The following is a 57,671-nucleotide window of genomic DNA, read 5'->3' as shown; positions in this document are numbered from 1 at the left end:
TGGTACGTGGCTTTTCAAAGTACACCCGCATTAGGATGTAGAACTCATCGGCCAGTTCATCATGTAAGGTTTTTAGCTTAAGTGCGTACTCTTTCGCTGACTCAATGTCGTGAATCGAGCATGGACCGGTAACGATCAACACGCGGTTATCGCGCTTGTGCACAATATCCGCCACCGTTTTACGCGCATTTAGCACGTAATGATAGGCAGAGTCCGATAGGGGCAATTGCTGCTTAAGTTCACTTGGCGTGACTAACACTTTCTCAGAACTAATATGGACGTTGTTGATTGTATCTTGCTGCATAATTGCCACCTAAACCTATTACTGCTTTGCTAATTCATCATTAAATAACTGTCTATTTTGAAATGGTGTAACGCTACACCATTACATCTTGAGGCTAACTATGCCTGTCACTGCAATGCAGATCAAGCGTTAATTGCTTATTCAAACAATATTCATCAAAAAAGCACTCACACTGGCTGGCGACGTTAAGGCAGGTTTATTGGCGACAGAAAACAAAAACCCGCCTTTCGGCGGGTTGTTGTGCGAACACTGCATCTGGTTTTACTAATAAGCGGTTGCTTACTTAGCAAGCTTCTCACGGATACGTGCAGACTTACCTGAACGCTCACGTAGATAGTAAAGCTTAGCACGACGAACACGGCCGCGACGCTTAACTTCGATGCTAGAGATGATTGGGCTGTGAGTCTGGAACGCACGCTCAACACCTTCACCATTAGAGATTTTACGTACTGTGAATGCAGAGTGCAAACCACGGTTACGCTTAGCGATTACAACGCCTTCAAACGCCTGTAGACGCTCTTTACCGCCTTCTACAACACGTACTTTAACTACAACTGTATCACCTGCACCAAACTCTGGTACATCTTGCTTCATTTGCTCATCGTTGAGCATTTTAATGATGTTATTCATGAAATAAACTCCATACTAGTGATAACTGATCAGTCTTTCTCACCGTCTTCGGTGGATTTAACAAACTCCGCTAAAAGCTTTGTTTGTTCGTCAGTCAGAGCTAGATTTTCAAGTAATTCTGGTCGTCTTAACAAAGTTCTTCCGAGACTTTGTTGCAAACGCCAGCGTCTAATATGTTCGTGGTTGCCACTTAACAACACTGCTGGTACATCAACACCATCTAAACTCTCAGGTCGAGTGTAGTGGGGACAATCCAGTAATCCATCAGAGAAGGAATCCTGCTCTGCTGATGCTTGCTTACCAAGTACACCTGGCACCAAACGTGATACTGAATCAATCAAAGTCATCGCTGGAAGCTCACCGCCCGAAAGCACGTAATCTCCTATCGACCACTCCTCATCCACTTCAGCTTGAATTATGCGCTCGTCAATACCTTCGTAGCGACCACACACCAATATCAAGTTCTCTGATTGAGCTAACTCCTCAACGCCTTGCTGTGTCAGCTTGCGCCCTTGAGGTGAAAGATAAATCACCTTTGCGTCTTCTCCTGCAGCAGCTTTTGCTGCATGGATAGCGTCGCGTAACGGTTGCACCATCATTAACATTCCTGGACCACCGCCATAAGGTCGGTCATCAACAGTTCGATGTTTATCATGGGTGAAATCACGAGGATTCCACGTTTGCAACTCAAGCAGGCCGTTTTTAACAGCCCGACCCGTTACCCCAAAGTCTGTCACGGCACGAAACATCTCTGGAAACAGGGTTACTACCCCTAACCACATCTGTTGTTCCTCGACTTAGAAGTCCGGATCCCAATCCACTAAAATCTGTTTTGCCGTTAGGTCCACCGATTGGATGAACTGCTCGGTAACAAAAGGAATCATTCGTTCCGTTTTGCCAAAGCCATCTTTCGCGTTAGCTTTAACTAAAAGCACGTCGTTCGATCCTGTTTCCACGATCTGTTCAACCTTGCCCATGTTATAGCCTTTGGTATTGACCACCTCACATCCGATAAGATCACGCCAGTAGAATTCATCTTCTGGTAAATCTTTCATCTGTTCAGCAGCAATGGCAATCTCACAGTTAGTGAGCATTTGCGCTTGGTCCCGCGTAGTCACACCTTCAAGTTCAGCAATTAAAGCCTTACCTTGAAAACGCCACTGCAGCACCTTAACCTCGCGCCACTCGCCTTGTTCTTTAATAAGCCAAGGAGAATAGTCAAAAATATCTTCTACAGAATTGGTATAGCTAGTGATTTTCAACCAACCCTTAATGCCGTGGCTAGAACCTAATTTGCCTAACACGACAGGTGCTTGCTGACTACTCATTAATCTATACCTTAACGCTATTAAGCAGCAGCTTTAGCGTCTTTGATCAATTTAGCTACACGCTCTGATGTAGCAGCACCTTGTGCAACCCAGTGCTCAACGCGATCAAGATCTAAACGTAAAGTTTCTTCTTGGCCACGAGCCAATGGGTTGAAGAAACCAACACGTTCGATGAAACGACCGTCACGAGACTTACGGCTATCAGCAACAACGATGTTATAAAATGGACGCTTTTTTGCGCCGCCACGAGCTAAACGAATGGTAACCATGCGTCTTTTATCCTCTAATGATTTGCTTCATATGAAGCAAAAATAAAAACTGGAACCCCGTGTTCGCGAAGAGTCCCAGATAGAAAGCCGGACGATTTTACCTGACTGACCAGCGAATGCAATGTTTTTTGACCACTAAATCGTTCAGGTACAATCAGACAAACTGCTGTTGTAACCCTGATTTAATCTATGCGCGCCACTATATAGACCCGCGCCCCTTACAGCAACAAATTCGCCCTACTCATTGGGGCGGATGTTAATCCGCTGCGATTAAAATCCTCTTGGACAATAAACACAACTTGCTGGCATATCTGCAAGACCTAAATAAGTACGGCCTGCTAGTAGCAATTGCCGCGAGCTGCAAACAATAGCCACCAGCAACATTATTGTTGCCACACTCGGCCCGTTGCGGCTTTATGGTAGCCATGGCGATAGATAGCCTGCATATAATTCACATCAAACATTTTCCCACTGAGCTTCTGTGCGGAAAAGTCTTCATCCAGATAAGTATAGTGTAGGTCTATCTGTTCTATTTCACTTAAGTAACGCATTCTAAATAGATCACCTCTGGCCTGCAGCACGGTCAAACTGGTTAAACTGCGGGTGAGTAACTTAAGTCCTTTGTCCTCTGTCCGTTGATAAAGCGGCGCTAACAGCCCATTACGAACCACATGTAACTGTGGCTCGCGGCTCAAGCCCAAAGCCCGAGAAACCTGCTGGTAGTCAAAGTCCGCTGGATTAAAGAACATCTGCGCCGCCAAGCCTCCGTCGACATGCAGCTCCTCAAGTCGCTGCCCTTGGTGTTCAACGGCAATAAACTGCGGTGGGAATACTCCTGGGATTGAGGCGCTCGCCGCCAGCACTTGATGCACCAGTTGCACCCGATTGGGCATACTACTACTGGCAATCGCGCCCAAATTCCAGATCATTAGCTCCCCAGAATCGAAATGGGTAGTACCAATAAAGAGTCGCTTACCAGATCGATGACTCACCGCCATTTTATCAATCATAGTTTCAGGATAAGTTCTCGCGATAAACGCAAGCAAACTATCACCGTCGGAGAAGCTGTCTTTAAATAGGGTATTAAGGAAGTTTTTACTGCCAAGCACCGCTTTATCATTGATCCCCAACATGGCTGATTTAAGCCGCGGTAATTCACTGTCGCCCGCAAACACAAAAGGCGCAAGCAATGCCCCAGCACTAACACCGGTAATAATGGTGTAGTTTGGCAAATCACCGTTATCATGTAAGCCCGTTAGCACGCCTGCCCCATAAGCGCCATTGGCCCCACCGCCCGATAAGGCCAGGATGTTAAGTTGCTCGCCCGTGGTCGTTAATGGTGTAGTGCCTGTATGCTTATTATAAAGAAAAGTTGGCTGCTCACTGGCCCAAAACCGAATTGGCTCCGATGCCGCCTGTTGGTGCGGTAAAGTGACATCTTTATAATTAGATACGGTTACACGATTCTCTAGTGGATGGTGAGTACTGCAAGCTGCTAACACGAGCGACAAGAGTCCAATACCTACACGCTGTATACGTGTCATAAGTGCCTCGACTTCTATCTGAAATGAAAGAGTTCCAATGAACTATCACCACACTGGCAACATCATTGGCTGAATTTGCAGCTATGATATGCCAGCTGACTAATACAGCAGACTCACCTATGTAGGATCTGACCCACACTTTAACTCATGTCATGACTACCCATAGCCATTGATGCTCAGCAAACCGTAGCCTCCCCGGGTAGACTGGCGCTATTTATACAATTGCAGCGCTAATTGACTCTGCACATCTCAACGTTAGCCAGTTCCCCCCCTGCTATACCGATAATATCGGCTGATAGCTAAACGTAGGGTCGCATCCTACATAAGAGATTCTAACAAATACGCAACTGCTCATATTATGCCCGCCACAGCAAGTTTGCGCATGCCGATAGTGATAACCGTCAGTAGTCATCAGCACCGTAGCAACCTTAATTTATCTCAGCTGAACAGGGGGTGTTCGCTGCAATATCAAACTCGGCCTATTCATAGGATTGAATCGCCGAAGAGTGAAATTGACATGACAGTTATTAACCCAGTGATAACCACAACGTTGGCAGGTAAAGCATCGACGATTGCTAGCGCCATGATGTTACTTTTTTCTGCCAGCACCGTTGCGGCAGCTTCTGATGACAACGAGCAACAAAAAATAGCCGCCGGCAAATCTATCTTTGCTCAATACGGTATAGATGATGATCTCCCTAAACTCGGCGTCAGCTCGCTGGTACAGGGGGGGCACTTAGTCGAGCATGTCACCCGCACGGTGACCTATCGCGACAAAGTACACCAATCGACGGTCTACTTGGTTAAAAACACCGATCGTAAAGGCAACATCGATTTACGGATCAAATACGATGAGAATGCCCTCGATGAGCAAGAAGATCTCATTGAGCAAATCGAAAATGCCACCCGTACCCAGTATCGCTTGCGTCACTGGGCACAAAGCTACGATCCCACTTCTGTCGAAGCAATCACCGATGCCAATGGTAATGTATCGGTATCGTTCAATTACTCGAAGTATGGATTACCACAAGATATCGCTTACTTTCGTTTTTTGAGCGTTAAGGTCGATATCGTCAATGGTAAGCCGCAAAAGATGGTCATCAGTAATCGCCGTCCGTTTAAACTCGATGGCACCAACGTTGAACAGTACAATCAACACATTTCCTTCGACACCTTAAGCAATGGCAAGCTGATCATCGATGAGAAATACATCGAAATGACTGGAACGAAGAAAGGCAAACCCATCAAGATAGTTGAAACGGTTGAGCCCGTGGCCTTCTATGATGACACTGCTGAAGTTGAAATCATTGATCATCAGCGTTTAACAGAAGTGTCAGATCCTCGTTTTCGTGAAGAGCAAGTAGAGGTCAACCGTACTTTTCCTTTACTTGGCGACATGGTGAGGCAACAAGGGATCGATCTGCCCTTACCTTTTGGCCTTTCTATGTCATACCGCAATCAAGACATGAGCCTACCGACCAACGATTTTATTATCGGTGGTGTGCGCCTTAATGACTTTTTTGACCCTAATGACACATTCGCCGATGTCACTGCAGAAGCAATGACGTTACGCGGTGACATTAACATTCTGCCATTTTGGAACATGTTCGGTTACATAGGCAAAATTAATGTCGATGCCAATGTGGACGCTTCCTATACCGGTGAAGCAGGGCAAATCATCAAAGATAAACTCAATGATGCCTTACCCGGTGTAGGGGATAAGTTTTGTGAAGGTGTATCAGTGCTGTGTAACAAGGCAAGACTTAATGTGCCGCTACAGCTTGAATACGACTTAGTGGGTGTCGGCACCACACTCTCGGTAGGTTACAAGCAATTTTTCGCCTCAGTCACTGCCACCTATTCAATGACGCGTATGGAAGGCAATACGAATTGGGGAGACGGCCTCATTACCGTGCAACCTATGTTGGGTTATCAGTTAGCTGATTACCGCGCACAGATTTTTGTTGGCGCCGAATATCAAGGACTCGATAACCGAATGCAAGGCCATGTGGTCGCCGGTGATATTGAGTTTGATTATGACGTTGGCGTCGATCTCAACAACTGGGCTTACCTCGTCGGTTTCAACAAGCAGTTTGGTAAAAACTACAACCTAACCGTGCTCTATAACAAAGGTGAAACTCGCAACGCCTTTACGCTGAACTTCGGTTATCGCTTCTAAACCTAACCGCTTTATTCGCACTAGCACAGATAGACAAGAAGGATTGCATCCTTCACAGGCGATTCTAAGTTTTCGAGACTGGCCACTACTATCACGCCACAACAAGGCGAAATGGCTATGTTATGCATAGCCGCTACAACTGGCGTCTCGAAATTTGAACGCGATTTGATCAATAGACTTAGGCAATGATATGACTTATTTACAAACGACTTTAATCGCTGTCGCTATCGCGACATTTTTGACGGGTTGCAACACTGATGTTGAGCCCACTATTCCGCTACCCGAAATCCCAGATCCAAGTGAACCAATCGAAGATAAAGAGATTGTGTTAACCACAACCGATGCCACCATTACTGCGTTGCAGCAGGCAGTCAGCATCACCGACGCAAGTGGTGTAGAAAAACAGGTCGCGGTGGACAGCTTTAAAGGCATCCAATTCGCCAGCCAGTCACGCTTTAATCATAGCAGTTTATTGCCACTAGCAGGCGACATTGATGCAACGCAGTTTCAGGCGGTTTGTCCACAAAATAGACCTACTGCACAACAGCAAGCAGAAGACTGTCTCAATCTTAACATCTGGCGACCCGCCGATGCTGAGCAACATAAAGATCTGCCCGTGTATGTGTATATTCACGGTGGTGACTTTGAATATGGTTCCGGCTCTGATGCGCTAATCAATGGCGACACTGTTGTGGCCCAAGGCAGTGATGACGGCAAGCCATTTATTTTTGTCTCAATCAACTACCGCTTAGGAATACTAGGTAGTCACTGGACAGATGGTAAAACATCTCCAAAAGGCGGCAACTTTGGGCTGGGCGACCAAAAGCAATCATTGCAGTGGGTCAACCAATACATTGAACAGTTCGGCGGCGACCCGCTTAATGTTACTATTATGGGGCAAGGTGCTGGCGCGATGTCTGTGGGCATCTTTCAGGATACTCAGCAGCAACAATCGATAGTCGGCACTCACTACCAGCGTGCAATCATGCAAAGCAACCCTTATGGCTTTGAATATACCAGCTATGATGTCGCCAAAGATAAAGCCGCTAACTTAGCTGCCAAATTTGACCAAGATATTAGCCAAGTATCTTGGCAAGATCTTTTACAACAACAAGCCAAAATGAGCAGCCCTCTTACGAGTACAGCCAACTGGGTCGCAGGCTCAGTAGCGACTAACTCAGGTTTAAAAACCGCTGTACAGCTAGCGCTTAAAGCACTCGGGATTGACGTCACATTCCCAAGCGTTGACGCAACGCCATTAGCCACCCTGATGCCTTTTGCTCCGTACATTGAATATAAGAAAAACACTTTCTCTAGTGACATTGAAGGCTATCACTTTATCCAGCACCCAAGTCAAAATGATTGGACTGTGCCGACAGTCATTGGCGTGAATAAGCATGAAAGCAACAGCTTTGGCATGTTGCCAAGCCTGACTTTTTTAATCCCAACTATTCTCGGTAGCGATCTATTTGATAACCCTCAACAACTGGAATCTAACGACCCTGAACTCATTGCTAGCGAGCTGATGACTTGGTTAGATGATGCTAACAATCAAGCATGGCTGGTCAACCAGATCCAGCAGATGGCAAAGGATCCGCAAACACAAGCACAAGCAATGACCGCCTATAAAGCGGTAACCACTTTATTCTATGGTTTGGGCGATACCGCAAATAGTGGTGCGCTTATGCAGCTTACCGATTTCTATCCCAACCTTGAAGGGGACTTATCGGGTGCCATCAATAACATGCAGCAGTTCAAAACCCTGCTTAACGACACCCTGTTTAGCGGGCCAGCTCGACAAATGGCTGCCAGTGCTCCAGTAGACAAAGAAAATGCGGCGACATTCTATCACTTTGACTTTGTGCCAAGCTTCAACATGTGGAGTTACCGAACTGACAGTGAAACTGATTTACCCTATCTGGGCGACTTAATTAAAACCTTAGGCTGTGTTCGCGGTGCCTGTAACGGCTCAGAACTAGCGTTTGTGTTCAATAAAGCCGTTCGCTTCGATGGCAGCGACATTCACCCAACCTCCCAGGAGCGCGCATTAATGGGTAAAGTATCTCGCCTGTGGTTTACCGACGCGTTATTCGATGCCTATCAATATGATACAGAGCTAGATAGCACGCTAGTCATCGACGACGGTGGTGAGGTAAACCTTGTTAATGGTTGGGATGCGGTCAATAACATCGGTGCAGACCCAAGTCTTCGTGAAGGCAGATTAACTGGACTGCAGCAACAGCAACTCCTGCTTTGGTATATCGATGACTCCCAGTCGCAAACAGAACACTAAATACTTCCAAGGCTGAACATATCAACACGGCCACCAAACCGCCGTGTTGGCAAACGAGCAGCAAAGGCACAAATCATGTTAAACCCGCTATACACTATCGTTGCGATACTCGTTGTCGCACTATCAACCGGCTGTGCGCAGCACTACCCCGAAGTTGAGCCCGATTTTGAACAAAATTGGCAATCGCAAACCTACCAATCTCAAGCCTATTTAATCCCAACGGCTGGTGAGGCATTTGCACGTCGTGTGTCTTTGGTAAGAAGCGCACAACAGCATATTGATATCACCTACTTTTCTTGGGACAAAGATACCTCAGGCCTGCTGCTACTGGAGGAGCTTAGACTCGCAGCTGATCGTGGTGTAAAAGTACGCCTAACCCTCGACGATCTTTTGCTATTCAATGAAAAGTGGCTAGCAGGACTTAATCAGCACCCCAATATTGCCATCAAAGTGTTCAACCCTTTCCACTCGCGCAAACTCGGTTGGATCGGCCGCGCCGTTGATTTTGCAAGCCATCAACGCCAGCGAGATAACCGTCTCCATGAGAAGTATTTCAACATCGATGGGCAATGGCTGATCCTCGGCGGTCGTAACATCGGCGATGCCTATTTTGGTTTTAGCCAGAAAGCCAACTTTTTCGATATGGACACCCTATTTAAGGGCGACATTATTCGACCGTTTGCACGCAACTACGACACTCTTTGGCACAGTGAGCACCTGCAAGATATTAGCAGCCTCATCGCCCATGACCACCAGCAACCGCTGGAGGAATTTGAGCAAGCAATCAAAAAACACACGAATAAAGCCGTCATCGCTCATATTGATGAGCAAGTTGAGCAGCTCAGCACAATTGATTTCATCGACGTCAAAGCCACGCCAGTGTTTGACTCATTAGCCAAGCTTAACGATAACAAGCCGTACTTCAGAACCCGTGCTGAGCATACGATTGACCAATACCTTAACAAGGCTAAATCAGCATTAATCTCCACGCCTTATATGGTTCCAAGCCAAGGAGAATTTACCGTTGTTGACAAGCTAGTCGCCAATCAAGCTCAGGTGACGCTGCTGACTAACTCGTCGGCATCAAATGACTCAGGATTCATTCCTGCCTACTACGAGCAGCATCGCATCACATTGTTAAACAAAGGTGTCGATATCTTCGAGTACAAAGCCAACGCTAGCAACGATGACCACTTCTATCATGCTGATACTTACTATCACAACAAGACGCTCATCTTGGATAGCCAGCTGAGCTACATCGGCTCTTCCAACTTCGATCCACGTTCAGACTTTCTCAACATCGAGTTTGGTGTGTTTGTCGACTCTAAGCAATTTGCCCAGCAGGTTGAACATTACTTATTGCGCCAACAAACAGTGTATTGGCATGTCAGCTTGGATGAGCAAGGTAAACCACAGTGGCAATCGGCAGATGAAATCCACCATGACAACCCAGACTATGGCAAGTGGCACGAGATCCCAAATTGGCTATTTCGCAAGATGCACGGTGAATTTGAGCTTTGATCGCCACTGTTACCAGCGGAAATAACCACCGGAAATAACCACCTGGCATTGGCCAGGTGGCTCAAGCAGATTTTGGCCATTAAGCCCAGCAGCACAACGCTTAATCAGCTAAAAATCGATTATTCAGACCCAAACGACGGAAATTCAATTAGTAGGACGCATTAACTAAGGTAATTATTATGACTAAAACCACACTCACTATCAGCTTTGTTGCACTGCTCTGCGGTTCAGTGTTAGCCGCAAGCTCAAAGCAGGCGCAAGAGCAAGCGCAACTTAACCAACAGATGAGTCAATTACAGACTATCGCCGAAGAAGACGTACTGATTGAGGTCGACTTTGACGCGAGCTTTGAGAGAGTCAGCTATAGCGGCATGATTGTCGATAAGTTTGCAGAAATTTATATTAGCCGCGAACACGCTGCCGAGATGCAATTGCAACAAAAGAGCAAGTTTCATGTGTATGAGCAAGCAGACCTTACGCAGTTAGAAAATAAAATCGCTGAGCGTATTATCCAGGATAACCCCCGCTACTTCTCAGTGGATTTATATCGCGATTACCACGGTTATGCCGGTGAGTTTACTTACGTCGCCAAAGTTATCGAATACCAATAAATACAGCAATTGCGACATATCACCGACCTAAAATTCACTACCAGCACGTGTCATTAACAACGCGTGCTGGTGCAACTGTGTGACTTCTGCCAACTTTCACTTTAAGGCGGGTATGTATATTAAGGGGTTGCTGCAGTATTGACAGCTTCATCTTCATCAAAGACCTTGGCTAACTCTTGTTCGGTTAGCACCCCACCACCCAATGAGCGATACAGCTTGATCATTGCCAATAGCTTGTCCCGGCGCACCTCACTTAACGTCAGCTCAGCATTGAACAAACTTCGCTGGGCATCCATCAGGTCAAGCGAGCTCGACACACCATTACGATACCTAAGCATCGCCAAGTGCGTGTATCCGCGTGACGCTTCCACTAGCTCTTGTTGCGCTTCAATCGCTAATTCGGAGCGACGGAAGCTATTCATGGCATCATTCACTTCAAAATAGGCAGCCAAAACGGTGCTTCGATAAGCCAATAAAGCCTGCTTAGATGACTCTTGAGCAATATCATATTGCGCCGAAATGCTGCCAGCATTAAAAATTGGAGCGGTAATGCCGCCAAGCAGCGACCAAGTCACTCCCTCGCTATCAAAGATGCTACTTAAGTCATCGGTTTCGGTACCGTAACTGCCGCTAATGGTAAATTTAGGAAAAAAGGCGGTTTTAGCCACACCCACATTAGCATTGGCGGCAATCATTGCCTGCTCAGCCATTTTGACATCCGGTCGCTGTGACAACATTTGTGACGGTATGCCAACTTTAAATGAACTAGGAAACAGATCTGCCGAGGTCAGAGATTGCAGATCTTGCTGTTTCTTCAGCGTATAATCATATTCTCCAAGGAGGATTTTTAGCTGATTAGCTTTTTCTTGGCGTTCAAAGTCCAAATCAGGCAAGGTGACTTTTGCACTTTGATATTCCACTTCTGCCTGCTTGACCTGCAACCCTGAAATCACCCCATTTTGTTTTCGTAGCCTAGCCAGATCGCGTTCTTTTTTACGCAGTTCCACGGTATTCATTGAGATTTGATAACGCTGCTCGATATCGAGCCATTCGTAGTATCGACTTGCCACATCGCTTATCAGGCTTATTACTGCCAAATTGAGCGACTCTTGTGCCGATAGAAAGTTTGCGTACTCAGCTTCACTGCGACGGCGGTTTGCCCCCCAAATATCTAACTCCCAAGAAACCGTACCGGCAATATCAAATTCATTACCATGGGTCGGATCGGTATTGGTAATCGCGCTATCAATGGAGCGCTCTGCATTGGCTTCAACACCCAGCGATGGATACAAGGCCGCATCGGTCACAGTAATTTGAGAACGCGCCGCAATCAGCCTTGAGCGCACTGCCTCTAAGTCGAGGTTTTGTTTTAACGCATGCTCAATCAGCTCGCGCACATTGGGGTCAAGATAAAAAGACTGCCAAGCCACCTGTCCCCCATTTTCAACCGAGTCTTGGGCCAAATCTTGATGATACTGCGGTGGTAACTCCACATTCGGACGCTGATAGTCTGGGCCCATGGCGCAACCTGCCAGCCCTATCATAGCGCCAACCAAGCCAATCACATTGATTGCCAGAGTTTTACCCTTTACAGCGCTGGTTAACGCTGCGCTGAATCTCGCACTATAACGATGTGAATTATCCATGAGCATTCTCCTTGGCTACAGAATGTTCATTGCCAGCTGACGGCGCGATTTTAGATTTCAACCAACCTGCAGTGGTGACAAAAAACAACGGTACCATCACTATGCCTATGGTGGTGGCGAACACCATGCCACACAAGATAGGAATTGAAATACTCTGTCGACTTACCGCACCGGGTCCCACCGACAACACCAAAGGTAATACCCCTAATATAAACGCCATTGATGTCATCAAAATCGGTCTAAAGCGCATATTTGCCGCCTCTAACGCGGCATCAATGCGGCTTTTACCTTCTTTATGTAACTGGTTAGCAAATTCAACAATTAAAATGGAGTTCTTCGCCGCCATGCCTATCAAAGCGATAAACGCCACTTGGAAAAACAGGTTACTTTCCATACCACTCACCCAAGTACCCAGTGCCGCCCCCAACATGGCAATTGGCGCAATCAACAGCACCGCGATGGGGATCGTCCAGCTTTCATAAAGTGCGGCAAGAAATAGGAATACAAACAACATCGCTAGGGCAACCGCAATGCTGGTTTGGTTAGCAGACTGCACCTCTTGGTAGGTAATACCTGTCCATTCGTAACTAAATTCATTTGGCAACATAGGTTTGGCTACACGCTCAATTGCTTTAATCACATCACCCGAGGCATAACCGGCAGCGGGCGTGGCGTTAATTGATGCGCTACTAAACAAGTTGTAGTGGGTCACAGCAGCCGGGCCAACCGAGTAGTCATACTTAGCTAACACCCCAATTGGCACCATGGCGCCAGTGGAAGAGCGCACATAGTAATCTTTTATCTGCTCGGGGAATTGGCGATATTGCTCTTCGGCCTGCACTTTAACACGGTAAACACGGCCAAATAGGTTAAAGTCATTTACCGTCGAAGAATCTGTAAAGGTTTTAATGGTGCCATAGATATCGGCCACATTAACACCAATGGCCATCGCTTTCGCTTCATCTACACTCAGGTGCAGCTGTGGAATGGCACTTTGCAGCGATAACCCAGCAGTTGCAATCTCAGGTTGCAGTTTGAGTTTTTCCACCAACTCGTCAGCGGTTTCCATCAGGCCTTTAAAGTTAGTGCCAGAGGTGTCTTGTAATTCCATCTCCACCCCAGAGCCATTACCCAGCCCTGGCACTGCCGATGGTAAATACAGATTAAACTCAGCTTCTAATACATCATGAAGCGCCAAGTTGATCTCTTTCATCACTTTTTGCACGGTTGCATCGCTATCGACTCGCTCAGACCATGGCTTAAGAATAATCTCAAACTGACCATTGGCTTGATTGGAACCTGAGCGGCGATTCTCACCTGCAAGCGTAAAGAAGTAGGCCACAGCGGGATGGGCTAGCACTTTCGCTTCGGCTTTCTTTAATACCGCTTGCGAGCGGTTAACAGTCGCACCATCGGGTAAGGTCATGTCGATAAAGAATCGCCCTTGGTCTTCATCGGGCATAAAGCTAGAAGGTAGATTAGACATGATCAGATAAACACCGCCAACCATCATGGCGAAAACAAGATAGCTGCGAGCAGCCTGTCTTGTGGTTAATGCCACTATCGCAACATACTTACTGGTGCAAATATCGAGTTTGTCATTCATCCACTTAAAAAAGCCAGTACTCGCTTTATCACCGGGCTTAAGCAGCAATGCGCATAACGCTGGGGATAGGGTTAATGCAACCACGGTGGAAATGAGCACCGCAACAGTAATTGCAATAGCAAACTCTCGATACATGATACCGGTAATACCGGCTAAAAATGACACCGGTACAAACACTGCGGCGAGCACTAAACTGGTTGCCACCAACGCGCCAGATAACTCCTTCATCGCCACTCGTGTTGCTTCGACTGAGCTTAAACCCTGCTCATGCATTAAGCGTTCTACGTTTTCGACCACCACAATGGCATCATCCACCACAATACCAATGGCCAATACTAAAGCCAGTAAGCTGACAGTATTGATGCTAAATCCAAAGGCTAACATTGCCGCCAATGTGCCAATCAATGACACAGGTACAGCAATGGCGGGGATAAGCGTAGCCCGCACATTTTGCAAAAATAGATACACCACCAATATCACCAGTATCAGCGCTTCAACTAGCGTTTTAACCACTTCATCGATGGAGTTTTCAATAAAGATGGAGGCATCGAAAAACACTTCCCAATTCATACCTTGGGGGAACTTTTGTGCCAGTTTGGCCATCTCTTTTTTAACGTTTTTGGTCACCTCCAGCGCATTCGCGCCGGGCAGCAGATATACCTGCAAAATAGTGGCGTTGGCACCATTAAGCTGCGACTGTAACGTATAAGCCGATGAGCCCAACTCTACCCGCGCAATGTCACGTAGTCGCACAATTGAGCCATCGGTATTGGCTCGAACGATAATCTCTTTAAACTGCGGCACGCTGCTCATACGACCGGCGGCGGTGATTGGCAGTGTCATACTTAGCGATTCGGTGTTAGGTTGCGAGCCTATCGAACCTGCAGGAGACTCTTTGTTTTGCGCTTTTACCGCGTTAATCACATCACTAGTTGTTAGCCCATAGCCAGCCATAATATCGGGCTTTAACCACACCCGCATAGAATAACTACGCGCGCCGGTGTTACGCACTCGGCCCACACCGGGAATACGCTTCAGTGCGGCTTCAATGTTAATGGTGCCGTAGTTGCTGAGGTAAATCTCATCATAGCGATCGTCAGTTGAGGTTAACGCTAACTTTAGCAGCTCTACTGAAGCCTCTTTAGAAACAGAAACCCCTTCTGTTTGCACATCGATAGGCAAGCTACCTGTCGCTTGTTGGGTTGAGTTTTGCACATCGACCGCCGCCAAATCAGGGTTGGTACCAACATCAAAAGTGATGGTCACATTCGCACTACCAGAATTGGTGCTTTTCGAACTCATGTAGATCATGTTTGGCAAGCCATTTAGCTCTTGCTCTAATGGCGTTGCTACGGACTCGGCTGCGGTCGTTGATGTGGCGCCTGGGTATGACGCTGACACCTTGACCTGCGGCGGCGTAATGTAAGGGTATTGATCAATCGGTAACTTGAACATGGCAATTAAGCCAAGCAGCACTATCACAATAGAGATAACACAAGCATAAACCGGTCGAGTTACAAAGAACTGTGCCATGGTTACTGCTCCTGCTCTTGTTCTAACGCTTGTTGTTTAAGCGCTTGTTCCTTTTGTATTTTATCTTCTCGTTGTTGATAGGCCTCTTGCGTTAATGGCTCAGCTAACTGACCATGGCGCACTCGGTGCATACCTTCAACAATAACCAACTCACCGGCTCGCAATCCGCTTTTTACCACCACACCCATTTTGCCTTGGTGCTCTATCACGATAAACCGGCGCTCAACTTTGTTATCTGGCAGAACCACCATGACATAGACCCCACCTTGCTCAACCTGAGTGGCTTTTTGTGGGATCACCACCGCATCGCTGATCTCATTAAGCTTAATGCGCACATTGGTGTATTGCCCCGGTAGCAGCTCTTTATTCGGGTTAGGCAACTCAGCTCTGACCTGAAAAGTGCCAGTTTCAGGATTGACCGAAGGGTCAGTAAAGCGCACGTCACCCAAATACGGATATTCGCTGTTATCGGGCAAAGTTATGGTCACAAAGCCTTCAACCGCTTTGCCTTCTGTCTCAGCTTCTTTCTTTTCTGAGTAGCTAGTCATGCGGCGACGGGCATTAAGGTAATCTAGCGCTGACATGTTAAACGTCACATAGATTGGGTCGACCTGTTTAACGCGGGTCAATAGTGATTGGCCACTGCTGCCCACCAGCGCACCAATGTCGACTTCAGAACGGCTCACTAAACCTGAAATGGGCGATTTAATCTCGGTATAGCTAAGCTCAAGTTGCGCCTCATCAAGCTCGGCTTTGCTGGCAGCTAAACTCGATCTGGCCTGAGATAGCACAGACAATGCATTATCAAAATCAAGCTGACTGGTTGCATCTTGCTCATATAAAGGTTTTAAACGTTCGACATCACGCTTCGCTTTATCTAATGCCGACTGCTGCGAATCCACATTTGCCTCTAAGCGATTTACAACGGCGAGGTAAGGACGGTTATCAATGCGATAAAGTACAGCCCCCTCTTGTACGGCGCTGCCCTCAATAAAGCTTTTATCTTCAACAAAGCCATTGATCCGCGCCCTAACTTCGACATCTAACGAAGCTTGAGTCACGCCGATGTAGTTACCATATAACGGTACAGTCGCTGAATTAACCTTTTCAACAACCACTAGTTTGGGGGTGATTTTAGGCTCTGGCTTATCGCAACCTAAAAGAGAAGTCAGTGCCACTATGCCAACTGCAAGGTGCTTTACCGGGAAAACCATTCTAACCATGAACATGCCCCAAAATAATTTGTCGTACCTGATGTACGCGGCTAACCGCTGTTGATCCAAGCGTGTTAGTTTGCAAGTGAATGCTGTATTGATGTGTAACAGAAGTGTAAACGCTAACTGACTAAAACAGCAAGAAAAAACCTTAATCATCTGTATTAGCAAATCAGCATAATTACTAGGTTAATGCCAATCGGCCCAGGAATAAACATCGACACTTAAAGCGGCCCCATTGACTAGGCAAAAAAAAGCTCAAACACTAGGCTTGAGCTTTGATTTCGCAGGCAGTGCTTAACGGCCAGGCATTTTCATGCCAGGTGGCAGCATGCCACTCATACCGCGCATCATTTTCTTCATGCCGCCTTTTGATGACATCTTTTTCATCATTTTCTGCATTTGAGTAAATTGCTTCAGCAGGCGGTTAACGTCTTGAATCTGTGTGCCTGAACCGGCAGCAATACGACGTTTACGTGAGCCTTTAATAATATCTGGGCGTTTACGCTCGGCAGGCGTCATCGAATTGATGATGGCTTCCATTTGCCCGGTCATTTTACCCTCTTGTACTTGGGCTAAGGCTTCAGGTGGCAGTTGCCCCACACCAGGCAGCTTTTCAATCATGTTCATCATGCCGCCCATGTTCTTCATTTGCTGCAACTGCTCGCGGAAATCTTCTAGATCGAAGCTGCCGCCTTTTTTAACTTTTGAAGCCAGTTGCATGGCTTTGTCTTTATCAACACCACGTTCAACTTCTTCAATCAGTGATAAGACATCGCCCATACCTAAGATACGCGATGCCACACGATCTGGATGGAATGCCTCTAACGCGTCGGTCTTTTCGCCGACACCTAAGAATTTAATGGGCTTGCCAGTAATATGACGAATCGATAACGCTGCACCACCACGTGCATCACCATCAACCTTGGTTAACACGACACCAGTGAGTGGCAATGCTTCATTAAACGCTTTGGCAGTATTCGCAGCATCTTGACCTGTCATGGCATCAACCACAAACAAGGTTTCTACTGGATTAACCGCAGCATGGAGATCTTTAATCTCATCCATCATGCTTTCATCGACATGCAAACGACCTGCGGTATCGACAATCACAACATCAATGAATTTAAGCTTGGCGTGCGCCATAGCGGCATTGACGATATCAACCGGCTTTTGACTTACATCTGATGGGAAAAACTCAACTTCAACTTCGGCCGCTAAGGTTTCTAGCTGCTTGATCGCCGCTGGGCGATATACATCGGCACTGACAACCAATACAGATTTCTTTGAGCGTTCACGGAGAAACTTAGACAGTTTCGCGACACTGGTGGTTTTACCCGCACCTTGCAAACCCGCCATCATAATCACTGCTGGCGGTTGGGCACTTAGGTCTAAGGCTTCATTAGCCTCGCCCATGGCATTTTCTAATTCGCTTTGAACAATCTTAATGAAAGCTTGGCCAGGACTGAGGCTTTTTGAGACCTCTTGTCCAACAGCGCGCTCTTTGACGCTGTTTACAAAGGCTCGAACAACAGGTAAAGCCACATCCGCTTCAAGCAGCGCCATACGGACTTCACGTAATGTCTCTTTAATATTGTCTTCAGTTAAGCGTCCGCGACCGCTAATGTTCTTTAGGGTGCGTGACAGTCTGTCGGTTAGGTTCTCAAACATTATCGCGTTCTTTACCGTTAGAATTTACATTAATGGGGCAGTATTATAGCGATGCCTAGATATTATGCTACTGCATCGCTGAACAATCCTTGCCTAGTCGGCCTATCATAGCACCTTGGGTGAACAAAGGATGAGCAACTATTTTCCAAAACTTAGCGCTACCGCTCACATTGCACTTATATTTGTCACTTTTGCTACTGCCCAAGAGCACTTTTGTCGTGCTATTCTAGCATGAGATTAAGATGCATACTCAGATCATCTCTTTGAGTATATGCAGAAAACTAACAAACAATAAGTTAATTTTCGATGGTCATTTTTTCCGCCTCAGCCATGTTTTTCTACTGTATTGCATTAATACTGGTAGTCAGCCGCCTGTTTCACGCGGACGGTCCAAATCGACGTGTCGTCGCCGGCTTTGCAGCCATTGCCGTGGTATTGCATGCCGCCGCATTGTCACAAGCCATTGTCACTGAGAATGGACAGAACTTTAGCTTGACCAATGTCATCTCAATGGTGAACTGGATCATCGCCTTTAGCTTCACCATATTGCTGTTTAGGCTAAAAATGATTGTGGTGGTGCCGGTAGTCTATGCCTGCTCAGTGATCTCCGTCGCCCTATTGTGGTTAGTGCCGCCTGAATATATTACCCACTTTGAAATTCACCCTGATGTATTAGTGCATGTGGTGCTGTCATTAATGGCTTACAGTGCCCTAATGATTGCCGCGCTGTACGCCATTCAGCTGGCGATTATTCAGAACAAACTGAAAAGTAAAAAGCTTATCATGAGCCCAGCAATGCCCCCATTGATGACAGTTGAAAAGCAGCTGTATCACTTGGTTATTGTTGGTGTAGTGCTATTGAGTCTTTCATTGGCCACGGGCTTTATCTTCCTCGACGATATGTTTGAAGAAGGCAAAGGTCATAAAGCGATATTATCCATTATGGCGTGGTTCACTTACATTGCCATGTTAGCGCAGCAGTACTGGATTGGTTGCCGTATCCGCAGCGCCGTGCTGTATACATTGACTGGTGCAACCTTGTTGTCTTTGGCCTATTTTGGCGCCCGTATCGTTAAAGAACTTATTCTGCGGTAATCCCTTCTTTAATCTAGGTATGGGCCAATGCTCATACCTAGGTTCACTTGACACACCCTTTAAATGACGGTAATTACTGTTATTCACAAAGATTTTTGTTAGCACAACGCCATAGCGGGGCTATTTTTTGGACGCAATATCCACTAGCGTACTATTTATTGTTTTACTTATTCTGATCATCATTTCGGCCTATTTCTCTAGTTCAGAAACAGCGATGATGTCGCTTAATCGATACCGATTGCGCCACTTAGCAAACAGTGGTCATAAAGGGGCAAAACGGGCAACCAAACTGCTTGAGCGCCCCGATCGCCTAATTGGATTGATCCTTATAGGCAACAACCTGGTTAATATCCTTGCCTCTGCAATTGCCACCATTATTGGTATCCGCTTATTTGGCGATGTTGGTGTAGCCATTGCTACAGGCATATTAACCTTGGTGGTATTGGTATTTGCTGAAGTGACCCCCAAAACAGTCGCAGCATTGCACCCTGAGCGCATCGCCTTCCCGTCGAGCTTTTTGTTAAAGGGCCTACTAGTGGTGCTGTCACCCCTAGTAAAAGCGGTGAACTTCATTACCGGAAGCTTCTTACGCCTGCTGGGTATTCGCTCGGTAAAGGCTGATGATGCCCTTAGCCAAGAAGAGCTGCGTACAGTGGTTCATGAAGCCGGCGCACTCATTCCTCAGCGCCACCAAGAGATGCTTTTGTCCATTATGGATCTGGAAAAAGTCACCGTTGATGACATCATGATCCCCCGCAATGAACTGTACGCCATTAACGTTAATGATGACTTTAAAAGCATCAACAAGCAGGTTATTCAAAGCCCCCATACCCGCGTGCTGCTCTATCGCGACAATATTGATGATGCTGTCGGGTTTGTGCATTTACGCGATGCGCTTAGGCTGCAATCAAAGGGGCAATTTAGTAAATCATCACTACTACGCGCAGTAAAAGAGCTGTACTTTGTACCGGAAGCGACACCGTTGAATGTGCAGCTAGCTAACTTTCAACAAAACAAAGAGCGCATCGGCTTAGTGGTGGACGAATACGGTGATATTCAAGGCTTAGTCACCTTAGAAGATATTCTAGAAGAGATTGTAGGTGACTTCACTACCTCAATGATCACCACCCCCAGCGAAGATATCAATAAACAACAAGATGGTAGTTTCTTAATTGAAGCCAGCATCAACATCCGCGATTTAAATAAAGAGATGAATTGGCACTTCCCCATTGATGGCCCGAAAACCATCAACGGTCTCATTTTAGAGTACCTAGAAGAAATTCCTGAGCCCTACACCTCAATGCGATTATCCGGCTATCCATTAGAAGTGATTGATGTGGCTGATAACATGGTGAAAACCGTACGGGTGATACCACAGCATTATCAAGCGCCAAAGAAAAAAGAAGATTAGTGATTAAACCAATAAAGGGGCCAATAGGCCCCTTTTTATTACCAATCAGTATAAACATTTATCGCTCAGCGAGAGTTTAGCGGTTCTGAGGTAAGGTCATTAAATGCTCCTGCATTAATGACATTCACCACATCCATGTGGCTTGCAACGAGTGAAGAGCATAGTTATTCTACGGTTAAGCTCGTTAACACAGCATCAGAATCGCTAAAACTCGCCGTTCTGGCGCGTTTTAGACTGACTACTTCTGCGTTGAATAATTTCACAAGGGACCAACCATTGTTTCAATCATTGGCCTTGAATTAGTTTGCCCAAGGTGCTCTGAGTAGAGCAAAGTTATACTGATTGGTATAACTTTGCTACGCTGATGCTGCTCTGCGCGCTGCTTCTAACTCGCGGCGCTTAGTGATGGCAAGTGGCGCGATGGCTTTATCTAACTCTTCAGCCCAGCCCAACATAAAATACACTTCCGCCATTAAGAAAAATGGCCCAATGAGAAGCTGGTTTAAGTCATCAATGAAAGCTGGCTTGGCCTTTTCATATTTGTGACCAATCAACTGAAAAATCCATGCAACCACAAAGACGGCTATCGCTATCCATAAGCCATACTGGGTTTGTGCCACCATATCTGAGGTGTATAGCACGGGGATGATAAACGCCACCATGCCCAAAGCGAGTTTAACGTTGAGCAAAAAATAGTAGACCAACACCCCAATGGTAAACACATCAGCGACATTCACCTTAAACTCATTCACAGCAATAATGTTTATGGGGATCAGGTTTAATAGCACGAATAACGACCAGATAATGCCGGGAATACCGATAAAGTGAGTTTTGATATTCTTGGGGTTGAGGTGCACGCTCTTATACTGTGCTAATTGCTCCACGGCTGATTTCATTGGCTCGAGGCTCCTGGCTAGTCGTTATTATTGCCACGGCTTTTACCTCGGTATCTTCCACGACCTAATGACCATGTCGCGGTTAAATGAGCTAAAAACGTGATCCTTATCCCATTTAACCTAATGCATTTTGGCAGATGTTTCTAGAGCTAATATTCAAGTCTGATAAAAGTGCACTGCCTTATCCGATGAATGCGCTAAAACTCTCGATTAATTTTAGTCATGCTGGTGATCAACATCTGCTGCTCCTCGCTGCTCAGGTGACGGGTTAAATCCTCCACTAACGCCAAATGCAGTGCATTGTGGTGCTCATGTAATGCACGCCCCTCGGGGGTTAAATCCACCAAAATTGAGCGCCGGTCTGACTCCTGTGGTAAACGCACAATTAAACCCGCTTTAACCAGTTTATCGACCTGCACGGTTAAGGTACCTGTAGTGATACTCAAACGGTCAGCAAGCTCCTTCATACGCATTGGCCCGTGACTACCTAACACCTCAATCGTATGAACTTGCGCCAATGTATAGCCAGTCTCTTTTACCACCGACTGCTCCCACGACGATAGCTTGTCATAGAATTCAATAAGCAGATGATTGAGTTGTTTAAGCTTTTGCATCAATTAACCTTGATGTACCTCAACTGTAAGGTGGCTGATAGTAGCAAATTTTGCCAACTGCTGTTTATAAAAATCGACACTGTGTGGCTGTTGAGCAACGATGGTCATGGCCGCGCTGCAGTGACTGGCGGTCACTTTCCAAACATGTAGGTCAGCAACGATGCATCCGTGTTGCTCAAGCTCGGTGATCATCGCTTGCCGTATATTGGCAGACATACTTTCATCCAATAGGATCGGACTAGTTTGACGCATTAAACCCAGCGCCCATTTGCTGATAACGATCGCGCCGACAATCCCCATCAATGGGTCAAGCCATGTCCAACCTAAGAACTTACCAATAATCAGCGCGCTGATTGCCAACAAAGACGTCAAGGCATCAGCTAATACATGCATATAAGCTGCGCGCAAGTTATGGTCATGGCTGTGGCTGTGTCCATGCTGATGGCTGTGACTATGAGTGTGCTCATGACTGTTACCGTGCTCATGGCTGTGACTATGCCCATCATTGTGGCTATGTCCAGGCTCATGGCTTTGGCTATGACTGTGGTCATGGCCATGACCGTGGCCATCGGCGTGCAGTAACCACATACAAACCACATTCACCACCAAGCCAATAATTGCCACAGTAATAGCTTCGTTGAACTGAATCGCCTGGGGAGAAAACAGACGATGTACCGACTCAACCACCATCAATAACGCCACAATACCTAAGGCGATTGCGCTGGTATAACCGCCTAATACACTGACCTTGCCACTACCAAAAGAAAACTTGTCACTGTGGGCATGCTTTCTGGCATAGCGATAAGCAAACAACGTAATGCCAAATGCGGCGGCATGGGTTCCCATATGCCAACCGTCCGCCAATAATGCCATTGACCCGTAGACTGTCCCCGCTACTATCTCCACTATCATAGTGACGATGGTGATCATTAGCACGATGAGTGTGCGGCGTTCACCTTGGTGGTTGTGTTGTTCAAACTGGTGATGATGGCTGTGTTTTTCGACTGCGTGACTCAGCATGAATAGATACCTTGATAATCAAACTAAATAAAATTTATATTGTTTGATTATCAAAGTAAATAGGTAAAGCCCATGTTATTTGTAAGTTGCCAGATTAGTTAACTAAGTGTGATAGCGATCAAATTTAATCGCCCTTAGCGGTTTTTAATGCCGCTTCAATACGTAACTGATGATTCGCTTGCCATTGAGAAAGGGTCATTGCCGCTTCTTTATCGGCTTTTTCCTTCGCAGCTTGGTAAACCTCAATGGCAGTCTCTTTAGGCAGCACTGCAATCCCTTCATTGTCAGCCACAATAATATCGCCGCTGTTGACCTTCACTCCACCGCAACGAATAGGCTGGGCGAGTTCACTGTAACACTGCTTACTACCCGGTACGGGGAATACCCCTTTAGCAAATACGGGAAACTGCATCTCGGCCACTTCGTTCACATCACGGATCACACCATCAATAATGAAGCCTTTAATACCGCGTTGCTGCGCCACTGCACATACATTGCCTCCAGCAACCGCAAACCTATCATCAACCCCATCAACGACAATAATCGCACCTGCAGGCGCCTGATAGATAGCTGCATGCATCATAAGATGATCACCAGCACTCAGCTGTACGGTAAAGGCTGGACCGCTAATAGCTGGCATTTTCGCCCATAGCGGATGAATACGATAATCGATGAAATGCTCACGGCCGAGCACATTGGCATAATCAGGTGTCGCAATCGCGCTAAAATCAACATCCATGGTCAGTAATCCTAAAACTGGTCTAATCAGTAATAGCAGTTATACCACGCTAGATTATTTTTCGCAGTTCGACTTAAGTGCGGTTGTCATGTCTTGTTTGAGGGTTAGCAAGGACTAACTTAAAATCACTGTTGCCGTCGCGTAGCGGGCTTCATCTGCAATGCTAATGTGCGCTTGGCTCGCACCAAGCGCTTGCATCCGCTGAGCAGCGCCATCGGTAAAGTTCACTTTAGGCGCGCCATTACTATCATTACTGATTTCAATATGCTGAAACGACACGCCGCGACCAATGCCTGTACCCAGCGCCTTAGCAGCGGCCTCTTTAGCGCAAAACCGTTTCGCTAGATAACGTGCCGGCTGCGCTGATTGGGTGAAAATGGCCAGTTCAGATTCCGTTAATATCCGCAAAGCTAAGCGGCACTTAGCTAAGCCCGTACCCGCAATAGCTTTGTCGACTACCGTTTCAATACGGTCTATCTCAACGATATCGGTACCTAAACCTACCACCATGAATCTTTCACCTACTAATTAACGCGATACACTTTTAATGGTTATTCGCCGTTGCGGCCTTCAACCATTAACTGCTTCATATCTCTTACTGCCGTTTCCAAGCCATCAATGGCCGCTCTGGCGATAATCGCATGGCCAATATTTAACTCATACAGCTCAGGGATTGCAGCAATAGGCTTAACATTATGATAATGCAGTCCGTGACCCGCATTAACCACTAGGCCTTTACTGTGTGCATAAGTGGCCATTTCGGTGATTCTAGCTAATTCCTGCTGCGCTTCTTCATCGGTCTTAGCATCGGCGTAGCATCCAGTATGCAGTTCAATAACCGGCGCACCTACCGCAACCGTGGCGTCAATTTGCGCCTTGTCCGCATCGATAAACAGCGACACTTTAATGCCTTGCGCGGCCAATTTCGCCACTGCTGCCGCCACTTTATCTTGTTGTCCGACAACATCTAGCCCACCTTCGGTGGTCAGTTCTTCACGCTTTTCTGGTACTAAACACGCATAAGCAGGCTTAACTTCACAGGCGATGTTCACCATTTCTTCAGTGACAGCCATCTCGAAGTTCATCCGTGTTTTAATGGTTTGTGCCAGTAGGTAAATATCGCGGTCGGTAATATGACGGCGATCTTCGCGCAAATGCACCGTAATGCCTTCAGCACCGGCATGCTCAGCAACTGCAGCGGCATGAACTGGATCTGGATAAGTGGTGCCCCGCGCCTGACGTAATGTCGCTATATGATCGATGTTAACACCAAGATGAATACGGCCCATGGCACTTCCTTACTGATTGACATAAGTGAATGTAGTTTGAATGCGCTATTGTACTGAGCCGACAAGCAAAAACCAATGGAAAAGCCTTCAGCTTGCTTAGCTCATTTACTTTGAGGTTATGCGCCAGCGCAATAACCTCTAAATTAGCGCTCGATCGGTTTTACTTGTTGAGTAAATAGTGCCCTCGACTTCAGTGGCTTATCGCCAATACAGGCAACGAGTAACTGCCGCATTAACTGTTTGGCGGACTTAAAATCATCGCCACATAGCTGCTTATTGGCCAAGTTAAGTAACATCGAACCGGCATAGTGACTTTGTTTCGGGCCTAGTGCACTGACAAAGCCCTCCTCTGGTAGCAACCGATAATAGTAATCAGCCTCTATGGTATGCTCACTAATATCCTCTAGCAGTGATGGCATTAAGCCTAACTCTTGCAAAAGTGCGACCTCAAAATAGCGCAATTGCGATTGCTCAAACCCTGCGGCCATTTTCATCAGTGTGTCGTGATAGGTGAAAAAAAACTGCTCTGCACCGTGGTCGACACTTAAACTGCGGACTAATATTTCATTGAGATAAAAGCCAGCAAAGCTCACTTCGCCACTTAAGGGAACGGCAGCGCTCGCCGCCTCGACTTGATAGAGGTTCTTTAAACTGCTCTTGCCTGATAGTTGAAATATCAGCGGCTGGAAAGGCTGTAGAATACTCTTGATTGAACGTTTTCCGCTGCCTATGCGCGCTACACAGTCGACCCGGCCATGGCCATCAACTAGCATATTCACTAATACACTAGATTCTCGATATGGTCGTGTATGCAGTACATAACCCCGCAGCATGCTCTGTTCTCTCTTAACTTCGTTGTATCTACGTTAAAGGCCGAGACCACAAACTGCAACACTTGCTGCACCTTGCCATCTCGGCCTCATTAACTTTATCGACGACTTATTGGGTTTAGGCGGCTAATTACTCTTCGCCGTAGCCTAAGCTGCGCAGTGCGCGCTCATCATCAGCCCAACCTGATTTGACTTTAACCCACATCTCTAAAAATACTTTGTTATCAAATAGCACTTCCATATCGACACGGGCGGCAGAGCTGATCTTCTTAATCCGCTCACCTTTGTTACCAATCACCATGCGTTTTTGGGTTTCGCGCTCCACCAGCACCAGTGCGTTGATTTGATAAACACCGTTTTCCATCATCTTAAATTGTTCGATTTCAACGGTCGCATCGTAGGGGAGTTCATCACCTAAGAAACGCATCAATTTTTCACGTACAATTTCCGACGCCATAAATTTCTGAGAGCGGTCAGTGACATAGTCCTCAGGGGAATAATGTGGCGACTGGGGCACCGACTCAATGGCCATATCCATGATGCGCTCAACGTTAGTCCCTTGAGTAGCTGAAATAGGTAAAATCTCATCGAAGCTAAACTTCTGTGCCAGCTGCTCTAAATGGGGGAACAGGGCTTCTTTATCTTTGATGTTGTCGACTTTATTGATAGCCAACACCGTTTTACGGCCATCATCACGGCTTTGAAGCTTTTTCAAAACCATTTCATCATCGGCTGTCCAGCTAAGGCCGTCAACTACGAACACCACCAAACTGACTTCAGCTAACGAACTTGAAGCCGCGCGATTCATCAATCGGTTGATCGCGCGCTTCTCTTCAATATGCAAACCAGGGGTATCAATAAACACCACCTGACGCGGGCCTTCGGTATGAATGCCCATAATGCGATGGCGTGTTGTCTGAGGCTTTTTAGAGGTAATACTGATTTTTTGCCCAAGTAGCTTGTTGAGCAAAGTCGATTTACCCACATTGGGGCGACCGACAATCGCAACCATACCGCAATAGGTCACATCATACTGTGCCGACGAGGTGCCCGAGTTCATCTGTGCTAACAGCTCATCTAAACTGGGTTCATTGGCCTCAGCATCATGTTCTGGTTTGTTGCTCATCGTTTAATTAACTCCAATACTTCTGCGGCAGCTATTTGCTCCGCTTTTCTGCGTGAATTAGCCACGCCAGTTACCGGCTTAGCGAGTTCTTCAACTTTACACTCAACGGTAAAAGTCTGGGCGTGCGCCTCACCAGTAATATTAACCACCTTGTATACGGGTAGCGGCTTCTTAAAGCCCTGCAGGTGTTCCTGAAGCAAGGTCTTAGGATCTTTTTGATTCACAGGTTTAATTGATGCTAGTCGAGATTGGTACCAATTTAGTACCAGCTGGCGACAAGTCTCAATATCCGAATCAAGATAGATAGCACCAATAATGGCCTCAACGGTATCCGCTAAGATAGATTCGCGGCGGAAACCACCACTCTTTAGCTCACCAGGGCCCAGCTTTAAATAATCGCCTAACTTAAACTCTAGGGCGATTTCGGCCAACATTTTACCGCACACAAGTGTGGCACGCATGCGGCTCATATCACCTTCGGTTGCCTTAGGAAACTGATGATACAAGGCATCTGAAATCACAATCGACAAAATCGAGTCGCCTAAAAACTCAAGACGCTCATTGTGTTTGCTCGACGCACTACGATGAGTCAATGCTTGATCAAGCAATGCCAAGGTAGAAAACTCGTAACCCAATACCCGACAAAGTCGTGGGATATTCTTAATTGGTTCCATATTAAACAATACCGCCTACACGGTTAAAACGCACACCAGTTGGTATCCAAGTCGGCAAAAAGTCCGCTGGCGAACGCTCAAACTCAAAGCTAATCCAGATAGCAACTGCTTTACCCACCAATAACTCTTCTGGTACAAAACCCCAAAAGCGTGAATCGGTACTGTTATCGCGGTTATCACCCATCACAAAGTACTGACCAGGTGGGACAACGAATTCACCTAATGGCAAATTGTTTCTATGATAATAATAGCCTACCGGCTCTGGGCGGCTTGGGTTTATCAAAATATCATGGCTGACTTCACCTAACTGCTCGGTGTAACGCATCAACGCCACGTTATTTTGGCTAAACTCACCGGTATTAACAGATTGGCGCGCTACCAACTGGGGCTCAGGGCATTCACTGGCCCCTTCTTCACAGGCGGCTTGGATATAAACCTGCTTGTTGCGGTACACCACGCGATCGCCTGGTAAACCGATAACCCGCTTAATGTAATCGATTTTAGGATTCTCAGGATACTTAAACACTGCCACATCGCCGCGCTCAGGCTTGCCAGTTTCGACTAATTGACTGCGCCAAACCGGATCTTTTAATCCATAGCTGAATTTCTCAACCAAGATAAAATCTCCCACCAACAAGGTTGGCATCATTGAGCCCGATGGGATCTGGAATGGCTCATAGATAAACGAGCGCAAAATAAGCACAAACGCAATAACAGGAAAGATAGAGCGAGAGGTTTCTACCAATGCTGGCTCTCGGGTTATCTTTTCAGCGCTTTCTTCACTGATATCAGCCTGCGCACTTTGCGCTGCGGCTAACTTGGCTTGTCTCTTTGGTGCAAACACTAACGCATCGACCATCCAAATCAGGCCGCTACCTAGCGTTACCAGTACCAAAATAAGAGAGAAATAGGCTGCCATAGTTTAATTAACTCCTGCCTCTTTGAAGGCTTTGTGAGCGACAATTTGAACCAAAGTCCATTTATACTGCACTAACGAAAGCGCCGCAAACTGCGGCGCATATTATGAATAAATGTTAACCCAAACCATTATTCATTGAGCTTCAGTACCGCTAAGAACGCTTCTTGTGGGACTTCAACATTACCCACTTGCTTCATGCGTTTCTTACCTTCCTTCTGCTTCTGCAACAGTTTCTTCTTACGCGACACGTCACCACCATAACATTTAGCAGTAACATCTTTACGCAGTGCTTTAACCGAAGAACGGGCGATAATCTGGCTACCCACAGCGGCTTGAATTGCAATATCAAACATCTGTCTTGGGATAAGCTCTTTCATCTTATTCACTAACGCCAGACCTTGATAACGAATGTTATTGCGGTGAATAATCATCGCCAGAGCATCCACTCGGTCGCCATTAATCAATACATCGAGACGCACCATGTCGGCTGCTTCAAAACGCTTAAAGTTATACTCAAGCGATGCATAACCACGACTGGTTGATTTCAGTCTATCAAAGAAGTCCATCACTACTTCTGCCATTGGCATGTCGTAGGTAATCGCCACTTGATTGCCGTGATAAACCATGTTGGTTTGCACGCCACGTTTTTCTACACACAAGGTGATCACGTTACCTAAGTACTCTTTAGGTACTAAGATATTGGTCTCTACAATCGGTTCACGCATCTCTTCGATGTTGTTGATTGCTGGCAGATCTGATGGGTTATCAACGTAAACCGTTTCACCTTTACTGGTGATAACTTCATAAACTACCGTCGGTGCCGTAGTGATCAAGTCAAGGTTATATTCACGCTCTAAACGCTCTTGGATAATCTCCATGTGGAGTAAGCCAAGATAACCAATACGGAAACCAAATCCGAGCGCCGACGACGTCTCAGGCTCGAAGAACAGCGAAGCATCATTCAAGCTCAGCTTGTTTAGCGCATCACGAAAGTTTTCGTAATCATCGGTTGAGATTGGGAACACACCGGCATAAACCTGCGGTTTAACCTTTTTAAAACCAGGTAATGGTTGCTCAGCACCATGCTTGGCTAAGGTTAAGGTATCACCCACTGGCGCACCGTGGATCTCTTTAATACCCGCGATCACAAAGCCTACTTCACCGGTACTCAATTGATTAGTGTCAGTTTGCTTAGGTGTAAAAATACCTACGCGGTCAGCATTATGGGTTTGACCGGTCGACATCACTTTAAACTTGTCGCCTTTTTTCAACACACCATTTTTAATACGTACCAAAGACACAACGCCCAAATAGCTGTCAAACCATGAATCAATGATCAAAGCTTGCAGTGGCGCGTCTGGGTCACCTTCAGGTGGTGGAATTTGCGCAACGATGGTCTCAAGTACATCATTGATGCCGATGCCGGTTTTTGCAGAACAACGCACCGCGTCAGCCGCTTCAATACCAACAATGTCTTCAATCTCTTCTGCTACACGCTCAGGATCCGCTTGGGGTAAATCGATTTTGTTCAAAATCGGTACCACGTCTAAATCCATTTCAAGTGCGGTATAGCAGTTAGCTAAGGTTTGCGCTTCTACGCCCTGACCCGCATCAACCACCAATAAAGCACCTTCACACGCTGCAAGCGAACGAGAAACTTCATAAGAGAAATCAACATGGCCTGGGGTATCAATGAAGTTAAGCTGGTAGGTTTCACCGTCTTTGGCTTTGTAGTCCAAAGTTACGCTTTGCGCTTTAATGGTAATACCACGCTCGCGTTCAAGATCCATTGAATCAAGTACTTGAGCCGCCATCTCGCGGTCAGACAAGCCACCGCAATCTTGGATCAGACGGTCAGACAGAGTTGATTTGCCGTGGTCAATATGGGCAATAATCGAAAAGTTTCTAATATGCTTCATTATGCGAAATGACTAAACTCGAAGTTGAAAATTATCTAAAAGTGCCGAATTGTACCTGATCGGCACCTCAATACCAATTGGAATCGGTTAAAGTCGGCTAAAAATTAGATCCCACGACCTAGTTTAGCCAAGATTATCGGTTGGGCATCTTGTTCCATGCGTGCAGCAAGAGACTTCGCCCAGCGCCATGCCGCAAAGGCGAACAATAACGCCAAAGGAATAACCACAACATCACTGTGGCTTACGGCCAATAAAGGTAATAGCGTATGCGCGAATGCCGCCCCCACAAATAAACCAAACAAGGGCAGTAAATACACTAAGGCAGCCGCTTTTAGTAGCACGCTTTCTGGTAAGCCCAGCTTGAGCAGATCGCCGGGGTTGTACGATTCAGTCGCTTCAACAGAGAACTGCTGCACTTTAGGAGAGAAAGCTTTGGCAACCGCAGATGTGCCACAAGACTCATTGTTGTCACAATGATTACAGGCGTTCTTCACTTTCACTTCTACGGTTACCCAGCCAGTGTCATCTTGGGAGAGGACTTTGGCCACTTCTTCCATCATAAGAGCAGCTCCTATTCGATGGTGATGCTTTCAGCAATACGCGTTAATGTCTCTGCCGGCGCTTTACCCACCGCAACAATCTCGGCATTGCCCTTACGAATGGTCGATAAAGATAAACCATTACGGCCAACAATTTCTTCAGGAAGAACGGTTTCGCCAGCACGAGCCACATAAACCGATATTTGAGTTAAGCCGTCGCTCAGTGAAATATACTCCACCGCTTCATGGCTACCAATTAGTCTATGGCTGTCTTTTACGAGTACTTCAAAGCCTACAGGCAACCATTTAAATTGCCAATTGTCAGCAGCAATACGATCAGATTGCTTGATCACCGGCGGCCACTCCTGCTTGTACGCTTCTTTCAGGATTTCTGGCGCGTCTTCTAGTACCAACAGCTCAACCACCAGAATTTGCTCTAGTAGCTGCTTGTCTTGACTGAGCATGTCATAGCGCAGCGGCAGATAAGTTTCCATATCGAGCCAAACCTGATAGCTATAACGCAGGTTATCTTTCGGGATAATACGAATTGACTGACTTGGACGCCCAGCTAGGCGGCTGCGACCGCCCAGTACAAACTGATAGCCGCTTTCCAAAGCGCTAATATCGCCGGCAAAGGCTGGCGGTACGATGCCTTGAATACGATCAGCATTGACGCTATAGGCGGGCTGATCATGTTCGATAAAGGTGACGGTATTACCCACTCTCACCGCATTTTTTGGCGGACCATTAAGATGTTCTAAAAAGGCCACCTCTTGATCTTCCACATGCCCATGGATATAGACCAGCGGCCGAATATGGTCGGCTTGTAGTTGGATAAGTGAAATTTTGAATTCTTGCTGACGTAGTGCTTGGCTCATGTTTTCTAGCCAAGCTTTAGGCGTCATGTCTTCCTGCGCCAAGGTAGGAAAAGTAATGGTTAACAACACCAATAGAAAAAGACGCAAGCTAACTCCTTAATGGATTGCCAATCGCACAAAATAATAGACCATTTTTAGTCACTAAAAATGGTCTCATACAACAACGGAATTGGCAAACAGAAGACTACTGATTAACGGGAATGGCGATCATATCGCTAGGTTGTTCCAGTTTAGCGCCATTATTCAGTCTCTGTTGCAACATATGGTCTTGAATATAGGTATTAACGCGGTGACGCTGCTCACGCACTTGCTCGTTTGCGCGGTTTTGCTGCGTGGGTCCGGTTTGTAAACTCACAGGTGTTGCGCTACCCACTAATGGGCGAGTGTTTAATACAGGCAATGGTGATGCATCAATCTCTGGGGTTTGGTTATAGTTTTGCACGCCAACAACGGCAACCAAGGCCACACTGGCAGCAATAGCGTATTGACCAAACTGCTTAAACATTGGAATGACATTTGCCAATTTAGCTGCTGGCTTAGCCGGTTGCTGAGTCACTTTCGGCGCGACAATCGCAGGCTCTTGCTCAATGGCAGCGGCAATGTTGGCGGTCAAATCTAAATTGATCTGCTGAGGCAATTCACCGCGCATCGCATCACCAATCATATGGTAATCCTGCCACAGTTCATGTGAATCAGTATCTGCGGCTAATTCTGCCAATGTCTGCGCGTCAGTTTCACCATCGACGGCAGCAGATACCCACTCTTGACCTAACTTATCCATTTATCACCTATCTGTTTAAAGGGTCTAAAACCTAAAATTCTATCTTTCCAGCAGCGGCTGAAGTTTCTTGTCTATGGCTTCACGGGCACGAAATATTCGTGAACGTACAGTGCCCACTGGGCAATCCATGACATTAGCAATTTCTTCGTAACTCATACCATCAAGTTCACGCAATGAAATGGCCATTTTCAATTCTTCTGGCAATGTGTCTAAAGTGTCAAAAACCACTTTCTGAATTTCATCTGACAGCATCATACGTTCAGGAGATGCAAACTCTTTCAACGCATCGCTACCATCATAATATTCGGCCTCTTCGGCATCGACATCATTCGCTGGTGCGCGTCGCCCTAGGGCAACCAGATGATTCTTCGCGGTGTTTACCGCGATTCGGTACAACCAAGTATAGAACGCACTTTCACCTCTGAAATTAGGTAATGCACGATAAGCTTTAATAAAGGCTTCTTGTGCCACATTAGCCACGTCTGCTTGATTTTTTACATATCGAGCGATGAGGTTGATGACCTTATGCTGGTACTTCTGTACCAATAGGTTAAAAGCGTTTTTGTCCCCTTGCTGTACTCGTTCAACTAACTGTTGATCACTAATTTGTCCACTCATCCGAGCCGACTACTCCTAAATCTAAAATGCTGATTTCTCAGTCGCTCGAATCATATTCACATATGTAGACTAGCCTACGTCGAAAAAGTTCTGAAATATTTGCAAAAGTAACAAAATTTTTTCTGTTGCCAGTTGAGAACTGCCTGCCAATGCGCGACAAAACTGCAATTGGTCAATCTAACATCAAAGCTTAAGCTATTGTTTGACATTAAATTTAGTTAATTTTTACACATTAGTGCTGCGGTTAGGCTAATGGCCTATAGTTTAGCTAATAAAAAGCCAAATATTATTACTAGGATCAAAAAGCTGACAGTTAATCGCCATACTCATGAGAAAGATCAAAGTCGCTAGTACCCAATAATAGCGACATGGTTTACCATTACCAGTCATTGCACAACATACCATGATACCCGATGAAACAAGTAGTTGAACACCAATCTGATGTTTTAGTTATTGGCAGCGGAGCTGCAGGTCTCACTTTGGCTTTGCATTTGGCAGAGAAATCTAAAGTTATTTTGCTCTCAAAAGGCCCCCTAAGCGAAGGGTCGACCTACTATGCCCAAGGCGGCATTGCATCCGTGTTTGATGAAGGCGATACCATCGAGTCTCATGTTTCAGACACTTTAGTGGCTGGCGCAGACCTATGCGATGAAGAAGTGGTGACTTACACGGCAAAAAATGCCCGTGGCGCCATGGAATGGTTAATTCGCTGTGGAGTGGCATTTGATAAAGAAGAAACAGACGGCGATGCCAGTAACGCGCCCTATCATTTAACTCGCGAAGGCGGCCATAGCCATCGCCGCATTCTGCATGCCGCAGATGCGACCGGTAAAGAAGTGCAGGTCACCTTAGAAGAGCAAGCCAAGCTGCATCCCAACATCACAGTGCTCGAGCGCTACAATGCGGTGGATCTTATCACCAGCCGTAAGCTAAACCGCCCAGGCAATCGCGTCCTTGGGGCTTATGTATGGAACCGCAATCAAGAACAAGTAGAAACCATTAAGGCCCGCTTTGTTGCGCTGGCAACTGGGGGCTGCTCAAAAGTTTATCAATATACGTCCAACCCTGATATCGCTTCGGGCGATGGTATTGCGATGGCATGGCGTTCAGGCTGCCGTATCGCTAACATGGAATTTAATCAGTTCCACCCAACATGCTTATACCACGCTGATGCTCGTAACTTTTTGCTTACCGAAGCCTTGCGTGGCGAAGGCGCCTACTTGCGCCGCCCTGATGGCAGCCGCTTTATGCCAGAATTCGACGAACGTGCCGAGCTGGCGCCACGGGATATTGTCGCCCGCGCTATCGACTTTGAAATGAAACGTCTTGGTGCAGACTGCGTTTACTTAGATATTACCCATAAGCCAGCAGATTTCGTTATTAAGCATTTCCCAACTATCTATAAGCGTTGTCTATCTTTGGGCATTGATATCACCAAAAACCCCATTCCGGTGGTTCCTGCAGCCCACTATACTTGTGGCGGCGTGATGACCGACCTCCATGGGCAAACCGACTTAAATGGCCTGTATGCCATTGGGGAAGTGGCCTACACCGGATTACACGGAGCAAACCGTTTAGCCAGTAACTCGCTACTTGAGTGTTTAGTGTTTGCCAGAGCGGCTGCTGAAGATATTGAAAGCCAGCTGAAGAAAATCCCCTTTCCTGGCGACCTGCCCGCTTGGGATGAAAGTAAGGTTTCTAACTCAGATGAAGAGGTCGTCATTGCCCACAACTGGCATGAGCTACGTCTATTTATGTGGGATTACGTTGGCATTGTTCGTTCTGATAAACGCTTAGAGCGAGCACTGAGACGCTGCCAATTGCTGCAAGGTGAGATCCAAGAGTATTACAGCAACTTCCATGTCAGTAACAACTTACTCGAGTTGCGTAACTTGGTACAAGTGGCCGAGTTGATTATTCGCTGCGCCATGGAACGTAAAGAAAGCCGCGGCTTACATTACAATATTGATCATCCGCAGCGGTTGGCCAACCCGACGCCGACGATTCTCATTCCAGACTAGCAGTTCACCGCGATGCTCAGCACGCTGCTAAGCCGTTAATCTCGTCGTTTAACCCACGCTAGATTGACGGCTTTTTAATAATATGCGGCACATAGTACGATATTGCCCATCATCACACATATCACGCCAGACAATAATCAAATTTGCACCAACGTAGAAAGCAGACAAATAACTGCCAACAACTAGGTTTTTCACAGGTAGGGATTGCCCACCGCCATGCCAAGTTAGCTGACCCGCTTCATCAAGCCAAAAACGTAGCTGCCATTGATGTAGTCGCAGAAACTGATAGCCAAAAAAGCCGATCCACAAAGCGATGCTTAAGTATTTAAGTGCCAGTATTAAAGGCGGGATTTGGCTAGGCCAAGCGAGGAAGCTACAGCCACTCACTGCAGCGAGAACAGCCAACGAGAGCCGTTGGCTGAAGCTAGATTTAAGGCTAAAGTTATGGCGCTGGACGACCACGGACTTGAACTATCATTTTAGCCAGAGCCGCATCAGTGCATTGCTCATGCCCCATAAACCAGGCAAATAACTCCGGGTCTTCACACTCAAGCAGGCGCACAAAAGTGGCTTTATCACTATCGGTTAAGCTTTCATACTGTGTTTCAACAAAGGGCTGAAACAACACATCTAACTCTAACATACCGCGACGACAGGCCCATTTAACACGAGCGATATTCATTGGTTCTGACACAGTAAGACTCCATATAATCAGTTGCTGCTAGTGTATCAGTTACTTAGTGGCATTTATAGCCGCTGTACTTGCGCATCTTTACCAGCAAATAGGTCGTCAAAATCAGTGGCAAGCAAGCGTTTAACTGCGGGATGTTGGATCATACGCTCGGCAAACATCACATGGTATACCTCTTTGACATCGGTGGTTTCACCAAGTAAATGCATGCCATGAGATAAAATATCTTGCTTATACACAGACGGTGCAACAAATATGCCCTGCTTGAAATAGCCAAAGGCTTTCATCATTGCCGCGTCATCAAATTCACCGAGAATATTGATATTGAGGCCATTTTCATCAAACCAGTGATGTAATTGCTGCCCCAATGAGGTTCGCTTACCTGGGATGAGTAATTTGCCTTGCTCTAAACATTCAGGAAATGGCTTGTCATAAGTTTCCGCAGAGAAAAAGGCAATGCCGCATTCACCCAGTTTCTTAGACATGATCTCAGGATACTTTAATGATTCACCGGCGCAATCTGACAAAATCATATCGAGTTTGTGTTCGCGCAACCGCTCAATCAAGCTTTCATGGGTGGCTTCAAAACACGCTAAGTGCATCGAGCCATCACTGGGCACAACTGAAAGTAGAACTCGGCTAGCAAGCGCTTTAGACAGGGCGTCGGCAATCCCAACTTCAAACAGAATGTTTTCATCTTTTTGGTAGTTGAGCAGATCAAGCATTTCGTAGCTAAGACTAAACATCTTGTCGGCGTAACGAAACACAATCTCACCGAGATCGGTTGGCTCTAAAGAGCGGCCAACCCGCTTAAAAAGGCTGCCTTTAAGACGATTCTCGAGCACACGTATCTGACCGGTAACCGTTTGTGGGGTTAAACATAACGCCTCGGCAGCTTTTGCTACCGAGCCTTTTTTATGGACCATCCAAAAATAGTAAAGATGGTTATAGTTCAGATGGGACATGCTACCTGTATTTACTTTAAACGTTGACAGTCCATTAGACTGTACATGGCATTGTTCAGGTCGTCGACCGTTTTTACTGCCCCCGACCCAAACGCTTCAGCTAATCCCGTCACTAAAACCTCACGATCGGGGATTCGGCTTTGGCAGTATGTTCGGTTGGCCTCTTCAAAGCGCTTACCACCACGGTACTTTAGCGCCCGTGACTCATAACTATCGCTTTGAAGACGTACACCTGTTGCATCAGACTTATACATCAGCGCACCATCAACCACCCCCTCTAGATAGTGATGACATACCTCACTATCTAGGTTCTGGTTACATGCCGTAAGCTGAGATGCATTCACTGATGAACTCAGGGCAGCGCCAACCATTAACACTGCCAAGGCTAGCTTCATGCTTTAGTTTCCTTAGCTGGGAAGACTTTTGCTAACCAGAAGTAACCAATCAGTGCCGATGCAATTGAACCGGTTAAGATACCCAATCTAGCTACATCGCCATACATGTCACCGTCACCAATGAATGCTAGAGACGAGATAAACATCGACATAGTAAAACCAATACCACACATCACTGATACCGGAGCAACATGTCGCCAACCTAGCCCTTCAGGTAACACGGCCAACTTAGCTTTGACTGCAATCCAGCTAAATAGTAATACCCCGAGTGGTTTACCCAGTAGCAAGCCCAATGCAATACCCACTGGCACTGGCGATAATAAGTCACCAAAGCTCATTGGACTTAAATCAACCCCGGCGTTAGCAAACGCAAAGATAGGCAGGATAATGAAAGTACTCCATGGGTGTAAGCTATGCTCTAAACTCTCCGATGGCGAACTGCCATCTTTTGCACGCAATGGAATACAGAATGCGATAATCACACCCGCTAACGTGGCGTGTACACCGGATTTCAGCACGGCAATCCACAGAATCAAACCGACAACACCGTACGGGCCTAATGCGGTTACCCCTTTACGATTTAAGCCAATAAGTCCTGCAATCGCGACGGCGGCGACAATCAGACTGATAGTTGACAAGTCGCTGCTATAGAACAGCGCAATAATGACAACAACCCCTAAGTCATCAATGATAGCCAATGCTAACAAGAAGACTTTTAATGCCACAGGTACACGGCTACCTAACAGCGCCATAATACCGAGCGCGAAGGCAATATCAGTGGCAGCAGGAATCGCCCAACCTACCTGAGCAATCGGGTCTGAGTAGTTGAAAATTAGATAAACTGCGGCAGGGAAAACCATACCACCAATCGCCGCAAACGTAGGCAATGATGCTTGGGCACGGCTCGACAGTGCGCCTTCTAGCAGTTCACGCTTCACTTCAAGGCCAATGAGCATGAAGAACAATGCCATTAAGCCATCATTGATCCAGTGGATCAGGGTTTTATCTATATCTAAGGTACCGACACGGATTTGCATCTCGGTGTCTAAAAATCCTTGGTACATGCCTGATAGTGGCGAGTTTGCCATCAGCATCGCTAAGATGACAGCTGCCATTAGCAAGATGCCACCAGCCGACTCTTGGCTTAAAAAGTTCCTAATAGCCCGTTCCATTATTTTACGCTCCGAAAAATCTCAATGGATTGAGTGTAGCGGAATGCTTTCAAACTGAATAATCGAAAGCTTCAGCACCAAACATCGAAAAAACCGATGTATCGAGTGTAAACTCAGGCTGGGTAGTTATCAACAAAGATTTTCGCTATCTGAATAGATCACGCATTAGATCACGGATTGAGAGCAAGATCACACTACGACATGGCTAGCACAGTGCAAACTTATGCACTTTTTGCGAAAAATCGCTGATTAATTGCACAAAACAAGATTGGTGCTCAACTCAGTATTTTCGACCAATCAGCATATTATGCTGATAAAACGCGCTAACTAGCAGATATTACACTCACCGACTGCGCGCTGCGATGTCTCAATCAATCCAGCATAAAAACACTAAGCAATCGACTTACTTGAGCGCCGCAATTACGCTCTGGCTTCGCAACCATTTCTATTTTGGCTTGGGTGTTTGGCATAGATACAAAAAAGCTTCGATAACCTAGATTATCGAAGCTTTATACGTCAGCTTTTACTGCAACTGACTCCGGTTAACTGGCGTTGCGCTATGGTTAACCTACAGCAGGTGACTTTTGCACTGGGAACAACTTAGCTAACCAGAAGTAACCGATCAACGCAGATGCAATTGAGCCCATTAAGATCCCCAATCGAGATACGTCACCATAAATCAAGCCATCGCCTACAAAGGCTAACGATGAGATGAACATCGACATAGTGAAGCCGATACCACACATGATAGATACAGGTGCAATATGACGCCAGCCAATGCCATCAGGCAATACCGCAAGCTTAAGTTTAACGGCAGCCCAGCTAAACAGTAGTACCCCTAACGGCTTACCGATCAACAAGCCTAGCGCAATCCCTACAGGCACTGGCGATAGGATGTCACTGAAGCTCATCGGGCTAAAGTCAACGCCAGCGTTGGCAAACGCAAATATTGGCAGAATAATAAATGTGCTCCATGGGTGCAGGCTATGCTCTAAGCTTTCAGAAGGCGAGCTGCCATCTTTTGCACGTAGTGGAATACAGAACGCGATAATCACGCCGGCTAGTGTGGCATGAACACCAGATTTAAGCACTGCGACCCACAAAATTAATCCAAGCACACCATAAGGACCTAACGCGGTTACCCCTTTGCGGTTCAAACCGATAAGGCCTGCAATCGCAACAGCGGCTACTGCTAAGCTTAAGGTTGAAAGGTCACTGCTGTAGAACAAGGCAATGATAAGCACCACGGCAAGATCATCGATGATAGCAAGGGCCAATAAGAATATTTTCAGCGCTACCGGTACTCGGCTGCCAAGTAATGCCATCACACCCAGAGCAAAAGCAATGTCGGTGGCTGCTGGAATCGCCCACCCTACCTGTGCTAATGGATCGGCATAGTTAAATATCAAATAGATGGCCGCAGGGAATATTACGCCACCAATCGCTGCAAAAGTCGGCAATGATGCCTGTGCGCGACTAGACAATGCGCCTTCAAGCAGTTCACGCTTCACCTCAAGACCAATCAGCATAAAGAACAATGCCATTAAGCCATCATTAATCCAGTAGATCATCGGCTTGTCGATATCTAACGCGCCGACTCTGACCTGTACTCCAGTATCTAAGAAACCTAAGTACAGTCCAGACAAGGGTGAGTTGGCCACAATCATCGCCAACACTACAGCCCCCATAAGCAGGATCCCACCCGCTGATTCTTGGCTTAGAAAATTCCTAATCGCCTTTTCCATTGTCACACTCCCAATTCACATTAATGCCGCGCAGTCTATAGCAATAGATAAACTCCGAAAAATCGAACATTCAAGCCATATAACTCGATAAAACCGAGCCAACAAAGTAAAATTCAATCTGGTTAATGACTTACTGATGAATGATTTGAGTGCTTAGATAGATAGCAAGATGAAAAAATGTGAGCAAGATCAAAGCCCATCGGCAGATGAGCTTTGATCGAGGCTGAATTTGGCCGTTGCGACTTAGACCATAGTGACTAGCGACTCAGTGATACCGCTACGCTGCGTCGGTCAAAAGATTGATAGGCGAGCAATTAAACTGAGAATGGATACTTAATCGCATCATGATGTTGATAACCTGTCACCTCAAAATCATCCATCGTCACCCAAGTTTCTAAGTCTTCAAGTGATTTAATATCGGGATTTATGACTAACTTAGGCGAGTCAAAAGGCTCTCGGGTTAATTGCACATCGCGCATTAACTCAAGTTGATCTTCATAGATATGCGCATTAACGATTTTATGATACGCCGTACCAGCCTTATGACCAGTGATCTGCGCAATTAGTGCTAGCAAGGTAAATACTTGCACCTGATTGAAATTAAGCCCTAGCGGGACATCGCAGGAGCGCTGGAAACTATTGAGATATAAAGTATCACCAAGTAAGGAAAAGTTATGGGTATGCATACATGGGCGTAAACAGCCCATATGAAACTCACCGGGATTATAAAAACTTAAGATCTCGCCACGATCATCAATTCCTCGCGACAAGTTATCTACAATTTTACGTAGTTGATCTATGCTGCCGCCATCTGGTTTGCTCCACGCACGGCCCTGAACACCATAAACTCGCCCCATATCATCCACACCTTTACGGTGGGGGTTATTTAGCCATGATTCATTATCATTGGCATTGGCGTCCCAGGTCTTAGCGCCCAATTTGCGAAAATCAGCCGCATTATCGTAACCACGGATATACCCGAGCATCTCGGCGATAGCGCCTTTCCAAAAACTTTTACGAGTAGTGATTAACGGAAACTCATTGTTATCGACACGATAGACTAAGTCGGCATTAATTACAGTTAAGCAGCGTTTCTTGGTGCGCTCATTTTCCTGCCAAACCCCTTCTGTGATAATCCGGTTACACAGGTCCAAATATTGTTTCATGCCAATTTTCCTACAATACAGTTGCCATGTTGTCAGTACCTAAACGGCAGAACAACAATTAATCATTTTTATCATATCGCGAGTTTAACACTAAGCGAGTACTAGCTTCACGCCAGTAATTATCAATAGTACTGCGAATGCTTTTTTTAAATAACTGGTCGGCCAATGACTCGCCGCTTTCGCCCCTACTGGCGCCATCAACATCGACGTTGAAACTATGCCGAGTAAAGCGGGCAAATACACATAGCCAAGTGTCCATGGTGGAAGATCATCCACCTGCCAGCCGGCGACGACATAACTTAAACTGCCAAACAAGGCGATGAGAAAACCCGTCGCTGCCGAAAACCCTATCGATTGGCGCATCTGCAGTCCGCACCATGTTAAAAACGGGACCAACAAAATACCGCCACCGATGCCCATTAAAGCTGCAATAATAGCGATAGCGGCAGCAACCACAAACAGTATCACGTTCGCTGGCATAGGCTTGTTGTTGCTCGTTGGTTTAAACGGAAACACCATTTGAATCGCCATCAAGATAACAAATAGTGCAAATGCTTGTCTTAACAGATCTGAGCTAATCTGCTGGGCAATAAACCCAGCAGAAACGGCACCAAGCGCCAAGCCCGGCAACATGACTTTAAACAAATGCCATGGAATATTGCCGCGGCGGTGATGGGCACGGGCGGAAGAGATAGAAGTTAAAATAATTGCTGCCAGTGAGGTCGCAATTGCCACATGGGTAAGATGTGCGCCGTCAACGCCTACGCTTGGCAATAAATATAGCAGAAACGGTACAGCGATAATGCCGCCACCAATGCCCAATAACCCCGCCATAAAACCGATAAGGGCGCCTAAAGCTAAGCAGGAGATAACTAGATAAACAAGGGCATCCACGGCGATCTAACTCGTTTTGGGGTTCACTAAGATGGCCATAGCTTAAAGCAATTGGCCACTAATACCAACGCATCAACTCACTAAAAAAGAATCTAATCCTTTATCAGCAAAATATTGCGTCACTAGCTGTTTAACTTGGCCACCATTACTTAAACTCAAAGCAATGCTGAGTAGCTCAGTTAAGTCAGTGGTAGAGACTCGGCGCAGCAAATAATTAATCTTCGCTAAGCTACCTTGGTTCATACTCAATTGATCGTAGCCCATGGCCACCAGCAATATGACCCCAATGGGCTCCCCTGCGAGTTCCCCACACACACTGATAGGTAAATCATAGGTGTGACAATCTTGCCGTGCCCGTTGCAGTGCTCGCAATATGCCCGGGTGATAACAGTCATACAAGGTACTCACCCGAGGGTTATTACGGTCGACGGCCAATAAATATTGAGTTAAATCGTTGGAGCCTACTGACACATAATCAACTTTAGCTGCCACTTGAGCTAGTTGATAAAGTAGCGCTGGCACCTCAAGCATAATGCCAACTTTCGGCCGCTGAATATCTAAGCCTAAGTCAAGCCGCAACTCTTGATAGGCTTGCTCTAGATAAGCTAATGCCTGATCTATCTCATCAAGGCTACTGACCATAGGGAGCAGTATGTGTAGTTGGTCGCTCGACTGCGATGCCTGTAACATCGCCCGTAACTGCACTAAGAAAAGCTCAGGATGGTCAAGGGATAATCGGATACCGCGCCAGCCTAAAAAGGGGTTCTCTTCAGAAATAGGGAAGTAAGGTAGTGGTTTATCGCCACCCACATCTAAGGTACGCATCACCACAGGTCGGCTTTCGGCGGCTTGTAATACTTGACGATAAACATCAACTTGCTCCGCCTCACTGGGGAAACGCGATTGCAGCATAAACGGAATTTCGGTGCGATATAAACCAATTCCGTCAGCGCCCTCGGCAATCTCCGACGACAGTGAGCTTAACAAACCCGCATTAAGGTACAAATGAATACGTTTACCATCGCAGGTCTGCGCCGGTAAGGGTAACTCTTTAGCAAACTCATCGGCTAGGGCTCGCTGGGCTGAAATGAGACTACGGTACTCACCCACCATGGTCTCAGTCGGAGACACCAATAGCTGACCACGATCGGCATTGACAATAACTTGTTTGCCATCAAGGCCGGCATTTAATACCCCTTCAACACCTATTACTGCAGGCACACCCATTGCGCGTGCCAAGATTGCCGCATGGGAATTTACCCCACCGGTTTCGGTCACAATGCCGACTAATTTATGCCGAGGAAATTCAGCTAACATGGTTGCAGTGGCTTCTTTGGTTACCAATACTACCGGTACATCCAGCTGCAAATTTATCCGTTGCGGTTCAATCAGCTCGCGTAATACACGCTGGCCGAGCTCGCGGATATCACTGGCGCGCTCTTTAAGGTAAGCGTCATCCATCTGCATGAACTGATTGATATACTTTAACGAGACTTGGCTAACTGCCGAGACTGCCGTCCAGCCTTGCAGCACCTCTTGGCGGTACTCTCCACCCAAACTACTGTCTTCGAGCAGCAACAATAAGGCTGAGAATATCGACTGAATTTCCACCTCTTGTTCCCGATCGAAGCGTTGCGATATCGAGCTAATGGTTTCTTTACAGCTTTTTAGTGCTTTTGCTAGTAATGCCAACTCACCATCTGTATCTTCACTACGCTTAGAGGGTTGAACAATGTCAATTTCACCACCTAGCACCAAGGCATGGCCAATAACCACACCACTGGCAGCTTTGGTGCCGTGATACAACATCTGTGCTTGAGTTTGACTGACGACTTTCTTTTTTCGCTGAGCCCTTACCGCCATTGCTAATTGCGCAGCTAAGGTCATTAAGAAGGCTTCTTCTGACTCACTAAATTGGCGTTGCTGGATTTGCTGGACAACCAACACACCCAAGATCTGTTTCTGATGAATAATCGGCACCGCAAGAAAAGAGCAGTAGGACTCTTCACTGGCTTCTTCAAAAATTTTGAAACGCGGATGCTGATGGGCATCAGCTAGGTTGATTGGTTCTTCTCGCTGGGCAACTAATCCCACTAGGCCTTGAGTGAGGGGCATTTTAACTTTGCCGACAGCCTGCGGTGCAAGACCATCGGTTGCCGACAATACTAACTGTTGTTCTTCAAGCAGATAGAGTGAACAACACTGAGTTTGCATGGCTTTTTTGGTTTGCGACACCAATAAGGAAAGCGCGGTAGCAAAATCATCAGCTGCGGCCACAGCCATAGTGATATCTCTCAGTATCGTTAACACCTGTCACTCCCTTAATCTTTGTGTCAAATTACCTGCGACGGCCGCGCTTGCGTCCTCCATGTGACTCTTTGTTTTGCAGTGCCAAAGTTACTGGCGCAAACTCTTTCATTACCTTACGGTATACATCGCGTTTAAACGACACAACTTGCCGCACAGGATACCAATAACTGACCCAACGCCAATCATCAAATTCTGGATGACCGCACGCATTTAAGTCAACGGCACTTTCATCACTCTTTAATTGTAATAAAAACCACTTTTGTTTTTGCCCAATACAAAGGGGTTTACTGTCTTGCCTAATTAATCTTTTGGGCAATCTATAACGCAACCAGGAACGAGTAGAAGTTAACACCTTAACATGCTCAGGCTTCAATCCTACCTCTTCATACAACTCCCGAAACATGGCTTGTTCAGGTGATTCACCGTCATCTACGCCACCTTGTGGAAACTGCCAGGAATGCTGACCAAATCTTCTAGCCCACATAACCTGCCCAAAGCGATTACAGATAATGATGCCTACATTTGCACGAAAGCCGTCACTATCAATCACATGGACTCCAATATGAAATTTTTTATATACATCGATTGTTTCACAAAGCGGGATCGGAGGCAATTCCCTCTTACCAGATAATCGTTGGATAAAAAACACCTTTATTTATATTTATACACAACACAAGGGCTAATCAAGCAATGATATCCACAAAATCTGTGGATATCTCTGTTTGAAACTTTGTTAAACCTCAATTAAGACGATTAATTAATCTAAAAAAGATCTAGCTGCCACGACACGAACAAACCATAAAGCACTGTATTAAAACAATTTAAAATAAAAACCTTGTTAACATCTACCTCGAACCTGTTAGATCGAACAAAAATCAACCAAGACAAACTTGTTCATCAGAAATACTAAAAACCCCAAATGTTATTCACACCTCAAGCTATATATTGGACGTTTTTTTATTCTCAGCGGCAATTTATTGCGTTGACAAACACTTTGGGTCGTGGTTATCAGTACAAAAATGATAGTTATCCAATAAAACTGTGGATAACTATGTTGGCAAAGCTGGGGAAATCGGCGAGTAAGTCGATCAAATTGCCATACACTTAAACACAGATGAGGATTAAGCAATTTAAAAACAGAGAGTTAAGCAACAGAGGTTCAGTGAATAACTCGCCCATTTATCACTGTTCAATTTTTACTCTCGTTGGCTAATACAGTAAAAATCGCTATGATTCGGCTATGAAAACCAAACCCCAACCCCCAAAAGATCTACACGAGCTGATGCAGCGCGCCACAGATATGGCCGGATTGTCTTTAGGTCAAATTAGTCAGCTGCATGGCATCACGGTGCCTGAGAACCTGAAAAGAGACAAAGGCTGGGTGGGCCAATTAATCGAACACGAACTTGGTGCTGTTGCTGGCTCCAAACCCGAACAAGATTTTCTGCATTTAGGTGTTGAGCTAAAAACCATTCCGATTGATCGCAATGGCAAGCCCATTGAGACAACCTATGTGACAGTTGCGCCTTTGGTCGATATTCAAGGTTTGCGCTGGCAAGATAGCTTAGTGTTTCACAAGCTACAGCGGGTGTTATGGATTCCCATCGAAGGTGAACGCAGTATTGCCGTAGGCGATCGCCGCATAGGCATGCCAATTCTATGGACGCCATCTGCTGAGGAATTTGCCCAGATTAAACAGGACTGGGAAGAGATCATGGAACTGATAGCAATGGGGCAAGTTGAGCACATCACAGCCAGGCACGGTGAAGTACTGCAACTGCGTCCTAAAGGTGCCAATAGCCAGTCTGTTACCGCCAGTGTTGCCAGCGACGGCCAGACTAAGCTCACTAACCCAAGGGGCTTTTATTTGAAGATTCCTTTTACGCAAAACATCCTTGCGCGTCATTTTGGTCATTAAGCGCAAAAGATCCGCCGATCATTTGACCAAGATCACAAATACTACTGGTAATCATAGGGGTATATTCTATAAACTAGCGCATCCTGAAATTTTTGCAGTATTAGGTTGAAATTCCTGTCGTGAGAGCGCGTATACAAGTCAAAAAGCTAATATTTGCGATTTTTGCTTGGACAATTGCCATGGTGGCTTTTGTCTTCTTCCGCTATGCTCAAGCGCCCGAACTTCCACAGTGGGCTGTGGGTAGTGCCGATCTGGCAACGCTGGCTATCTATATGGGGATTATTTTTGGCAGCCTGCATTGGATGTCGAACCTGATTGCCGACTTCAGCGCCATTAACCGTTTACCCTATCTGTTCTCGGTTATTTTTAAAGGGCTATTTTTACTCTTAGGTGCAACGACCTTAGCCTACATCACCCAATTCCTTAATATGTGGGCGATTGAAAATCACATGACAACATTGCGGCAAATGCTCACCGCACATGTGCTCTACAGTCCTTCATTTCAAGCGCTTATCATCTATTTAGTCGTAGTTCGTGTCGGTTTAGCTTTTATCGAACAAATGGCACTATTGGTTGGCCCGCGGGTCCTGTTTAATATCGGCCTGGGTAAATATCACAAACCCCGATATGAGCAACGTTTGTTCTTGTATTTAGACATGGTCGCTTCAACCACTCACGCTGAATCTTTAGGTGATTACCGTTTTAGCCGACTCATTCAAGACTGCTTTAGTCTGCTATCGGATACAGTGGTCAACAATGAAGCCGAGATCTATCGCTATATGGGCGATGCAGTTTTAATCCATTGGCCATTAGATGAAGGGATTGTCAAAGACAGAAGCTTTAATATTTACTATGAATTCAGTCAGCAGCTCAATTGGCAACGCCAGTATTTTGAAGAACAATACGGCTTTGTGCCTAAGTTCAAAGCTGCGGCACATTGTGGCCAAGTGGTTGCGGCAGTGGTCGGTGTACAAAAGCAAGAAATTAGCTTCTTTAGTGACGTACTCAACACCCTAGCCCGCCTGCAGGATCAATGTAATCCGCTTGGACAACGTATGTTGATTTCAGGATCACTAGAGTCGCGTCTCGACAATACCAACAGTCAATATAAGTTGGAAAGTCTTGGGCCAATGAAGCTCAAAGGCAAACAACATTCTATTGAAGTATTTGGCGTTAAGCGCAAAGAAAACTAACACACGCAACGCCATACTCAGCCAAGGCGTTTATGCTCATTTAGTCCGCTAAAAATAGCGGCGTAGATACGCCGCTTGTCTGATTAGTCCCGCGCCAACAATGACTGGATATCTAATCCCAACGTTCTGAATGTCAAAATGCGGCTCGACGTTTGACGCCATACCAGCCCAATATCACGATAAGGTGCTTCACCGGGTGGGTGTTTCGCCACTAAGTCAGTGTCAGTTAAAATGCCTGCATCGATGGCCATTTGTGGCAAGAAGGTTGTCCCTAATTTGCTGTTTACCATCTGCACTAAGGTGTGCAAGCTGGTTGCGGCAAACGGATTGATTTTCTCACTATCACCAAGGCTACAAGCACTAATGGCATGGCCGGTAATACAGTGCTCAGCCTGTAATAAGAAAATGCTTTCATCTGGCAGTGCGTGATAATCTAATGGTTCGTGAATATCATCAGACATCTCTTCATGCACCACGAGCTTAAATGGGTCGATACCCACCTTCATACTATGATAACCCGCAGTATCAACAGGCAACGCTAATAGCAGCAGATCTAACTCACCTTTGCCTAATGCATCGAGCAAGCGCTCAGTGGTATCTTCTTTTAATAGCAGGGTTAAATCCGGATAAGCTTGGTGACAATGCTTAACAACGCGGCTTAACAAAAACGGCGCAATCGTAGGGATGCACCCTAAACGAATGTCGCCTGTCATTGGCTCACCTTGATGCTTGACCAGTTCAACGAGGTCGTCAACATCAGTGAGTAACTTGCGTGCCCGCTGTACCACTTCCTCACCAATAGCGGTGAAAATAAACGATTTATGGTCGCGTTCAATTAACTGATGGCCAAGCTGCTCTTCTAAGTTTTGAATACCACTTGATAGCGTCGACTGACTAACAAAGCAGACTTTAGCCGCTCTATTGAAGTTTTGCTCGTGGTGAAGATTGACCAGATAAAATAGATTTTTCAAACTCGGTAAATGTTTCATAAAATCGATTACCAGCCTCAAGGTTTATTTGTAAATTCTATCCAACTGTAACACAGCTTGATCAATTGCATCATATACCTAATGTTGGTTTTGTGACTACTATCGGAGTTGTTACCACTCGCTCAGCGAAGTTGAGCGCTAAACTATGTCTCAGTCAATTTGGGGTAAAAAAAAACCTTCACATTGACAATGCGAAGGTTTTCTTATCTCTAGCGCGAGTATTTACGCTTTAGATTCCAAATACTGTTTTAGCTCAGCTAAATCAGCATTAGCGTGGTCAACAATCTCTTGTAGCCATTCGCTATGCTTTTCTGCCCAGTTTGCTTCTTCGCCATGTTGAAGTAACTGTGCGAACTGCTGAATTCGTTTTAAACCGACAGAACCTGCAGCGCCTTTAAACTTATGTGCTTCTGAACATAAGGTATCTTTGTCTTGCGCTTCTTTAGCATTAACTAGATTACCTACATATTCTGGCATTAGCTGCTCGAATAAAACGACACTTTTTAGCAAAGTGCCAGCGCCAATCGCACTGCAATATTGCTCTAAGGTGTTAAGATCTAGAATTGATTCTAACTCAGCTGTTGCCATATCAAGGCACCTCTCGAAATAATACTGTCTGTATAAAAAACTATTTACCACATCATACCCGCAATAATTGCATGTGCAACTAAATGCAGCGATTGGCGATAAATTCACTAAAAATTTAACTTCTTATTAACTAAAATTTAATTAAATTATTGATTTGCAACCATCCGTACACTTTTCGAACAACAATAAGATTGCAGGTAGTGACCCTGTCCGCCATGCTTTTCAAGGTTGTTAACAATCGCCACTAATCCATCCCATCGAAACCCGCACCAATCCGGTGCCAACAGAACCGGTTTTTTGGCATAGGCTGTAACTCGATGAAAAATGACTTCTTTTGGTGTGTGTCTAATCAGCTCACCCACACTAGCGGCATAACCATCTTTGCTTAATAGCGTTAACTTATCGGCGCGCCATGCCTTAGCTAAGGTACTGCCCTCAACAATATGCAACGGATGAATTTTAAGACCATCCACGCCGTGCGCTAACACCAGCTCCAAGGTATTGAGGTAGTCACTGTGGGTTTCGCCTGGCAACCCAAGGATCATATGAGTGCAGACTTTAAGCCCTGCAGCGCGTGCACGGGTCACGGTATCTTTGTACTCAGCAAAACCATGACCGCGGTTAATCCGTTTCAATGTTGCTTCGTTGGCGGTTTGCAAACCCAGTTCAAGCCAGACTTCTAAGCCCTTGGCTTGGTAACCTGCCAATAATTCAATCACCTCATCGGGAACACAATCAGGCCGAGTGCCAACAAATAAACCGATAATGTCAGGATCTTGAATCGCTTCATCATACTTAGCTTTAAGTACCCGATATTCATCATAAGTACTGGTATACGCTTGGAAATAGGCAAAATACTTGCTCGACTTACCCTGAAGCCTCGCCCTACCCTCTGCAAGTTGCTCCACAATCGATTTTTCTGTGCCATGTTCGTGACTAAAAGAGGCCACATTACAAAAGGTGCAACCACCTTTACCCAGCGAACCATCTCGATTTGGGCAAGTAAACTTGGCGTCTATGGTCAATTTGCGCAGGCGTTCGCCATGCTTATGCTTACATATCGCGCCAAAGGTATTGACGAAACTATCCAGCCCCACCGCTATTCCTCAATGATGTATAAGATAGTGATCCTACTCCAATATGAGTAGAAAAACTTAGCGGTATATCAAAGATCTTTACATTAGCATTTAACTATCAACACCTTGTCTGAGTGACCTAACTCACTAAATTGGCAAACTTGAATACTTAGTCACATAAAACACTTGTATCAAAACCACTGTGCGTGCAATAAAAATCATTTTTTTGAAATAAAAAACAATAGACCAGTTTGTTACAATTTGGTAAACAAAGCATCCGGTAGATTTCAAAATTCTTTTTATTCATAAGGTTATACACATTAATTTTCAGTTAACGTTAACGTAAAGCAGCTATAACAAGCGTATGAATTGCACATTTCTAGTCATGTTTTATGCATTTAATATGTTTGACCTTTGCTACATGAAAAGTTAATTTGGGTGGTTCGGGTGCATATCTATAAGAACTAAATTATTAAATTTCCCCGAGTTGTATTTGGAATGTTTTAGGGAGGTTTGTGTATGAGCTTGTATCACCCCAGTTTCGAGAGAGACAACTGTGGCTTTGGCTTGATAGCCCAAATGGACGGTGAACCTAGTCACCGTATTGTTAGAACGGCTATTCATGGTTTAGATCGCATGAAACATCGCGGCGGTATTGCTGCCGATGGTCGCACAGGTGATGGCTGCGGTTTGCTTATGCAACTTCCAATTAAGCTCTTTGAGGCCATTGCCGAAGAGAATGATTGGCATTTAAGTCGCAAATTTGCTGTCGGTATGCTGTTTCTAAGTCAAGATGATGAACTTGCAGAACAAGCACAACAACTACTAGAACGAGAACTAGAAAAAGAAACATTAAGTGTTGCCGGATGGCGCAAGGTACCCGTCGATGCTGATGTACTGGGTCCGATTGGTAAAGCAAGCCTACCGCAGATTTATCAAGTACTGATTAACGCCCCGATTGGTTGGCGAGAAAAAGATTTAGAGCGACGCCTCTATATGGCCAGACGTCGCCTTGAGCAGCAGCTCACCCATGATAAAGATTTTTACGTTGCCAGCTTGTCTGGTCAGGTTATTGTGTATAAGGGCCTAATGATGCCCGCAGACCTGCCAGCCTTTTACGCTGACTTAGCGGATATCCGCCTACAAAGCTCAATTTGTTTGTTCCATCAACGTTTCTCAACGAATACCTCGCCTAAGTGGCCGTTAGCACAACCTTTCCGTTACTTAGCCCACAACGGCGAAATTAATACCATTACCGGTAATAGACAATGGGCCCGCGCCCGTGCGTATAAGTTTAATGCACCGCTACTTGCCGATTTACAACAAGCAGCGCCGTTTGTTAACGAAACCGGATCTGACTCCTCATCGCTAGATAACATGCTAGAAATGCTGTTAGCCGGTGGTATGGATTTGTACCGTGCTATGCGCCTGTTGATTCCACCTGCATGGCAGAGTAATCCAGAAATGGATGAAGAGCTGAAAGCCTTTTATGACTTCAACTCGATGCACATGGAACCTTGGGATGGACCAGCTGGTATTGTGATGACCAACGGCCGCCATGTTGCGTGTGCGGTTGACCGTAATGGTCTGCGTCCATCACGCTATGTGATCACCAAAGATCGTATCCTGACATTGGCTTCAGAAATTGGTATCTGGGACTACGCGCCAGACGAAGTAGTCGAAAAAGGTCGCGTTGGACCTGGTGAATTATTAGTACTCGATACACTAAACGGCCAGCTATATTCGTCATTTGAAATTGATAACGACCTTAAGCGCCGCCACCCGTATAAAGAGTGGATGAAGAAAAATAGTCGCCAACTCACCGCAGCTGAAGATATGCCGGCAGAGGCGCAAGGTGTCAGTGATTTTTCTAAAGAAACCTTACTGCAGTACCAAAAACAATTTGGTTACTCCCGTGAAGAGCTAGAGCAAGTGCTGTGGGTACTGGCGCAAAAAGGCGAAGAAGCCACAGGTTCCATGGGTGATGATACCCCTATGGCGGTGCTGTCGAAGAAGTCTCGTACCATTTATGACTACTTCCGCCAGAAGTTTGCCCAAGTCACTAACCCACCAATTGATCCATTACGTGAAAAGCACGTAATGTCATTAGCGACCTGTGTGGGCCGTGAGCAGAACCTCTTTAATGAAACGACAGGCCATGCCTATCGCGTCATGTTTAACTCACCTATTTTGTTATTTAGCGATTTCAATCAGCTACTGGCACTGGATTCAACTTATTATCGCGCCAACACATTAGATCTTAATTATGATCTATCAGAGGGCTTAGAAGCCGCTATCGTCCGTCTATGTGATGAAGCTGAGCGTTTAGCCCGTACTGGCACCACGCTATTGATATTATCTGACCGCGCCACCTGCAAAAACAAGCAAGTGGTTCCTGCAGCGATGGCGGTTGGCGCCGTACAGCGCACCTTAGTCGATAAGAGCTTGCGCTGCGATACCAACATCATTGTTGAAACCGCTTCGGCCCGCGATCCGCACCACTTTGCCGTACTATTAGGATTTGGCGCAACCGCCATCTATCCTTATTTGGCTTACGAAAGCATCTCGGGCATGGCGAAAAGCCAAGGCATAGAGCAAACCCAAAAACTGATGCTTAACTTCCGCCAAGGTATCGATAAAGGCCTGCGCAAAATCATGTCTAAAATGGGCATCAGTACCGTTGGCTCCTACCGCTGTAGCCAACAGTTTGAAGCTATTGGTTTGGCAGACGAAGTGGTCGACTTGTGCTTTAAGGGGGTCATTAGCCGTATAGCAGGCGCAAACTTTGATTTACTAGAGCAAGATCAGCAAGTGCTGCATAAGCATGCTTTCCGCGCCCACCAGCCATTGTCGCAAGGCGGCCTGTTAAAGTATGTTGAAGGCGGTGAATACCATTGCTTCAACCCAGATGTCGTCAACACCCTACAGCAAAGCCTAGCAAGCAAAGATTATCCAAGCTACAAGCGCTTTACTCAATTGGTTGATGACCGCCCTGTGGCTACGCTACGTGACTTAATTAAGGTCAATGCCGAGCAAGATGCCATTGATATCAACGATGTCGAATCTGCGCAATCGCTCTATCCACGCTTCGATAGTGCGGCAATGAGTATCGGTGCCCTCAGCCCAGAAGCCCATGAAGCGCTGGCAGTGGCCATGAACCGCCTCGGCGGTCGCTCAAACTCAGGTGAAGGCGGAGAAGATCCTAAGCGTTTTAACTCTGAGCGTAACTCAGCAATTAAACAGATCGCCTCAGGCCGATTTGGTGTCACCGCACACTACCTTGTTAATGCCGAAGTATTGCAAATTAAAGTGGCACAAGGCGCGAAACCCGGTGAAGGTGGTCAACTACCTGGCCATAAAGTCAGTGTCGAGATTGCAGCGCTGCGTAATGCTCGCCCAGGTGTCACCCTGATTTCACCACCGCCGCATCATGATATCTACTCGATTGAAGATTTAGCCCAGCTGATCTTCGATTTGAAACAAATTAACCCGAAAGCCTTAGTGTCAGTCAAACTGGTTTCCGAGCCAGGTGTCGGCACTATCGCCACCGGCGTAGCCAAAGCTTACGCTGATATGATCACCGTCTCTGGTTATGATGGCGGTACCGGCGCTAGCCCAATTACCTCAGTGAAATATGCCGGTAGTCCATGGGAGCTTGGTTTAGCCGAAGTGCACCAATCACTGGTTGCCAACGGCCTACGCCATAAAATTCGCTTACAGGTCGACGGTGGACTAAAAACCGGTACCGACGTGATTAAAGCAGCACTACTTGGCGCAGAAAGCTTTGGTTTTGGTACAGTGCCAATGATTGCGCTTGGCTGTAAGTATCTTCGTATTTGTCACCTCAACAACTGTGCCACTGGCGTAGCGACACAAAACAAGACCTTACGTGACAATCACTATCACGGTTTGCCTGAGCGCGTGATGACCTATTTCGAGTTTGTCGCCCAAGAAATCCGTGAATGGATGGCCACGTTAGGTGTGTCTAAATTTGAAGATTTAGTCGGCCGTAGCGAATGGCTATCTGCCATCGAAGGTGAAACTGATAAGCAACGTCAACTGGATTTATCAGCCATTTTGTACAAGCCAACAGTACCTGCCGGCTCATCGCATATATGGCAAGAGATCAATCCGCCATCAGATAAAGGTGAGTTAAACCAAAAGGTTGTTGCTGCGGCTAAATCTGCTATTGATGCCGGTGAAGGCTATCAAGGCCGCTTTGAAATTAATAATACCGACCGTTCAGTAGGTGCCAGCCTATCTGGCTACATTGCCACCCATGTTGGTCGCGATGGCGCTAAACAACCTATTGAAGTCAACTTTAGCGGCAGCGCCGGACAAAGTTTCGGGGTTTGGAATAGCCCTGGAGTTGAGCTTAACCTGCGCGGTGATGCTAACGACTATGTCGGTAAAGGCATGGCCGGCGGTAAGATCACTATCTTCCCTCCACTAGGCAGTACTTTCCAAAGTGAACGCTCAGCGATTGTGGGTAACACCTGCCTTTATGGTGCCTCAGGCGGTAAGTTCTTTGCTGCTGGTCAAGCTGGCGAGCGTTTTGGGGTACGTAACTCTGGCGCTATCGCGGTAGTGGAAGGACTAGGTGATAACGGTTGCGAATACATGACCGGTGGTATCGTGGTGGTGCTAGGCAAAACTGGGGTGAACTTCGGTGCCGGGATGACTGGCGGATTTGCCTATGTATTTGACCGCTTTGGCCGCTTTGGTCGTCGCGTTAATACTGAACTCGTTGATACCCAAAAAGTGTCATCGCCTGTTCACCAGCAGCACTTACGCGGCTTAATTGAAGAGCATGCCCGTGAAACGGGCAGCGAACATGCCAAGATGTTACTGCAAGATTTTGAAAACTGGCTCGATTGTTTTGTACTAGTTAAGCCAAAAAGTGCCGAAGTATCTGACTTATTGAAGTTAGAACGTTCAGAACCAGAACTGACTGTGGTAGCGGGGTAACTTCAGATGAGTAATGATTTCCAGTTTATTGAAGTGGGACGTAAAGACCCAACGAAACACCCGGTGCAGCAACGTGCTACTCAGTTCATTGAGATTTATCAACCGTTTGCACAGCCACAAGTTAAAGAGCAAGCCGATCGCTGCCTAGACTGTGGTAACCCGTATTGTGAATGGAAGTGTCCACTGCACAACTACATTCCTAACTGGCTAAACTTGGCTAAACAAGGACGTATCCTTGAAGCGGCTGATCTGGTACATGAGACCAATACACTGCCAGAGATTTGTGGTCGTGTATGCCCACAAGATCGCCTGTGTGAAGGTGCTTGTACCCTTAATGATGAGTTTGGTGCCGTGACCATTGGTAATGTTGAAAAATACATTACCGATACCGCCATCGCCCAAGGCTGGCGCCCAGATATGAGCAAGGTCACCGCCCGCACCGAGCGCGTTGCGATTATTGGTGCTGGCCCTGCAGGTCTTGGCTGTGCGGATATTTTGGCAAGAAACGGTATTAAAGCCGTCGTTTATGACAAGCACCCGCAAATTGGTGGCTTGCTTACCTATGGTATTCCATCATTTAAGCTCGATAAGGCCGTTATGGCGACTCGTCGCAGCGTGATGGAAGGTATGGGTATCGAATTTAAGCTAGGGGTCACTATCGGCGAAGATATCGACTTCCAAACCTTAGTCGATGAATACGACGCCGTCTTTTTGGGAATGGGAACCTATACGCCAATGCAGGCTCGCCTAGAAGGTGAAGATGCTCAAGGCGTTCATCAAGCCCTGCCTTACCTCATTGGCAACACCCACCATGTAATGGGCACCCAAAGTGATGATGCGCCTTATCTAAACTTAGCCGGTAAGCAAGTTGTGGTGCTCGGTGGCGGTGATACCGCCATGGACTGTGTGCGCACCGCGGTACGCCAAGGTGCAAGCAAAGTAACTTGTGTCTATCGCCGCGATGAAGAAAACATGCCGGGTTCGCGCCGTGAAGTACAAAACGCTAAAGAGGAAGGGGTTGAATTCCTATTCAATCGCCAACCTACATCGATTAAGACCGAAGATGGTGTAGTGACCGCCATTGAGTGCATTGAGACTGCACTGGGTGAGCCCGATGATAGCGGCCGTCGTCGTCCACAACCGATTGCCGGTAGTGAACAGCTGATAGCCACTGATGCGTTGGTAATTGCTTTTGGTTTCCAACCTAGTCCCGCCAAATGGTTAGGCGACTTTGGTATTGAGCTTAACGAATGGGGATTAGTCACTGCGCCTAAAGTAGCTGATAACCCATTCCAAACCACTAACGCCAAAGTCTTTGCCGGTGGTGACATGGTACGCGGCTCTGACTTAGTGGTCACCGCGATCGCCGAAGGTCGTGATGCGGCAATGGGCATTTTGAACTATTTATCTGAATAATAAAGTTTGCTTGTGAGTTTGCGCTTCACGCTGGATAAGCTGAAGCGCTTTTTTTTGCCCTTTCAAAAGCACAGCAGCCCAGCCCAAAGCCAGCCTTAACCGGTGCATTGAGCAATTAATATGGCCTTTGAGTCACACAAATCTCTGCACACTAGACTATTATACCAATCAGTATAAACATTTAGTCACTCAGCGAGAATTTAGCGGTTCTGAGGTAAGGTCCTTAAATGCTCCTCGGTAACTGCTCCTGCGTTACCCTACCTCCTATATCCCTATAGTCGTGCATTAATGACATTCACCACATCCATGTGGTTTGCAACGAGTGAAGAGCATAGTTATTCTACGGTTAAGCTCGTTAACACAGCATCAGAATCGCTAAAACTCGCCATTCTGGCGCGTTTTAGGCTGCCTATTTCTGCGTTGAATAATTTCACAAGGGAACAACCATTGTTTCAATCATTCGCCTT

At 46.3% G+C, this 57,671-nt stretch carries 49 protein-coding genes (1 of these 49 running past the window's edge); 11 read left to right on the top strand and 38 right to left on the bottom strand.

Going from position 1 to position 57,671, the window contains the following annotated elements; genetic code table 11:
• From L865_RS0110165 to L865_RS0110140, 6 genes are all read right to left on the bottom strand, one after another.
• A protein-coding gene (locus L865_RS0110165) for a 3-deoxy-7-phosphoheptulonate synthase (protein ID WP_028773139.1) crosses the window boundary here: on the bottom strand, positions 1-304 show its start. 788 nt of this gene lie to the left of the window's left edge; only the first 304 of its 1,092 coding nucleotides appear in the window; the start codon lies at positions 302-304; the stop codon falls past the left edge of the window.
• Positions 305-583: 279 nt separating this feature from the next.
• The gene (rplS, locus tag L865_RS0110160) at positions 584-934 is read right to left on the bottom strand and encodes a 50S ribosomal protein L19 (RefSeq protein WP_028773138.1); all 351 of its coding nucleotides are present in this window, start codon (positions 932-934) and stop codon (positions 584-586) included.
• 29 nt (positions 935-963) lie between these two features.
• Positions 964-1,716: a tRNA (guanosine(37)-N1)-methyltransferase TrmD gene (trmD, locus tag L865_RS0110155; RefSeq protein WP_028773137.1), complete on the bottom strand. Its 753-nt coding sequence runs from the start codon at positions 1,714-1,716 to the stop codon at positions 964-966.
• 15 nt (positions 1,717-1,731) lie between these two features.
• Positions 1,732-2,262: a ribosome maturation factor RimM gene (rimM, locus tag L865_RS0110150; protein WP_028773136.1), complete on the bottom strand. Its 531-nt coding sequence runs from the start codon at positions 2,260-2,262 to the stop codon at positions 1,732-1,734.
• A 20-nt stretch (positions 2,263-2,282) separates the two neighbouring features.
• Positions 2,283-2,531 (bottom strand): 30S ribosomal protein S16, encoded by a 249-nt coding sequence (gene rpsP, locus L865_RS0110145; RefSeq protein WP_028773135.1) that lies wholly within the window; start codon positions 2,529-2,531, stop codon positions 2,283-2,285.
• Between the two features lie 383 nt (positions 2,532-2,914).
• Entirely contained in the window at positions 2,915-4,075 is a 1,161-nt protein-coding gene (locus L865_RS0110140) for a patatin-like phospholipase family protein (protein ID WP_028773134.1), read from the bottom strand.
• A 517-nt stretch (positions 4,076-4,592) separates the two neighbouring features.
• Between L865_RS0110140 and L865_RS0110135 the strand changes: the two genes are divergently transcribed.
• The 4 genes from L865_RS0110135 to L865_RS0110120 all read left to right on the top strand — a co-directional run bounded on the left by L865_RS0110135 (position 4,593) and on the right by L865_RS0110120 (position 10,679).
• Entirely contained in the window at positions 4,593-6,254 is a 1,662-nt protein-coding gene (locus tag L865_RS0110135; RefSeq protein WP_037470953.1) for a hypothetical protein, read from the top strand.
• Positions 6,255-6,444: 190 nt separating this feature from the next.
• Positions 6,445-8,547 (top strand): carboxylesterase family protein, encoded by a 2,103-nt coding sequence (locus L865_RS0110130; protein WP_028773132.1) that lies wholly within the window; start codon positions 6,445-6,447, stop codon positions 8,545-8,547.
• Between the two features lie 75 nt (positions 8,548-8,622).
• Positions 8,623-10,068 carry a phospholipase D family protein gene (locus tag L865_RS0110125; protein ID WP_037470952.1) on the top strand — a complete coding sequence of 482 codons (1,446 nt, stop codon included), beginning with the start codon at positions 8,623-8,625 and terminating at the stop codon, positions 10,066-10,068.
• A gap of 179 nt (positions 10,069-10,247) precedes the next feature.
• Complete coding sequence (locus L865_RS0110120) at positions 10,248-10,679, top strand: hypothetical protein (protein WP_028773130.1); 432 nt, start codon at positions 10,248-10,250, stop codon at positions 10,677-10,679.
• A gap of 119 nt (positions 10,680-10,798) precedes the next feature.
• On the opposite strand, the gene L865_RS23520 is transcribed toward L865_RS0110120, so the two are convergent.
• The 4 genes from L865_RS23520 to ffh form a co-directional block, all read right to left on the bottom strand.
• Positions 10,799-12,223, bottom strand: coding sequence for an efflux transporter outer membrane subunit (locus tag L865_RS23520; protein WP_425423626.1), 1,425 nt, complete (start codon positions 12,221-12,223; stop codon positions 10,799-10,801).
• A 94-nt stretch (positions 12,224-12,317) separates the two neighbouring features.
• Positions 12,318-15,464, bottom strand: coding sequence for an efflux RND transporter permease subunit (locus L865_RS0110110; protein WP_028773129.1), 3,147 nt, complete (start codon positions 15,462-15,464; stop codon positions 12,318-12,320).
• Between the two features lie 2 nt (positions 15,465-15,466).
• Entirely contained in the window at positions 15,467-16,687 is a 1,221-nt protein-coding gene (locus L865_RS0110105) for an efflux RND transporter periplasmic adaptor subunit (RefSeq protein ID WP_028773128.1), read from the bottom strand.
• 288 nt (positions 16,688-16,975) lie between these two features.
• The gene (gene ffh / locus L865_RS0110100; RefSeq protein WP_028773127.1) at positions 16,976-18,349 is read right to left on the bottom strand and encodes a signal recognition particle protein; all 1,374 of its coding nucleotides are present in this window, start codon (positions 18,347-18,349) and stop codon (positions 16,976-16,978) included.
• Between the two features lie 306 nt (positions 18,350-18,655).
• Here ffh and L865_RS0110095 point away from each other — a divergent pair, with 306 nt between their 5' ends.
• Positions 18,656-19,444, top strand: a complete 789-nt coding sequence (locus L865_RS0110095) for a cytochrome C assembly family protein (protein WP_028773126.1) — start codon at positions 18,656-18,658, stop codon at positions 19,442-19,444.
• Positions 19,445-19,571: 127 nt separating this feature from the next.
• The gene (locus L865_RS0110090) at positions 19,572-20,855 is read left to right on the top strand and encodes an HlyC/CorC family transporter (protein ID WP_028773125.1); all 1,284 of its coding nucleotides are present in this window, start codon (positions 19,572-19,574) and stop codon (positions 20,853-20,855) included.
• Positions 20,856-21,211: 356 nt separating this feature from the next.
• Here L865_RS0110090 and L865_RS0110085 read toward each other — a convergent pair whose 3' ends face one another.
• The 15 genes from L865_RS0110085 to rpoE all read right to left on the bottom strand — a co-directional run bounded on the left by L865_RS0110085 (position 21,212) and on the right by rpoE (position 33,697).
• The gene (locus tag L865_RS0110085; protein WP_028773124.1) at positions 21,212-21,751 is read right to left on the bottom strand and encodes an Mpo1 family 2-hydroxy fatty acid dioxygenase; all 540 of its coding nucleotides are present in this window, start codon (positions 21,749-21,751) and stop codon (positions 21,212-21,214) included.
• A 197-nt stretch (positions 21,752-21,948) separates the two neighbouring features.
• On the bottom strand, positions 21,949-22,365 hold the full coding sequence (locus tag L865_RS0110080; RefSeq protein WP_028773123.1) for a MarR family winged helix-turn-helix transcriptional regulator: 417 nt from the start codon (positions 22,363-22,365) through the stop codon (positions 21,949-21,951).
• Between the two features lie 3 nt (positions 22,366-22,368).
• Positions 22,369-23,385, bottom strand: coding sequence for a CDF family Co(II)/Ni(II) efflux transporter DmeF (gene dmeF / locus L865_RS0110075; protein ID WP_028773122.1), 1,017 nt, complete (start codon positions 23,383-23,385; stop codon positions 22,369-22,371).
• 124 nt (positions 23,386-23,509) lie between these two features.
• Complete coding sequence (locus tag L865_RS0110070) at positions 23,510-24,124, bottom strand: RraA family protein (RefSeq protein ID WP_028773121.1); 615 nt, start codon at positions 24,122-24,124, stop codon at positions 23,510-23,512.
• Positions 24,125-24,238: 114 nt separating this feature from the next.
• Positions 24,239-24,634: a holo-ACP synthase gene (acpS, locus tag L865_RS0110065; protein ID WP_028773120.1), complete on the bottom strand. Its 396-nt coding sequence runs from the start codon at positions 24,632-24,634 to the stop codon at positions 24,239-24,241.
• A 41-nt stretch (positions 24,635-24,675) separates the two neighbouring features.
• Positions 24,676-25,413 carry a pyridoxine 5'-phosphate synthase gene (gene pdxJ / locus L865_RS0110060; RefSeq protein ID WP_028773119.1) on the bottom strand — a complete coding sequence of 246 codons (738 nt, stop codon included), beginning with the start codon at positions 25,411-25,413 and terminating at the stop codon, positions 24,676-24,678.
• 143 nt (positions 25,414-25,556) lie between these two features.
• Entirely contained in the window at positions 25,557-26,246 is a 690-nt protein-coding gene (gene recO, locus L865_RS0110055; protein WP_028773118.1) for a DNA repair protein RecO, read from the bottom strand.
• 127 nt (positions 26,247-26,373) lie between these two features.
• Positions 26,374-27,369 carry a GTPase Era gene (era, locus tag L865_RS0110050; RefSeq protein WP_028773117.1) on the bottom strand — a complete coding sequence of 332 codons (996 nt, stop codon included), beginning with the start codon at positions 27,367-27,369 and terminating at the stop codon, positions 26,374-26,376.
• On the bottom strand, positions 27,366-28,043 hold the full coding sequence (gene rnc, locus L865_RS0110045; RefSeq protein WP_028773116.1) for a ribonuclease III: 678 nt from the start codon (positions 28,041-28,043) through the stop codon (positions 27,366-27,368). The genes era and rnc overlap by 4 nt, the downstream gene beginning before the upstream one ends.
• Before the next feature lies 1 nt (position 28,044).
• Positions 28,045-28,962, bottom strand: coding sequence for a signal peptidase I (gene lepB / locus L865_RS0110040; RefSeq protein WP_028773115.1), 918 nt, complete (start codon positions 28,960-28,962; stop codon positions 28,045-28,047).
• Between the two features lie 128 nt (positions 28,963-29,090).
• Positions 29,091-30,881: a translation elongation factor 4 gene (gene lepA, locus L865_RS0110035; protein ID WP_028773114.1), complete on the bottom strand. Its 1,791-nt coding sequence runs from the start codon at positions 30,879-30,881 to the stop codon at positions 29,091-29,093.
• A gap of 104 nt (positions 30,882-30,985) precedes the next feature.
• A complete protein-coding gene (locus L865_RS0110030) occupies positions 30,986-31,441 on the bottom strand; it encodes a SoxR reducing system RseC family protein (RefSeq protein WP_028773113.1) in 456 nt (151 codons plus the stop codon).
• 11 nt (positions 31,442-31,452) lie between these two features.
• Positions 31,453-32,385, bottom strand: a complete 933-nt coding sequence (locus tag L865_RS0110025; RefSeq protein ID WP_028773112.1) for a MucB/RseB C-terminal domain-containing protein — start codon at positions 32,383-32,385, stop codon at positions 31,453-31,455.
• Positions 32,386-32,482: 97 nt separating this feature from the next.
• Positions 32,483-33,079 (bottom strand): sigma-E factor negative regulatory protein, encoded by a 597-nt coding sequence (locus L865_RS0110020; RefSeq protein ID WP_028773111.1) that lies wholly within the window; start codon positions 33,077-33,079, stop codon positions 32,483-32,485.
• 39 nt (positions 33,080-33,118) lie between these two features.
• Entirely contained in the window at positions 33,119-33,697 is a 579-nt protein-coding gene (rpoE, locus tag L865_RS0110015; protein WP_028773110.1) for an RNA polymerase sigma factor RpoE, read from the bottom strand.
• A 413-nt stretch (positions 33,698-34,110) separates the two neighbouring features.
• Between rpoE and nadB the strand changes: the two genes are divergently transcribed.
• Positions 34,111-35,718 carry an L-aspartate oxidase gene (nadB, locus tag L865_RS0110005; protein WP_028773109.1) on the top strand — a complete coding sequence of 536 codons (1,608 nt, stop codon included), beginning with the start codon at positions 34,111-34,113 and terminating at the stop codon, positions 35,716-35,718.
• Between the two features lie 48 nt (positions 35,719-35,766).
• Here nadB and L865_RS0110000 read toward each other — a convergent pair whose 3' ends face one another.
• The 10 genes from L865_RS0110000 to rppH all read right to left on the bottom strand — a co-directional run bounded on the left by L865_RS0110000 (position 35,767) and on the right by rppH (position 45,606).
• Positions 35,767-36,123: a hypothetical protein gene (locus tag L865_RS0110000; protein WP_157577521.1), complete on the bottom strand. Its 357-nt coding sequence runs from the start codon at positions 36,121-36,123 to the stop codon at positions 35,767-35,769.
• A gap of 37 nt (positions 36,124-36,160) precedes the next feature.
• Positions 36,161-36,400 carry an FAD assembly factor SdhE gene (locus L865_RS0109995; RefSeq protein WP_028773107.1) on the bottom strand — a complete coding sequence of 80 codons (240 nt, stop codon included), beginning with the start codon at positions 36,398-36,400 and terminating at the stop codon, positions 36,161-36,163.
• Between the two features lie 65 nt (positions 36,401-36,465).
• Complete coding sequence (gene nhaR / locus L865_RS0109990; protein WP_028773106.1) at positions 36,466-37,374, bottom strand: transcriptional activator NhaR; 909 nt, start codon at positions 37,372-37,374, stop codon at positions 36,466-36,468.
• An 11-nt stretch (positions 37,375-37,385) separates the two neighbouring features.
• Positions 37,386-37,769: a hypothetical protein gene (locus tag L865_RS0109985; protein WP_037470949.1), complete on the bottom strand. Its 384-nt coding sequence runs from the start codon at positions 37,767-37,769 to the stop codon at positions 37,386-37,388.
• Positions 37,766-38,941, bottom strand: a complete 1,176-nt coding sequence (nhaA, locus tag L865_RS0109980; protein ID WP_028773104.1) for a Na+/H+ antiporter NhaA — start codon at positions 38,939-38,941, stop codon at positions 37,766-37,768. The genes L865_RS0109985 and nhaA (L865_RS0109980) overlap by 4 nt, the downstream gene beginning before the upstream one ends.
• Positions 38,942-39,504: 563 nt before the next feature.
• Positions 39,505-40,686 (bottom strand): Na+/H+ antiporter NhaA, encoded by a 1,182-nt coding sequence (gene nhaA, locus L865_RS0109975; protein WP_028773103.1) that lies wholly within the window; start codon positions 40,684-40,686, stop codon positions 39,505-39,507.
• A 314-nt stretch (positions 40,687-41,000) separates the two neighbouring features.
• Positions 41,001-41,852 carry a thymidylate synthase gene (locus L865_RS0109970; protein ID WP_028773102.1) on the bottom strand — a complete coding sequence of 284 codons (852 nt, stop codon included), beginning with the start codon at positions 41,850-41,852 and terminating at the stop codon, positions 41,001-41,003.
• 90 nt (positions 41,853-41,942) lie between these two features.
• The gene (locus L865_RS0109965; protein WP_028773101.1) at positions 41,943-42,746 is read right to left on the bottom strand and encodes a sulfite exporter TauE/SafE family protein; all 804 of its coding nucleotides are present in this window, start codon (positions 42,744-42,746) and stop codon (positions 41,943-41,945) included.
• Positions 42,747-42,818: 72 nt separating this feature from the next.
• Positions 42,819-45,056, bottom strand: coding sequence for a phosphoenolpyruvate--protein phosphotransferase (gene ptsP / locus L865_RS0109960; protein ID WP_028773100.1), 2,238 nt, complete (start codon positions 45,054-45,056; stop codon positions 42,819-42,821).
• Between the two features lie 28 nt (positions 45,057-45,084).
• Positions 45,085-45,606 (bottom strand): RNA pyrophosphohydrolase, encoded by a 522-nt coding sequence (gene rppH / locus L865_RS0109955; protein WP_028773099.1) that lies wholly within the window; start codon positions 45,604-45,606, stop codon positions 45,085-45,087.
• Between the two features lie 690 nt (positions 45,607-46,296).
• On the opposite strand from rppH, the gene mutH reads away from it, so the two are divergent.
• Together mutH and L865_RS0109945 are read left to right on the top strand one after the other, a co-directional pair.
• Positions 46,297-46,974, top strand: coding sequence for a DNA mismatch repair endonuclease MutH (gene mutH / locus L865_RS0109950; RefSeq protein ID WP_028773098.1), 678 nt, complete (start codon positions 46,297-46,299; stop codon positions 46,972-46,974).
• 119 nt (positions 46,975-47,093) lie between these two features.
• Entirely contained in the window at positions 47,094-48,167 is a 1,074-nt protein-coding gene (locus L865_RS0109945; RefSeq protein WP_028773097.1) for an adenylate/guanylate cyclase domain-containing protein, read from the top strand.
• Between the two features lie 83 nt (positions 48,168-48,250).
• On the opposite strand, the gene oxyR is transcribed toward L865_RS0109945, so the two are convergent.
• The 3 genes from oxyR to mnmL form a co-directional block, all read right to left on the bottom strand.
• Positions 48,251-49,156: a hydrogen peroxide-inducible genes transcriptional activator OxyR gene (oxyR, locus tag L865_RS0109940; protein WP_028773096.1), complete on the bottom strand. Its 906-nt coding sequence runs from the start codon at positions 49,154-49,156 to the stop codon at positions 48,251-48,253.
• Between the two features lie 222 nt (positions 49,157-49,378).
• The gene (locus tag L865_RS0109935) at positions 49,379-49,744 is read right to left on the bottom strand and encodes an Hpt domain-containing protein (protein ID WP_028773095.1); all 366 of its coding nucleotides are present in this window, start codon (positions 49,742-49,744) and stop codon (positions 49,379-49,381) included.
• Between the two features lie 146 nt (positions 49,745-49,890).
• Positions 49,891-50,841, bottom strand: coding sequence for a tRNA modification radical SAM protein MnmL/YtqA (mnmL, locus tag L865_RS0109930; RefSeq protein ID WP_028773094.1), 951 nt, complete (start codon positions 50,839-50,841; stop codon positions 49,891-49,893).
• Positions 50,842-51,339: 498 nt separating this feature from the next.
• Between mnmL and gltB the strand changes: the two genes are divergently transcribed.
• Both gltB and L865_RS0109920 read left to right on the top strand, forming a co-directional pair.
• Positions 51,340-55,788: a glutamate synthase large subunit gene (gene gltB, locus L865_RS0109925; RefSeq protein ID WP_028773093.1), complete on the top strand. Its 4,449-nt coding sequence runs from the start codon at positions 51,340-51,342 to the stop codon at positions 55,786-55,788.
• 6 nt (positions 55,789-55,794) lie between these two features.
• Positions 55,795-57,204 (top strand): FAD-dependent oxidoreductase, encoded by a 1,410-nt coding sequence (locus L865_RS0109920; RefSeq protein ID WP_028773092.1) that lies wholly within the window; start codon positions 55,795-55,797, stop codon positions 57,202-57,204.
• The last annotated feature ends 467 nt before the right edge of the window (positions 57,205-57,671 follow it).

Origin of the sequence: Shewanella waksmanii ATCC BAA-643 (assembly GCF_000518805.1) — a bacterium.
Classification (GTDB): domain Bacteria; phylum Pseudomonadota; class Gammaproteobacteria; order Enterobacterales; family Shewanellaceae; genus Shewanella; species Shewanella waksmanii.
This window is presented reverse-complemented; position numbering and strand designations above follow the sequence as displayed.

Excerpts from the sequence above, each read along its gene's own strand:
- rplS (WP_028773138.1), bottom strand. The coding sequence starts at position 934 with ATGAATAACATCATTAAAATGCTCAACGATGAGCAAATGAAGCAAGAT.
- trmD (WP_028773137.1), bottom strand. The coding sequence starts at position 1,716 with ATGTGGTTAGGGGTAGTAACCCTGTTTCCAGAGATGTTTCGTGCCGTG.
- rimM (WP_028773136.1), bottom strand. The coding sequence starts at position 2,262 with ATGAGTAGTCAGCAAGCACCTGTCGTGTTAGGCAAATTAGGTTCTAGC.
- rpsP (WP_028773135.1), bottom strand. The coding sequence starts at position 2,531 with ATGGTTACCATTCGTTTAGCTCGTGGCGGCGCAAAAAAGCGTCCATTT.
- L865_RS0110140 (WP_028773134.1), bottom strand. The coding sequence starts at position 4,075 with ATGACACGTATACAGCGTGTAGGTATTGGACTCTTGTCGCTCGTGTTA.
- L865_RS0110135 (WP_037470953.1), top strand. The coding sequence starts at position 4,593 with ATGACAGTTATTAACCCAGTGATAACCACAACGTTGGCAGGTAAAGCA.
- L865_RS0110130 (WP_028773132.1), top strand. The coding sequence starts at position 6,445 with ATGACTTATTTACAAACGACTTTAATCGCTGTCGCTATCGCGACATTT.
- L865_RS0110125 (WP_037470952.1), top strand. The coding sequence starts at position 8,623 with ATGTTAAACCCGCTATACACTATCGTTGCGATACTCGTTGTCGCACTA.
- L865_RS0110120 (WP_028773130.1), top strand. The coding sequence starts at position 10,248 with ATGACTAAAACCACACTCACTATCAGCTTTGTTGCACTGCTCTGCGGT.
- L865_RS23520 (WP_425423626.1), bottom strand. The coding sequence starts at position 12,223 with ATGATAGGGCTGGCAGGTTGCGCCATGGGCCCAGACTATCAGCGTCCG.
- L865_RS0110110 (WP_028773129.1), bottom strand. The coding sequence starts at position 15,464 with ATGGCACAGTTCTTTGTAACTCGACCGGTTTATGCTTGTGTTATCTCT.
- L865_RS0110105 (WP_028773128.1), bottom strand. The coding sequence starts at position 16,687 with ATGGTTAGAATGGTTTTCCCGGTAAAGCACCTTGCAGTTGGCATAGTG.
- ffh (WP_028773127.1), bottom strand. The coding sequence starts at position 18,349 with ATGTTTGAGAACCTAACCGACAGACTGTCACGCACCCTAAAGAACATT.
- L865_RS0110095 (WP_028773126.1), top strand. The coding sequence starts at position 18,656 with ATGGTCATTTTTTCCGCCTCAGCCATGTTTTTCTACTGTATTGCATTA.
- L865_RS0110085 (WP_028773124.1), bottom strand. The coding sequence starts at position 21,751 with ATGAAATCAGCCGTGGAGCAATTAGCACAGTATAAGAGCGTGCACCTC.
- L865_RS0110080 (WP_028773123.1), bottom strand. The coding sequence starts at position 22,365 with ATGCAAAAGCTTAAACAACTCAATCATCTGCTTATTGAATTCTATGAC.
- dmeF (WP_028773122.1), bottom strand. The coding sequence starts at position 23,385 with ATGCTGAGTCACGCAGTCGAAAAACACAGCCATCATCACCAGTTTGAA.
- L865_RS0110070 (WP_028773121.1), bottom strand. The coding sequence starts at position 24,124 with ATGGATGTTGATTTTAGCGCGATTGCGACACCTGATTATGCCAATGTG.
- acpS (WP_028773120.1), bottom strand. The coding sequence starts at position 24,634 with ATGGTGGTAGGTTTAGGTACCGATATCGTTGAGATAGACCGTATTGAA.
- pdxJ (WP_028773119.1), bottom strand. The coding sequence starts at position 25,413 with ATGGGCCGTATTCATCTTGGTGTTAACATCGATCATATAGCGACATTA.
- recO (WP_028773118.1), bottom strand. The coding sequence starts at position 26,246 with ATGCTGCGGGGTTATGTACTGCATACACGACCATATCGAGAATCTAGT.
- era (WP_028773117.1), bottom strand. The coding sequence starts at position 27,369 with ATGAGCAACAAACCAGAACATGATGCTGAGGCCAATGAACCCAGTTTA.
- rnc (WP_028773116.1), bottom strand. The coding sequence starts at position 28,043 with ATGGAACCAATTAAGAATATCCCACGACTTTGTCGGGTATTGGGTTAC.
- lepB (WP_028773115.1), bottom strand. The coding sequence starts at position 28,962 with ATGGCAGCCTATTTCTCTCTTATTTTGGTACTGGTAACGCTAGGTAGC.
- lepA (WP_028773114.1), bottom strand. The coding sequence starts at position 30,881 with ATGAAGCATATTAGAAACTTTTCGATTATTGCCCATATTGACCACGGC.
- L865_RS0110030 (WP_028773113.1), bottom strand. The coding sequence starts at position 31,441 with ATGATGGAAGAAGTGGCCAAAGTCCTCTCCCAAGATGACACTGGCTGG.
- L865_RS0110020 (WP_028773111.1), bottom strand. The coding sequence starts at position 33,079 with ATGGATAAGTTAGGTCAAGAGTGGGTATCTGCTGCCGTCGATGGTGAA.
- rpoE (WP_028773110.1), bottom strand. The coding sequence starts at position 33,697 with ATGAGTGGACAAATTAGTGATCAACAGTTAGTTGAACGAGTACAGCAA.
- nadB (WP_028773109.1), top strand. The coding sequence starts at position 34,111 with ATGAAACAAGTAGTTGAACACCAATCTGATGTTTTAGTTATTGGCAGC.
- L865_RS0109995 (WP_028773107.1), bottom strand. The coding sequence starts at position 36,400 with ATGAATATCGCTCGTGTTAAATGGGCCTGTCGTCGCGGTATGTTAGAG.
- nhaR (WP_028773106.1), bottom strand. The coding sequence starts at position 37,374 with ATGTCCCATCTGAACTATAACCATCTTTACTATTTTTGGATGGTCCAT.
- L865_RS0109985 (WP_037470949.1), bottom strand. The coding sequence starts at position 37,769 with ATGAAGCTAGCCTTGGCAGTGTTAATGGTTGGCGCTGCCCTGAGTTCA.
- nhaA (WP_028773104.1), bottom strand. The coding sequence starts at position 38,941 with ATGGAACGGGCTATTAGGAACTTTTTAAGCCAAGAGTCGGCTGGTGGC.
- nhaA (WP_028773103.1), bottom strand. The coding sequence starts at position 40,686 with ATGGAAAAGGCGATTAGGAATTTTCTAAGCCAAGAATCAGCGGGTGGG.
- L865_RS0109970 (WP_028773102.1), bottom strand. The coding sequence starts at position 41,852 with ATGAAACAATATTTGGACCTGTGTAACCGGATTATCACAGAAGGGGTT.
- mutH (WP_028773098.1), top strand. The coding sequence starts at position 46,297 with ATGAAAACCAAACCCCAACCCCCAAAAGATCTACACGAGCTGATGCAG.
- oxyR (WP_028773096.1), bottom strand. The coding sequence starts at position 49,156 with ATGAAACATTTACCGAGTTTGAAAAATCTATTTTATCTGGTCAATCTT.
- L865_RS0109935 (WP_028773095.1), bottom strand. The coding sequence starts at position 49,744 with ATGGCAACAGCTGAGTTAGAATCAATTCTAGATCTTAACACCTTAGAG.
- gltB (WP_028773093.1), top strand. The coding sequence starts at position 51,340 with ATGAGCTTGTATCACCCCAGTTTCGAGAGAGACAACTGTGGCTTTGGC.
- L865_RS0109920 (WP_028773092.1), top strand. The coding sequence starts at position 55,795 with ATGAGTAATGATTTCCAGTTTATTGAAGTGGGACGTAAAGACCCAACG.